Source organism: Bacteroides sp. PHL 2737 (assembly GCF_004115325.2).
Taxonomy (GTDB): Bacteria; Bacteroidota; Bacteroidia; order Bacteroidales; family Bacteroidaceae; genus Bacteroides; species Bacteroides hominis.
Genome location: NZ_CP040630.1, coordinates 2,191,517 through 2,249,187, shown reverse-complemented (window position 1 = coordinate 2,249,187; position 57,671 = coordinate 2,191,517). Strand labels below are relative to the sequence as shown.

Genomic DNA, 57,671 nt, shown 5'->3' with positions numbered 1-57,671 from the left:
GGGGAACCATCGGTTTCATCTGTGCCATGTGGGCAGTAGACCTTACAGGATTCAAGAACTCCAGTGCACAACTTTATGTAGGAGCAAGTTCAGCCTTACTTTTGGGGATATATTCTTTCACGCTGCCTCCCTGTCCACCGGCGAAGAATGAAAATAAAACTTTATTGTCTTCTTTCGGACTTGATGCCCTCAGCCTGTTCAAAAGAAAAAAGATGGCTATTTTCTTCTTTTTCTCCATGCTATTGGGTGCGGCATTGCAAATTACAAATACCTATGGTGATGCATTCCTGGGTAGTTTCGCCAAAATACCCGAATTTGCAGATTCCTTTGGTGTCAAACACTCGGTAATTCTACTATCTATCTCACAAATGTCCGAGACCCTGTTTATCCTGGCCATCCCCTTCTTCTTGAGACACTTCGGAATCAAGCGTGTCATGCTGATCAGTATGTTCGCCTGGGTATTCCGATTCGGGCTGTTTGGATTCGGTGATCCGGGTGCGGGCATCTGGATGCTGATTTTATCCATGATAGTATATGGTATGGCATTTGACTTCTTCAACATTTCCGGTTCTTTATTTGTTGAATTGGAAACAAAACCTGAGACAAGGGCCAGCGCACAAGGCTTGTTCTTCATTATGACAAATGGACTTGGAGCCGTCATCGGAGGATATGCCAGCGGTGCTGTAGTGGACGCATTCTCCGTATACGAAAACGGAATGTTGGTAAGCCGAGATTGGCCGACCATCTGGTTTATATTTGCAGCATACGCACTGGCCATCGGCATTTTATTTGCCGTTGTCTTCAGATACAAACATCAACCGGGAGAACTTAAGAAAGTGAATAATTAACAATGGATAAGAAAGTAGAACTACAGGTATTGAACATTTCTAACAGTCAGGCGCAGGTGGGTGCCTATGCAATGGTACTGGGAGAAGTAGATGGCGAACGGCAGTTACCTATCATAATAGGACCAGCCGAAGCGCAAGCCACAGCCATTTGCCTGAAAGGAATAAAAGCCCCTCGCCCGCTGACACACGATTTATTTTACTCGTGTCTGAATGTTCTGGGAGCATCTTTGCTCCGGGTACTGATTTATAAAGCAAAAGAAGGTGTCTTTTATTCGTATATCTACTTTAAAAGAGACGAAGAGATTATCCGGATAGACGCACGTACTTCGGATGCGGTAGCATTGGCCGTGAGGGCAGATTGTCCCATATTTATATACGAATCTATCCTTGAACGCGAATGCATTCGGATGACAGACGGTGCTGAACGTCCTGATTCACCGGAAGAAGATGATAACTCACGTACGGAGGCAGTCAGCATCATTTCCCTTGAAGAAGCCTTAAGCAAGGCCATTCAAGAAGAGAATTATGAACTTGCCGCCCGACTGCGTGATGAGATAAACCGACATAAATAAAAGATATGCACGTATTTTATACCCCTGATATACAAACCAATGCTGAGCTTCCGGAAGAGGAGGCACAGCATTGCGTGCGTGTGCTCCGTCTGACAGCCGGAGACGAAATCACCCTGACCGACGGTAAAGGAAACTTCTATCGGGCAGAGATCAGTGCAGCAACCAATAAACGTTGCCTGGTGAATATTAAAGAAACTATTCATCAAGAGCCTTTATGGGAGGGCCATCTGCATATTGCCATGGCACCGACCAAGAATATGGACCGTAATGAATGGCTCGCTGAAAAAGCGACAGAAATAGGTTTCGATGAATTGACGTTTCTGAACTGCCGCTTTTCCGAACGAAAAGTGATCAAGACGGAACGTATCGAAAAGATATTGGTATCGGCCATCAAACAATCATTAAAGGCACGCTTGCCCCGGTTGAACGAAATGACTGACTTCAATTCGTTCATTGAAAAAGACTTCTCAGGACAAAAATTCATAGCCCACTGTTATGAAGGAGAGAAACCTCTCCTGAAGGATGTACTGAAAAAAGGAGAAGATACATTAGTATTGATCGGGCCGGAGGGCGACTTCAGCGAAGAGGAAGTGAAAAAAGCCATCGAAAAGGGATTCATCCCGATCAGTTTAGGCAAATCACGACTACGAACAGAAACGGCGGCATTAGTGGCTTGCCATACAATGAATATGTAATTTACAGAACTAAATATATAGTAATTATGGTAAAACGAATGATTTCCCGACTTTCGGTACTGGGAGTACTGATTGTTTTCATGGCAGCCTGCTCAAAGAAAGCGGAATATATCCATGTGATTCCTGCTGACGCTTCGGCTGTTGCCTCCGTCAATCTGAACACGCTTGCCGACAAAGCCGGCCTGAATGATAAAGAAAACGAAGGAATGAAACAAAAAATGATGGAAGCCCTGAAAAGCGGAATGAATGCGGCCGCCTTCCAGCAATTGGAAAAGATAATGAAGGATCCTTCCCAATCGGGTATCGATATCAAGGCCCCCGTCTTTGTGTTTACTTCCAAAACGTTCATTACCCCCGCTATGGTTGCCAAGGTTAGCAATATCGACGACTTGCGTGCTTCTCTTGACTTAATGGCCAAAGAGGGAATCTGCCAGCCGATAGCAGAAGAAGACGGATATAGTTTCACTACTCTGCAAAAAAACAGCCTGTTGGTTTTTAATGAAAACGCAGCAGTCTTGACAGAAGCCTACGGAACTTCACAAATGGATGTTGCCAAACAAACCATCTCTACTTTATTAAAACAGACGGAAGAGAACAGTATCATGAAGAACAGCGGTTTCAAAAAGATGCAAAATCAAAAAGGGGACATTAACTTCTTTGCTTCAATGGATGCTGTTCCTAAGATATACTCGCAACAAATCAGTATGGGGCTTTCTTCACAACTCGATCTAAGCGAAGTAATGGCCGTAGGCAATCTCAACTTTGAGAAAGGAAAGATAGCTCTGCAGATTGAAACTTATTCGGATAACGCCGAAACAGACGCACTGCTAAAGAAGCAGGCTCAAGCTGTGAAAAAGCTAAATACAACTTTCCTCCAGAATTTCCCGGAATCGACTCTTGCCTTTCTAAACATAGGAGTCAACGGGGCAGCATTCTATGACCTATTGCTCAACAACGAAGAATTCCGCAGAAACGTTTCACTTGCAAAAGCCGAGGAGGTGAAAAGTTTATTCGCATCTTTCGATGGTGATATCTCTATCGGTCTGATTAACGTAACCATGAACAGTGCACCCACTTTCGCTGCTTATGCCGACGCAAAGAACGGAAATGCCTTGAAAGCATTGTACGATAAAAAGAAAGAATTGAAATTAGGTAGAAATGAAGACATCATCCAACTGGGCGAAAATGAATACGTTTATAAGTCGAACACCAATAATGTGTTCTTTGGCATCCGTAACAAACAAATGTATGCCACCAATGACGAGCTCCTCTACAAGAATATCAGTAAGCCGGTAGACAAATCAATCAAAGATGCCGGATATGTATCGGATATGAAGGGCAAAAATGTGTTCTTTGTCATCAACATGGATGCCATTTTAGATCTTCCTGTCGTGAAAATGATAACCGGTTTCGGTGGCGAAGAATACCAGACTTACTATAAACTTGCTTCACAGATTTCTTATATTGAAGCATTCAGTGACAGCGAAGGTAAGACTGAAACAGCCATTCTCCTGAAAAACAAAGATGTCAACGCTTTAAAACAGATAGTAGACTTTGCCAAGCAATTTGCCGGCATGTAACCTTCAGCGTATGAACAGCATTCACTTACAGCAAACACTTCCCCAAGTGTTTGCTGACCGTAACTCGGTCATTTCGGATGTATGGCATCAAGACCTCTTTTTCCATAAAGGAAAATCTTACTTGATCGAAGCAGCATCCGGTACCGGAAAATCATCGCTATGCAGCTATATCTATGGCTACCGAAACGACTATCAAGGAATTATCAATTTCGATGAAACCAATATAAAAGCATACTCGGTGAAGCAATGGGTTGAACTCAGGAAGCATTCACTGAGTATGCTATTTCAGGATTTGCGCATTTTCACAGAGCTGACTGCCATCGAAAATATCCGGTTAAAGAATAACCTAACCGGATATAAAACCCGGAAAGAGGTATTGGCATTGTTCGAAGCACTGGGACTTTCGGACAAGTTGAATGTAAAAGCAGGAAAACTATCTTTCGGACAACAACAAAGAGTGGCGTTCATCCGGTCACTTTGTCAACCCTTCGACTTTATTTTCCTGGATGAACCCATCAGCCATCTTGACGATGACAACGCACATATCATGGAAGAGTTAGTGACGGGAGAAGCCAAGAAACAAGGGGCGGGTATCATCGTGACGTCCATCGGAAAGCATATCGAGTTAAAGTATGACAGAATATTAAAATTATGAACAACTTAGTCTGGAAGCTGCTCCGTCAGCATATCAGCATCGGTCAGTTGACCGGTTTCTTTTTTGCCAACCTTTTCGGGATGGTCATTGTGTTGCTCAGCGCACAATTCTACAAAGATGTACTTCCCATCTTTACCGAAGGGGATAGTTTCATGAAGAAAGATTATATTATTGCTACCAAGAAAATCAGTACATTAGGGACTTTCGCAGGTAAGAATAACACCTTCTCCCCCAAAGAAATCGAGGAACTGAAACAACAGTCATTCACCCTAACAGTAGGCGCTTTCACCCCTTCGCAATTTAAAGTATCCGCCGGTCTGGGAATGCAGGAAGCAGGAGTACACCTTTCTACGGAAATGTTTTTCGAAGCCGTCCCTGACGAATTCGTAGACGTCAACCTCGACAAATGGTACTTCGATGAAAATACCCATACCCTCCCCATCATCATTCCACGCAATTATCTGAACCTGTATAACTTTGGTTTTGCCCAAAGCCGAAACCTGCCTAAACTCTCGGAAGGCCTGATGAGTCTGATCCAGATGGACATCCTGATGAAGGGGAATGGACGGGTAGAGCAATACAAGGGGAATATCGTCGGCTTTTCCAACCGGTTGAACACCATCCTGGTTCCACAGTCTTTCATGGATTGGGCTAACAAGAACTTCGCACCGGATCGTCAGGCAGATCCTTCACGACTGATTGTTGAAGTAAACAACCCGGCTGACGCCTCTATCGCAAAATATTTTCAGCAGAAAGGTTATGAAACGGAAGACGGGAAACTGGATGCCGGTAAAACGACTTATTTCCTGAGACTGATTGTGGGTATCGTTCTGGCTGTGGGACTATTCATCAGCTTGCTCTCTTTCTATATATTGATGCTCAGCATTTTCTTGTTACTGCAAAAAAACACCACCAAGCTGGAAAGCCTGCTTCTGATAGGATACAGCCCTTCGAAAGTGGCACTCCCCTATCAGACCCTGACAGTAGGACTTAATATTGTAGTGATGTTATTATCCATAGGAATTGTTTCGTGGACACGTGCATCTTATCTCGAAACACTAAACTCACTTTTCCCACAGATACCCTCCGGATCACTTTGGCCCACATTCACTATCGGCATATTGCTGTTCTTACTGGTATCATTCATCAATATCATTGTTTTGAAAAAGAAGATGTTATCTATATGGATGCACAACGCATAAGAGAGATTAGGACATAAAAAAAGGAGCAACGCCTTGCTCCAACCTTTGTTAACCTTAAATCTAATACTATGAAAAACACATTGCAAAGATACGCACTCTTTGGTTATCTGCAAATAATACAAGAAAAAAAGCATGTTTTATAACACCATTTAAGAGTTTAACATCTGCTTTTCACTTCCTTTTTCATATCTTTGTCCAATCATTAATAAAGTTATGACCATGCCGGACTATGATCTGATTGCCATACTTGGCCCCACCGCTTCAGGTAAAACCCCTTTTGCTGCCGCATTAGCTGCAGACTTAGATACTGAAATCATCAGTGCCGATTCACGCCAGATTTACCGGGGAATGGACCTCGGAACAGGCAAAGATCTGGAAGATTACACCATCAACGGGCAGCAAATTCCCTATCACTTGATCGATATTGCCGACCCGGGTTATAAATACAATGTTTTTGAGTATCAACGTGATTTCCTGACAGCTTACGAGACTATTAAACAAAAAGGGCGCCTTCCCGTTCTATGTGGAGGTACGGGACTGTATCTGGAATCGGTACTGAAAGGATATCGCCTGATTCCCGTCCCCGAAAATCAAGAATTGCGCACACGTCTGGCGGAAAAATCATTGGAAGAACTGACCGGCATATTAAGCCAGTATAAGACACTTCATAACTCGACAGATGTAGATACCGTTAAACGGGCAATCCGCGCCATCGAAATTGAAGAATATTACGCAAAGACGCCGATAGAAGAAAGAGAGTTTCCACAACTGAACAGCCTGATTATCGGAGTGGACATCGACCGGGAGTTACGACGGGAAAAAATCACCCGCCGGCTGAAGCAAAGGCTGGATGACGGCATGATAGAAGAGGTACGCCGCTTATTGGCACAAGGAATCCATCCGGATGACCTGATTTATTATGGGTTGGAATACAAATACCTGACTCTGCATGTTATTGGGAAAATGACGTATAAGGAAATGTTCACGGGCTTGGAAACTGCCATTCATCAGTTTGCCAAACGGCAAATGACCTGGTTTAGGGGAATGGAACGAAGGGGCTTTACCATTCATTGGGTAAATGCTTCACTTCCGATGGAGGAAAAGATTAACTTTGTAAAGCAGAAACTCAAAGAGTTTTAGTAACTTTGGCGAAGTTCTTAACAGCCTTTGCTTTGTTCATCAACTCGTCCCGCGTATGCGGGACGAGCTAAAGGACGAGGGAAAAGCTAATAAATAACCAATGTCAGACGGTTAAAGTACGGTAAGTCCGTTGTTAATAAACGAATGATCTACCGCTTAAGCAAGAAACCGGTTCGCTGACAGAGAGATTGAATTAGAAGTACGAAATAATAAATGTAAAATCCATGAGCGTAGAACCTGGGAAATGGGGTGTAATCTACAATCCCAAAGCAGGCACACGAAAAGTGCAGAAACGATGGAAAGAAATTAAAGAGTACATGGACTCTAAAGGAGTGTCATACGACTATGTGCAGTCCGAAGGTTTCGGTTCAGTAGAACGACTTGCCGGAATTTTGGCCAACAATGGTTACCGAACCATCGTAGTTGTGGGGGGAGACGGTGCACTGAATGACGCTATCAACGGCATTATGAGCTCGAATGCAGAAAAAAAAGACGAAATAGCCATTGGTATCATCCCTAACGGAATTGGAAACGACTTTGCCAGATATTGGGAACTGAACCTGGAATATAAGCAGGCAGTGGACTGGATCATTAACAACCGCCGAAAGAAAATAGATGTAGGTTACTGCAATTTTTACGATGGCGAGAAGCACCGGCGACGTTATTTCCTGAATGCCGTTAACATAGGGTTAGGGGCACGTATCGTAAAAATCACCGATCAAACCAAACGTTTCTGGGGCGTAAAGTTCCTCTCCTACCTGGCAGCTCTTTTCCTGTTGATATTCGAACGTAAGCTATATCGCTCACATCTCAAGATTAACGACGAACATATACGCGGCCGGATCATGACAGTCTGTGTAGGAAGCGCTACCGGATACGGACAAACTCCAAGCGCTGTTCCTTATAATGGCTGGTTAGATGTATCAGTCATCTACCGTCCTGAGTTCCTGCAAATAATATCCGGACTTTGGATGCTTATCCAGGGACGTATCCTGAATCATAAAGTCGTGAAGTCTTATCGCACCCGGAAAGTAAAGGTATTGCGTGCACAAAATGCCGCAGTCGACCTTGACGGACGTCTCCTGCCACGTCATTTTCCCATCGAAATAGGAATTATTCCGGAAGCAACCACATTGATTATACCCAATTGATAAAATATAAATGTTATGATAGAACAACTGAAAAACAATAAGACGGGAAACTTCTTCCTATTGGCCGGACCATGCGTTATCGAAGGTGAAGAGATGGCCATGCGAATTGCCGAAAGAATAGTAAATATCACCGATAAACTGGGAATTCCTTATGTATTCAAAGGTTCATATCGCAAAGCTAACCGCTCACGCATGGATTCATTCATGGGAATTGGTGATGAAAAGGCATTAAAGGTTCTCGAAAAAGTGCACAAAACCTTCGGAATACCTACCGTAACAGATATTCACGCTGCCGACGAAGCGGCCATGGCGGCCAGTTATGTAGATATTCTGCAAATCCCGGCCTTCTTGTGCCGACAGACGGACTTGCTGGTGGCGGCAGCTAAAACCGGAAAAACGATTAATATCAAAAAAGGACAGTTTCTCTCCCCACTCGCCATGCAATTTGCAGCCGACAAAGTGATAGAAGCCGGAAACAAGAACGTGATGCTGACTGAACGTGGAACAACATTTGGTTATCAGGACTTGGTGATTGATTACAGGGGTATACCGGAAATGCAATCTTTTGGTTATCCGGTCATTCTGGATGTAACCCACTCATTGCAACAACCTAATCAGACAAATGGAGTAACGGGAGGAATGCCGCAATTGATTGAGACGGTGGCCAAAGCCGGTATCGCTGTCGGCGTCGACGGACTTTTCATTGAAACGCACGAAAATCCCACAGTAGCCAAGAGTGACGGTGCCAATATGCTGAAGCTTGACCTATTGGAAGGATTATTGACTAAACTGGTGAAAATTAGAGAAGCGATTATGTGATTTACTTCCCGGCAATGCGACTGATAGAAAAAACAGAAACAAGATTATTCACCACAGAACGCACTGAAAGCACAGAATCTTGTATATAAAAACATCAAAAACGAGAGTGTGATCAGTGTATGCTGCGGTAGATAGAATTCAAAAACAGTATAGCAATGAAACATTTATTCCGTGGTTTACTTTTCGTTGCAGTCATCCTGTGCTGCAACTTCCAGCAGGCCTTTGCACAGCAAATGCCGCCCATCCCTATTGACAAGAATGTACGTATCGGAAAGTTAGACAATGGTCTGACTTACTACATCCGTAAGAACAATCTGCCCGCCAACCGTGCCGACTTCTACATTGCCCAGAAAGTGGGCTCTATCCAAGAAGAAGAAAACCAACGTGGATTGGCACACTTTCTGGAACATATGTGTTTCAATGGGACCACTCACTTCCCGGGTGATGCGCTGAAACAGTATCTGGAACGTATCGGAGTAAAGTTCGGTGAGAATCTGAATGCATATACTTCCATCGACGAAACGGTTTACAACATCTCCAATGTACCGGTCAACACCCCCGGAGCAGTAGATTCTTGTTTACTGATCCTCCACGACTGGAGCAATGACCTGACCCTCGATCCGAAGGAAATTGATAAAGAACGAGGTGTCATCAATGAGGAATGGCGTACCCGTATGAGTGCCATGATGCGTATGCAAGAGAAACTTCTACCGATGATGTATCCGGGCGATAAATATGCCAACAGTTTCCCCATTGGAACCATGGACGTAGTGATGAACTTCAAACCACAAACACTGAGAGACTACTATGAAAAGTGGTACCGTCCGGACCTACAGGGAATCGTCATTGTCGGTGATATCGACGTAGATGCCGTAGAAGCCAAGATCAAAACAATGTTCGCCGATATTCCGGCACAGCCGAATGCCGCCGAACGCATCTATTATCCGGTTGCCGATAATAAAGAACCGATCATCTGTATCCTGAAAGATAAGGAACAACCTCATGTACAGGTTCTTCTTTTCAATAAGCACGAAGCAATTCCTGACAATCAGAAAGGCAATGTGGACTACCTGATACAGCAGTATGCCAAGGATCTGATCAGCAGTATGCTGAACGCACGTTTAAATGAATTGGCACAAACGGCTAACCCGCCTTATATCTATGCCGGAACGCAAGACGGCAACTTTTTCGTATCCAAAACCAAGGATGCCTTTCTCGGAGTTGTGGTCTGCAAAGAAGACAGCATAGATAATGGTATCGCCACCCTGCTGCGCGAAATAGAACGTGCCCGCCAGTTCGGCTTCACCGAAACGGAATACAACCGTGCCCGTGCAGAATACTTACGCCAATTGGAATCGGCTTACAACGAACGGGATAAACAGAAAAATAATAAATATGTGGACGAATATGTCCGTCACTTCCTTGATAACGAACCAATACCGGGTATTGAAAACGAATATACTTTTATCAATCAGATAGCTCCAAATATTCCGGTGGCAGCAATCAACCAATTGATGAAAGGTCTTATTACGGACAATAATCAGGTAGTAGCTCTTTTCGCTCCTGAAAAAGAAGGTCTGAAACTGCCTTCCGAAGCGACCATAAACAAACTGCTGAAAGATGCAAAAGCGGAGAAACTGACTGCTTATGTAGACAAGGTATCAGACGAACCTTTGATGGCCGAAGCTCCGAAAGGGGGGAAAATTGTTTCCGAAACGAAAGATGATATCTTTGGAACAACTACTCTGACTCTATCTAACGGGGTAAAGGTAATTATAAAAAAGACCGATTTCAAAGCAGACGAAATCCGTATGAAAGGTGTCAGTCTGGGAGGCAGTTCTTTATTCCCCGATTCGGAAATCATTAATATAAGTGGTCTGGATGCTGTCGGCGCCGGTGGCTTAGGTAACTTCAGTGCGGTAGATCTTGAGAAAGTGCTTGCCGGAAAGAAAGCATCGGTCAATTACAATATCTCACTCACGACCGAAAACGTTTCAGGAAGTTGCTCTCCCAAAGATTTTGAAACGATGATGCAACTCACTTACCTCACATTCACCGCCCCGCGCAGAGACAACGATGCATTTGCATCTTATAAAAGTCGTAGTAAAGCCACGTTAAAAAATCAGGAACTGAACCCGAATGTGGCATTCAGTGACTCTATACAAGCCGGTGTTTATATGAATCATCCGAGAGCCAGACGCATAAAAGCCGATATGGTGGATCAGATGGATTACAATAAGATTCTGTCTATGTATCAGGATCGTTTTAAAGATGCAAGCGACTTCACATTCATCTTTGTCGGTAACGTAGACGTAGAAAAGATGAAACCGGTCATTGCAGAATATCTGGGTGCACTCCCTGCCATCAATCGTCAGGAGACTTTTAAAGATAACAAAATAGAAGTGCGTCAGGGTGTTTACAAGAACGAATTCACCAAGAAACAGGAAACGCCCAAAGCTTCGGTATTCGTGTTTTATAGCGGAGACTGCAAATATGATCTGAGAAACAACCTTCTGCTCGGCATGACAAGCCAGATACTTGATCTGGTTTACACAGAAAAAGTACGTGAAGACGAGGGAGGTACCTATGGAGTATACGTAGGTGGAAGGTTACAAAAATATCCCAAAGAAAAAATATTTTTGCAGATTATCTTCGATACAGCCCCCGACAAGAAAGAGAAATTGATGAAAATCATCTTTGACGAGATAACCGACATAGCGAAAACCGGTCCGTCAGAAACCAACTTGAATAAGGTGAAAGAGTACATGCTGAAAAAGCATACCGAGGACCTGAAAGAGAATAGCTACTGGTTGGGAAGTATCGACGAATACCTGTATACCGGCGTTAACCGTGTGAATGACTACGAAAAGATAGTCAACAGCATTACGGTAAATGATATTCGGAAATTCGCAGACGACCTGTTCAAACAAAAGAACGAGGTGGAAGTGACAATGGTCAGTGCGGAAAATAAATAATCAATCCTAAAAGCAAAGAGCATCAAAAAATCTTTTCCACCACAGATTTCACAGATTAGAATCACAGTCATTCAAAATCCGAGAATGAAACTCAGACAATGAAAACCGGTGTAATCTGTGGTGGTTTTGCTCTCCCCCCCTCCCTTAAACTATAACAAACTATGCTATTCAACGAATTGCGTCGACACGGCAAACTTGCTGCCAAACGGCATCCGATGTACGAAAAGAATAAAATCGGCAAATACATCATGTATGCCTCCTTTATTTTCTGGGGTGCTTACTTTATATTTATTGGCATCGGTCTGGCAAAAGCCATCAGCACAGAAGTTCCCAATATGGAAGCCTATCATATTTTGAACAGTGGACTGATATTTGCGCTTGCCCTGGACTTTGTAATACGTTTCCCCTTCCAAAAAACTCCTACACAAGAAGTAAAACCTTACCTGCTACTTCCGGTAAAACGAAGCCGTATACTCGACTTTCTGCTTCTCCGCCACGGGCTCAGCTCTTTCAATCTTATCTGGCTGTTCCTGTTCGTGCCGTTCGCAGCACTCACAGTCTTTCCTTTTTATGGAATATCAGGAGTTCTCACTTACAGCATCGGCATTTGGTTACTGATGGTTTTCAACGGATATTGGTATCTGCTTTGCCGTACGCTGATTAACGAACATATTTGGTGGGTGTTACTTCCCATCGTTGTCTACAGTGGAATTGCCATCGCTATTTTTATTCCCAAAACGGAATTTATAAGTGACTTTTTCATGAACTTGGGAGAAGGTTATATCGAAGGAAATCTACTTGCTTACCTGGGTACATTGGCAGCCACTGTTCTGATATGGTGTATCAACCGTAAAGTGATGACCGGTTTAATATACAACGAAATCAATAAAGTAGAAGACACAAAAGTAAAAACCGTATCCGAATACCGTTTCCTGGAACGTTACGGAGAGGTGGGCGAATACATGCGCCTGGAGTTGAAAATGCTCCTACGAAACAAACGCTGTAAGGCCTCACTCCGATCGGTAGCAATGCTCGTAATCATCTTCTCCATCATACTGAGTTTCAGCAGTACGTATGACCACATGAAGAGTTTTGTCCTGGTATACTCTTTCCTTGGATTCGGTATGGTGATTCTGATACAACTTATGGGATTTGAAGGAAACTATATCGACGGACTGATGACTCGCAAAGAATCTATCAAAAGCCTGTTGACAGCCAAATATTATATCTATAGCTTGGCGGAAATCATTCCGCTGATCCTGCTGATACCGGCTTTTGTGATGGGAAAAGCCAGCCTGCTGGGTGCTGTCGCACTAATCTTTCTGACAACAGGTCCCGTCTATTGCATCTTGTTCCAACTGGCGGTATACAACCATAAAACCGTACCACTCAATGAAAGCATCACAGGCAAACAAAGCACGAATAGCGGAATGCAGATGCTAATCAGTCTTGGAGTTTTCATCGTACCAACCACACTCTATGGTACGCTCCCCATGCTGCTGGGACAAACATGGGCCTACATTGTTATATTAATCATCGGATTAGGCTTCACCCTGACCTCCCCTATGTGGATAAACAATGTATATGTCCGTTTCATGCAACGCCGCTACGAAAATATGGAAGGATTCAGAGATAGTAAATAACGATTCAATATTTATCAAACAAAAAAGAATATGATTACCATACATAACCTCCAAAAAAATTTCGGTACCCAAACAGCTATCGATATCGATAGCTACACAATCAATCAAGGAGAAATGATTGGCCTGGTAGGTAACAATGGAGCCGGAAAAACAACTTTATTCCGTTTAATGTTAGATTTGCTGAAAGCTGACTCCGGAGAGGTCATTATTAATGACATCCATGTGAATCAAAGTGAAGACTGGAAAAGTTTCACCGGTGCATTTATCGATGATGGTTTTCTGATCGGCTACCTGACTCCGGAGGAGTATTTCTATTTCATCGGCAAAATGTATGGACTGAAAAAAGAGGAGGTGGATGAACGTTTGACCGCTTTCGAACGTTTTATGAACGGAGAAGTACTGGGGCAAAAGAAGTTTATCCGTAATTTTTCCGCGGGAAATAAGCAAAAAATAGGAATCATATCGGCCATGTTGCATTATCCCAAATTGATAATTTTGGATGAACCATTCAACTTTCTCGATCCGAGTTCGCAATCCGTAATCAAGCACCTGCTGAAAAAGTATAATGAAGAACATAATGCCACAGTTATCATTTCGAGCCATAATCTGAACCACACGGTGGATGTTTGTCCCCGCATCGCAGTACTTGAACACGGAATTATCATCCGTGACATTGTGAACGAGAATAATTCGGCTGAAAAAGAACTGGAAGATTACTTTAATGTAGAAGAATAAAAACGTATGAAGAGACATCTTTTTAATCTGTTGCTCCTTACTGCTTTGGTTGTCAGCCTGAGTGCTTGCCGTACTTCTGTCCCCAGACTTGATTATAAGGCACTCGCCCGCGCTTCTGTACGCCTGGGTGTGGACATCGGAATGGAAGATAATCACAAACTTTATCTGGAGGCGGCCCAGTGGATAGGTACCCCTTACCGGGGAGGTGGGGAGACGAAACGTGGTACTGACTGCTCGGGAATGACTTGCCAGATTTATAAAAAGGTGTATCACATCAAACTGCAACGAAGTACAGACGGCCAGAAGAAAGAGAGCAGCAAAGTTGCCCGGCGGAATCTTCGGGAAGGCGATCTGGTATTTTTCAGCAGCCGGAAATCGCGCAGAAAAGTGGCCCACGTGGGCATCTATCTCAAGGATGGAAAGTTTGTTCATGCCAGCACCAGCCAAGGGGTAATTGTCAGCAGCCTCAACGAGCCCTATTACCGTACCCATTGGATATCGGGAGGCAGAGTGCGCAAATAAGCTTTATTGAAATAAAAAAATCACTATCTTTGCCGAAAATTCCGCAAATGAAATACACGGTTTATTTATTCGACTTTGACTATACGTTAGCAGACTCTTCACGCGGTATCGTAACCTGCTTCAGAAGCGTGCTCGAGAGACACGGCTACACCGGTGTCACCGATGATACCATTAAACGTACCATTGGGAAAACGCTTGAAGAATCATTCAGCATCCTTACAGGAATTACTGACGCCAGTCAACTGGAAGCATTCAGACAAGAGTATTCAAAAGAGGCAGATGTATATATGAATGCAAACACCATCCTTTTCCCGGATACTCTCCCCACGCTTACGTACCTGAAAAAACAAGGGGCCCGTATCGGAATCATTTCAACCAAATACCGGTTCCGGATACTGAGTTTCCTGAAAAATCACATGCCGGATGATTGGTTTGACATTATTATCGGAGGTGAAGATGTGACACATCATAAACCCGATCCTGAAGGTTTGTTACTTGCCATTGACCGATTGAAGGCATGCCCCGAAGAAGTATTATACATCGGTGACAGTACAGTGGATGCAGGAACGGCCGCCGCTGCCGGAGTTTCTTTTGTCGGTGTTACCAGCGGTATGACCACTGCCGAAGAGTTTCAGGCTTATCCCTACGACAGAATCATCAGTTCCCTTGGTCAGCTAATTTCCGTTCCGGACGACAAAGCCGACTGTTCGCTCTGAGCAATCAACCGGATGTTATCCATTCGCCGAATAACGGTGCAAAAAGAAAGCAAACATCTGTTTTTTATAACAGAGTCCTTGTCCGTTTCCAATGCTCTGAGAGAAGAAAAAAGCCCAACGGAGGCTTAAGGGGCCGGAGAGCCGGGCTTCCGAGGTTGAAAAGCCGGGCTTTTTGCGAAAAGAAGCAGGCATTTTAGCAGAAAGAAGTAAGCATTTACCCGGAAAGAAGTAAGCATTTACCAAAAATGTCCTTGTGTTTTGAAAATATCTCCTATTGTTTTCTCCAATATCTCCTATTGTTATTCAAAATCCGGCTTGAAAGGAACACTCCATCTTCCGGTTGGCACCCGCAGGCAGAGCTTTCTGGAATGACAGAATAACCGGGATACGATCCCATCCGCAACACTTTCACCGCCGTCAAGACATCTTTTCTTTCCTCATGCATACAATCAATCAAAAATCCAAAGAAATATGTCATCAGGGAAAAACTGTAGAATGCGTTTTTTCATTCGGGCAAGCGTCCCCGTCCGAAATAAACGATTCTGAGGAGTTCCGATTATCAAAGTGACAGAATGAATAAAGTCATATTCCATTTAGTAATCAACCTTCTAACTGCCCCTGCCTGAAAGAAGAAAAAGAGTAAAATAACATACTGAACAACAAAAAAGAAAAAGAAAAACTTGTCCGAAACAAATAAAAGCAGTAATTTTGTGCCCTGATTATTCCGCACCGGGTTTGAGCAAGTGTTTTTTAAGTGATTAAAGACCACCCGACGGAGCTAACTTACATTTATTTATATAAGATGTACGCAATTGTAGAAATCAACGGTCAGCAATTTAAAGCTGAAGCTGGCCAGAAATTGTTCGTTCACCACATTCAGAATGCAGAGAATGGTGCAACTGTAGAATTTGACAAAGTTCTTTTGGTAGACAAAGACGGAAACGTTACTGTAGGTGCTCCTACTGTAGACGGTGCAAAAGTAGTCTGCCAGATTGTTTCAAGCCTGGTTAAAGGTGACAAAGTACTTGTTTTCCACAAGAAAAGAAGAAAAGGTCACAGAAAGTTGAACGGTCACCGTCAGCAGTTCACAGAGTTAACAATTACAGAAGTAGTAGCTTAATCAATTTTTAAAAGTAAGAAGAAATGGCACATAAGAAAGGTGTCGGTAGTTCTAAGAACGGCCGCGAATCACAGAGCAAAAGATTAGGCGTTAAGATATTTGGTGGCGAAGCTTGCAAAGCAGGTAACATCATCGTTCGTCAAAGAGGTACTGAATTCCACCCGGGTGAAAACATCGGTATGGGTAAGGACCACACTCTTTTCGCTTTAGTAGACGGAACTGTAAGTTTCAAAGTAGGTAGAGAAGACAGAAGATATGTTTCTATCATCCCTGCTGAAGCAACAGAAGCATAAATTTCCGGAGTTTAAAGGAAATTGTAAGAAATTGAAGAAAGAGATGCAATCGGTTGATTGCGTCTCTTTTCTTTTTTATACAAGACGTATCCTCTTATCTTATTTTTATATATCTTTGTAAACTCAAAGAAGAAAGTTCATAAATAAAGTATAGATATGCTTACCATTAAACAAATTACAGAAAACACAGATGCGGTAATCCGCGGTCTGGAAAAGAAACACTTCAAAGGGGCCAAAGAAACAATTGCCCAAGTGATTGAAGTGAATGACAAAAGACGTAATACACAAAACCAATTAGATAAAAACCTGGCAGAGGTAAATTCGCTCTCGAAAACCATCGGCCAGCTAATGAAAGAAGGAAAAAAGGAAGAAGCCGAAGCTGCGAAAACCCGTGTAGCCGAAATAAAGGAGACCAACAAAACACTACAGGCTGACATGGATCAGGCGGCCAACGACATGCTGAATCTGCTGTATACTATTCCCAATATTCCTTATGACAGCGTACCCGAGGGTGTTGGCGCCGAGGATAATGTTGTAGAAAAAATGGGAGGCATGGAAACTCAACTCCCAACAGATGCACTTCCTCACTGGGAGCTGGCTAAGAAATACGACCTGATCGATTTCGACCTGGGTGTAAAAATCACCGGTGCAGGTTTTCCGGTATACAAAGGTAAAGGTGCTCAATTGCAGCGTGCACTGATTAACTTTTTCCTGGATGAAGCACGTAAATCGGGATATACTGAAATCATGCCCCCAACGGTTGTCAATGCAGCTTCCGGTTACGGAACGGGACAACTTCCGGACAAAGAAGGACAAATGTACCACTGCGAAGTAGACGATCTTTATTTGATCCCGACAGCCGAAGTTCCGGTAACCAACATCTACCGTGACGTGATTCTGGATGAAAAACAACTTCCTATTAAAAACTGTGCTTACACACAGTGCTTCCGCCGTGAAGCCGGTTCCTACGGTAAAGATGTACGCGGCCTGAACCGTCTCCACGAATTTTCTAAAGTAGAATTGGTACGTATAGATAAGCCTGAGCACTCCCGCCAGTCACATCAGGAAATGCTGGATCACGTTGAAGGTTTGCTCCAGAAGTTAGAACTTCCTTACCGCATTCTCCGTCTTTGTGGCGGTGATATGAGTTTTACCGCCGCTCTCTGCTTTGATTTCGAAGTATACTCCGAAGCACAGAAACGCTGGCTGGAAGTCAGCTCCGTATCCAACTTCGATACTTACCAGGCTAACCGGTTGAAATGCCGTTATCGCAGCGGAGAAAAAAAGACCGAGCTTTGCCATACACTGAACGGATCAGCGCTGGCGTTACCCCGTATCGTAGCAGCCCTGCTGGAAAATCATCAGACCCCGGAGGGCATTCGGATCCCGAAAGCATTGGTTCCTTACTGCGGATTTGACATTATCGACTAAAAACAAAACAAGATAAAAGAGCAACTCCGATACAGGGGTTGCTCTTTTTTTACCTTAAAACACATTTTTACTAACCTCAAAACTCCTATTTTATGAGCTCTACTCAAAAAAACTTTGCTCTGCCGTTAGCATTTATCGGCATCATGTTCTTTGCCATCGGATTCGCATTAGGAATTAACTCCGTTCTGATTCCGGTTTTACAAGGTTCTTTAGGCATCACTTCCGCTGAATCTTATCTTATTATCGCAGCTACTTTCGTACCTTTTCTTATTTTTGGTTATCCGGCTTCGATGACTATCAAAGCTATCGGGTACAAACGTACCATGGCACTCTCATTCGCCATGTTTGCCATTGCTTTCGGTTTGTACATTCCGTCTGCCAGTCAGGAAAGTTTCGCACTTTTCCTGGTAGCATCTTTCGTTAGCGGTACGGCAAATGCATTCTTACAAGCATCTGTCAATCCGTATATCACTATCCTCGGTCCATTGGACAGTGCCGCCAAACGTATCAGCATCATGGGTATCTGTAACAAGTTAGCATGGCCGATTCCTCCATTGTTCCTGGCCTTCCTGATCGGTAAGGAAGTCAGCGATATTACCGTATCAGACTTATTTACTCCGTTTTATGTAATCATCGCCGCCTTCATCTTATTAGGAATCATCTCGCTGATGGCTCCACTGCCGGAAGTAAAAGCAGCCGGCGAAGATGACAGCGAAGGTGGTGCAGAGGCTTGTCCGTATGCAGCCGGCAAAACGTCTGTATGGCAATTCCCGCATCTGCTGTTGGGATGTCTTGCACTCTTCCTCTACGTAGGTGTAGAAACGGTTTCATTGGGTACTCTTGTTGACTACGCCAACAGCCTGCATCTGGAAAACGCAGCAGCTTATGCCTGGATTGCTCCAATCGGAATTGTAATCGGATATATCTGCGGCATCATTTTCATACCTAAATACCTCAATCAGGCTACAGCATTGAAAATCTGTTCCATTCTTGCCATTGCAGGTTCTATCCTGGTAGTATTGACTCCGGCTGATATCTCGATCTACTTCATAGCATTCATAGCATTGGGATGTTCACTGATGTGGCCTGCACTTTGGCCACTCGCCATGGCAGACTTAGGCAAATTCACCAAGGCCGGTTCTTCTTTGTTGATAATGGCTATGGCCGGCGGTGCTGTCATTCCTACCCTGTTCGGATATATCAAAGACATAGCAGGAGCACAAAATGCTTACTGGATCTGCCTCCCCTGCTTCCTCTTTATCCTCTATTATGGAATGGCGGGGTATAAAATCAGAACAAAATAAACAAATATACTCACCTTGAGGACAAAGCCATCCCTTCAAAAGGATGGCTTTTCTTTTGTTATTTACAAATTAGCAGTATCTTTGCACACTAAGAACATTCTGATAGCAATTACGTAATAAATCCAACAAATTAATTAGATAATGAACAAAATCATTAGCAAAGAACATTTCTCGGAGAAAGTATTCAAACTTGTAATTGAAGCTCCGTTGATAGCAAAATCACGCAAGGCTGGTCATTTCGTGATTGTGCGTGTCGGTGAAAAGGGAGAACGTATGCCACTGACCATTGCAGCCGCCGACCCGAAGGCAGGAACCATCACACTGGTTGTTCAGGAGGTAGGACTCTCTTCTACCCGCCTTTGCGAACTAAACGAAGGAGACTATATCACTGACGTAGTGGGCCCGCTGGGACAGGCTACACACATTGAAAACTTCGGAACCGTTGTATGTGCCGGAGGAGGTGTGGGAGTTGCTCCGATGCTACCGATCGTACAAGCGCTTAAAGCAGCCGGCAACCGTGTGATCACTGTATTGGCCGGACGCAGCAAAGAACTGATTATTCTTGAAAAAGAAATGCGCGAAAGTTCGGATGAAGTGATCATAATGACCGATGACGGATCATATGGCCGCAAAGGTCTGGTTACAGAAGGAGTAGAGGAAGTGATCAAGCGGGAGAAAGTGGACAAATGTTTTGCTATCGGCCCGGCTATCATGATGAAATTTGTTTGTTTGCTGACGAAAAAATACGAAATTCCGACCGAAGTATCGTTGAACACAATTATGGTGGACGGTACCGGAATGTGTGGTGCTTGCCGAATCACCATCGGAGGAAAAACCAAATTCGTATGTGTAGACGGTCCGGAGTTTGACGGTCATCAGGTGGATTTCGACGAAATGTTGAAACGCATGGGCGCTTTTAAAGCCATTGAACGCGAAGAACTGCACAAACTCGACGAATGTGAAGCAACTAAAACCATAGACGAAAACGGACGTACCGCTCCTTGGCGCGAAGAACTCCGTAAAGCAATAAAAGCAAAAGACCGTGCAAACATCGAACGCTGCAAAATGAATGAACTCGATCCGGAGTATCGTTCACACAGCCGCAAAGAGGAAGTTAACCAGGGATTAACTAAAGAACAGGCAGTCACAGAAGCACAACGTTGTCTGGATTGTGCCAATCCAGGTTGTATGACCGGTTGTCCGGTAGGTATCGATATTCCCCGTTTCATCAAGAACATCGAACGTGGAGAAATTCTTGAAGCGGCTAAGACACTGAAAGAAACCAGTGCCCTGCCTGCCGTATGTGGCCGTGTATGTCCACAAGAAAAACAATGTGAGTCAAAGTGCATCCATTTGAAAATGGGTAAAGAAGCTGTAGCCATCGGTCATCTCGAACGGTTTGCCGCCGACTACGAACGCGAAAGCGGACAAATCTCTGTTCCGGAAATTGGTGAGAAGAACGGTATCAAAGTAGCTGTCATCGGCTCAGGTCCTGCCGGACTGTCATTTGCCGGGGATATGGCCAAATACGGATATGATGTAACTGTATTCGAAGCGCTGCACGAAATCGGCGGTGTACTTAAATACGGTATTCCTGAATTCCGTCTGCCCAACAAGATTGTAGACGTTGAAATAGAGAATCTTGCCAAAATGGGGGTTACTTTCATCAAGGATTGCATCGTAGGAAAAACAATCGGCGTGGAACAATTGGAGGAAGAAGGCTTCAAAGGCATTTTTGTGGCTTCCGGTGCCGGACTCCCTAACTTCATGAATATACCGGGAGAAAATTCTATCAATATTATGTCTTCCAACGAATATCTGACTCGCGTAAACCTGATGGATGCGGCCAGTCCCGATTCCGATACTCCGGTAGCTTTCGGTAAAAACGTTGCTGTAATTGGAGGTGGCAACACCGCTATGGACTCTGTCCGTACAGCCAAACGCCTGGGAGCAGAACGTGCCATGATTATCTACCGTCGTTCGGAAGAAGAAATGCCGGCACGTCTGGAAGAGGTGAAGCATGCTAAAGAAGAAGGGATAGAATTCCTGACCCTGCACAACCCGATCGAATATCTGGCTGATGAGCAAGGACGTGTGAAACAAGTGGTTTTACAGAAAATGGAACTGGGTGAACCGGATGCTTCAGGGCGACGCAGTCCGGTGCCCATTCAAGGAGCGACAGAAACCATCGACATCGATCTTGCCATTGTCAGCGTAGGCGTGTCACCCAATCCCATTGTTCCCAGCTCTATCAAAGGTCTGGAATTGGGACGTAAAGGTACGATTACCGTTAATGACCAGATGCAATCGTCTATCCCTACCATTTATGCAGGAGGAGACATTGTACGCGGAGGGGCTACCGTAATCCTTGCCATGGGAGACGGACGCCGTGCTGCAGCAGCGATGAACGAACAGTTAAGCTCTAAATAAAGAATCGGAAATCTGCGTTGGTAAGTAATCTACGGTTCGTGATCTCACAACCAATTGCTTACCGACCGCAAATAGACTCTTTGGGCAGAAAGTAACATCAACACGGATCTACCCAATAAAACAATCCCTGCTAATATTCTGATATTAGCAGGGATTGTTTATATTCTTCGGTTGAACGGTTTCTTACTTCACCACACTGTTTGTAATTGGATCCGGAAAAATCACCGTTGGTTTAAATGTCTTTGCTTCCTCAAAATCCATCAACGCATACGACATAATAATCACAATGTCGTCCGGTTGTACTTTTCGGGCAGCAGCACCATTCAAGCAGATTTTACCTGATCCGCGTTCACCTTTGATAATGTAGGTCTCAAAACGCTCACCGTTATTATTATCAGCGATGTATACTTTCTCACCGGCAATCATATTGGCTGCATCCAGCAAATCCTCATCAATCGTGATACTACCCATATAATTCAGATTGGCTTCCGTAACACGGGCACAATGAATTTTCGACTTCAACATTTCAATCATCATAAGGACTTCGTCTTTTTTAGTTTAAGATTCTTTGTATTTAATATTATCAATCAGTCTGACATCTCCACAGAATACTGTAATACAGCCTACTGCATAGGATGTTTGGTCCCAATTCCCAACCTTCTGCAAAGTGTTTCCATCTACTATCTCAAAATATTCCAGGCGTAATCCCGGTGCAGCAGCAATAGCATCTTCCACAAACTTTTGCGTTTCGCTCACTGTGTGAGTAGCTGCAAAGGTACGACTTTTAAATAAGGTCTGAGATATTTTTAATGCATTTTCACGTTCTTCTGCCGACAGTCGCGCATTCCGGCTGCTCAAAGCCAGCCCGTCCTCTTCACGGACAATGGGACAGCCTATAATTTCAAGATCGAACTGCATCTGGCGAACCATCTCATGGATGATGGCCAACTGCTGAAAATCTTTTTCACCAAAATATGCGCGATGTGGTTTTACTGCTTCAAACAGTTTACTTACGATCTGGCATACCCCATTAAAGTGGCCTGGACGGAAAGCCCCCTCCATCACAGTATCCAGAGGAGCATAACTGAATTGGCGAGTATCCGGTTCCGGATACATTTCTTCCACCGAAGGAGCAAAAGTATAAGTCGCTCCGCAAGCCTCGAGTAATTTGCAATCGGCATCCAACGTACGGGGATACTTTACAAGGTCATTTTTATCATTAAACTGGGTAGGGTTCACAAAAACACTCACCACCGTTACTTCATTCTCGTTTACACTACGTTTTACAAGAGATGCGTGCCCTGCATGCAAAGCACCCATAGTAGGTACCAAACCTACCTTTTTACCCTGGGCTTTCAAAACCGACAGTTCAGCCTGCAAGTCCTTGATCGTATGTATTACTTTCATTTTAATTGGTTTATGATTCTTAGTCGTTTGAAAAACGGTGCAAAATAAACCATAATTTACCATATAAAGAAGAAATATCGTAAATTAATGCAAAAGATACCGAAGTAGGAACCTTAACAACCAGACGGTTTACAACTGAAAGACAAGCACTTAACAATTCATAAGGAATTATACCGCCCGAGAACTTGCTTTAATGCCCGTTTTTTTTTATATCTTTGCAGAATATTTACGAGAACGATTGTTATTATGACAAAGGCTAACAAGGTTTTATTTATTACACAAGAGATTACTCCTTACGTTTCAGAATCCGAGATGGCCAATATAGGCAGACATCTACCACAAGCTATCCAGGAAAAAGGCAGAGAAATCAGAACATTCATGCCCAAATGGGGAAATATCAACGAACGCAGAAATCAATTGCACGAAGTGATACGACTCTCCGGTATGAACCTGATTATCGATGACACCGACCATCCTCTTATCATCAAAGTAGCTTCCATCCAGTCAGCACGTATGCAGGTTTATTTTATCGACAACGATGATTACTTCCAGAACCGGCTACAAACAGCAGACGAAAACGGAGTAGAATACGATGATAACGACAGCCGGGCTATTTTTTATGCAAGAGGAGTGTTGGAAACGGTAAAGAAACTGCGTTGGTGTCCGGATGTGATTCACTGTCACGGCTGGATGACTGCTCTGGCTCCTTTATATATCAAAAAAGCGTATAAAGACGAACCTTCGTTCCGTGATGCGAAAGTGGTATTCTCCGTATACGAGGATGATTTCAAAGGTACGTTCAACCCTGATTTCGCAACTAAACTGATGCTGAAAGGCATTAATAAAAAGGATGTGGCTACTTTGAAAGATCCGGTAGATTACGCTACACTTTGCAAATTGGCTGTTGATTACTCAGACGGAGTAGTACAGAATAGCGAACATGTAAATGAAGAAGTCATGAACTATGCCCGTCAATCGGGTAAATTGGTTCTTGACTATCAGGCTCCCGACGCTCTTGCAGACGCTTGCAACAGCTTCTACGATCAGGTGTGGGAAACTGAACAAAAATAATAAGAACCAAGATACGACGATCATGAAAGCAAAATATGTATGGGTGGCACTGCTTGCCTTGACTTTCTTCGGGTGTGATGATAATACAGGTACTCTCGGACTGGGAATGCTTCCGGAAAGCGACCAAAATATCAACGGAAGATACACCACTTACGAGTTGACTACAAATTCCGATTTATCAGGTCCTGTTTTTGCCAAAACCAGCGTAGGTTATGTCGGTAAATTCACCGATAAGGAGTTCGGAGATTACGAAGCCAGTTTCCTCGCACAATTGAATAGTCCGGATGGAATTTCCTTTCCCTCGGTTTACGATCCGGAAACCAATCCCAAAGGTGTTATGGCAGGAGACTCTATCCACACTGCTGAATTGATATTGTACTATCAAAGCTATTTTGGCGATTCTATAAGCCCGTGCCGTATGACTGTGTACGAACTGGACAAAAACCTAACCCAGAATTATTATACAGACATAAACCCATTGGAATATTATAATCCGAACAACTTACTTGCACGGAAAGCCTACACTGCGGTCGATCAATCACTCAGTGATTCCATCAGAAAAACTGAGAATTTTTATCCCAATGTCCGTCTGACTTCTGAGGAGATTACTAATTTAGGTAAAAAGATTTATCGATTAAACAGAGATCATCCTGAATATTTCAAAAGTTCGGAAGCTTTTATCAACAATGTGTTCAAAGGTATTTATGCCAAAAATGATTATGGTAATGGAACAGTTCTTTATGTTGATCAAATCAACCTGAACGTTGTAATCAGATGCCATGAAAAAGACAGTTTAGGAAATAACCTGAAGAAAAAAGACGGTACTGATTCTCTGTACTACACAACCCGTACTTTCGCTACAACAAAAGAGGTTATTCAAGCCAACAAGTTTACGAACTCCGCTAAGTTAGAGGAAATAGCCAAAAAGACCGATTGTACTTATCTGAAATCTCCGGCGGGTATCTTCACTCAAGCTACATTGCCCATCAACAAGATTTATGAGGAATTAAGCAACGACACCATTAATGCAGTGAAGTTGACTTTCAACAACTATAACCAAGTAGATAATGGGCAATTCAGCATGCAAGCACCTACATATGTGCTGTTATTGCGTGAAAAAGAACGGCAAAGTTTCTTTGAGGAGAATAAACTTACAGATAATATCACTTCTTATCTGGCGGTACACAATGCAACAATTAACAGTAAACCTACAACCAATCAGTATGTGTTTACCAATTTGACTCGTCTGATCAACACTTGTGTCAACGAAAAACTGGAAGCCAAGAAAAAAGCTGGGGCCAGTTGGAATGAAGCTGCTTGGGAAGCTGAAAACCCGGATTGGAACAAAGTAGTACTCATTCCGGTACTTGTACAGTATGACAGTTCTTCCAACAAGAACATGATCAGTATTCAGCACGATTTACAACCGGGATATGTAAAACTGGAAGGTGGCCAGAATGGTCCAAAACTGAAGTTAGAAGTGACATACACCAACTTCAACGGTAAATAATAACAAGAGATTTTCATTATATAATCAGGGCGGTGTGAATAGTTTCCCTTTACACCGCCCTGATTGTTTTCTATACGCCCCCTTCCTTTTCATTAATTCTGAGATGAGACAAAAATCTAATCATCAAATGCCCCTTCTATACTAAAAGAGGGTGGAGAATGTAAATCCTCCGCCCTCTCTATTTGAAAAGCTTTCGCTAAAGCAAACTTGCACTATATTCAGTCTTCTTTCTTTGCAGCTGTCTTCTTTGTTGCAGGTTTCTTTGCTGCTGCCTTTTTAGGAGCAGTAGCTTTGGGTTCCGCTTTTGCTTTGGTAGCTTTTGCTGCCTTTGCTTCCAGTTTATCAACCTCCTTATGCAACTCGGCAATTTCTTCTCCCTGATTCTTGATCGTTGTCAACAATGAATTCAACTCTTCATTGTCAATATCTTCAGGATAGAGAGAATTTACACGCTTAATGAAATCACCCAAAATATTCATATAGTTGGTAAACGCATCATAAGGAGAATCATAAATACCACGATTCAACCCTACACCGGTATTCTTGGTAGTCATAAAGCGGAAGTTATTGCTGGCCTGCAGATAATCCCAATCTTGCTTGATACGGCGATCATCACAGAGATGTACACGCTCGGCCACACTATATAACTTATTGAAAGCTTCACGCTGCAGGACATTACCCAACCAGCTGCTGGTATCTCTTTCTTCATCCACCCATGACATCGGATATGGTACGTCCAATTGAGAAACTGATTTCAATTTTGAAACAATCTCCGATGGGGTAGAGAAAGTAATTCCTTTTTCTTTTGCACAATACGGAAGAGCTTTCAGGAATTCCAAGATATTGGATGATAACGGCTGAGCCAGCCCCAGTGCCTTCAGTTCCATAAAGATATTGATAACTTGTTCTTCTTGCGGCAAAGCATCGATCCAACCAATATATTTATCAGCGAATAACGGATACTCGCTCCAATCGGAATTAGAGAAGCGTAGGCTGATATCATCGGACAACTTAAAATCTCTCAACAGCAGTTTCAGGCTGGGAGCCTGATTGCAATGGTATACATAATGCGGGCTCTTCCAACCCAATATGTGTTTAGCGCCTTCAGTCAGCATACCTTTGAAACCCATGCTTGCTACCGTAGCTCCTATTTCATCCGAATAGATCAGACTGGAATTGCGGAACACTTTCGGTGCTTTACCAAACATCTGTTTCATCTTGTCGCTCTGACGCATCACTTCTTCACGGAAACAGTCTTCATTGGCCAATGATGATAACCCATGGGAATATGGCTCGGCCAAAAATTCGCAGCAGCCTGTATCGTTTAATACATGTAACAAGTCAATTACAGCAGGTGCATGAATTTCGAGTTGTTCCAATGCTACTCCCGAAATAGAAAGAGCTACTTTAAAGCCCCCCCCGGAATTCTTCACCATTTCAATCAATGCATTGAGAGCCGGAATATAAGAACGTTCGGCAACCTCATTTATACCTGTCTCATTGGCATAATCATCATAATAGTAATGATCGGCACCAATGTCGAAGAAGCGGTAACGTTTCAGATGAATAATTTGATGTATCTCAAAATAAAGACAGATTGTTCTCATATCTATATTGTTTTATTGTTTTCCATAATTTTTTATAACCTCGTCGTAGATGCCGCGAACTTTGTAGCCTACATTCTCCCACTTAATTTCATCCACCTCTTTCTTACCTTCATCACGGAGATACTCGTACATAGCCGGATAGGTACAGATAGAATAGATAGCATCCGCCATAGCATGTATGTCCCAGTAATCGGTCTTAATACACTTTTCCAGAATCTCGGCACAACCGGATTGTTTGGAAATGATGCTTGGCACACTACACTGCATGGCCTCTAACGGAGAGATACCAAAAGGTTCGGATACCGAAGGCATAATGTATACATCACTGGCTTTTAGTACCTCGTATACTTGTTTTCCTTTCATAAATCCCGGGAAGTGGAAACGGTCCGCAATCCCCCTTTCAGCAGCCAGACGAATCATCTGATCCATCATATCACCGCTACCGGCCATCACAAAACGTACATTCCGCGTACGCTTCAACACCATTGCAGCTGCCTCCACAAAATATTCCGGTCCTTTCTGCATCGTGATACGTCCCAGAAAAGTGACAACCTTTTCTTTCGGATTCTTATTGGGTACAATATCCTGTATCTCTTGTGATAAAGGAGAGACTGCATTGTGCACTGTCGACACTTTCTTCGGGTCTTGGAAATATTTATGAATCACTGTCTGACGAGTCAGTTCACTCACACACATGATGTGATCGGCGTGATCCATACCATTTTTTTCGATGGCATATACAGTTGGATTCACATTGCCACGACTACGGTCGAAATCGGTAGCATGTACATGAATCACCAATGGTTTACCCGATACCTGTTTTGCATGTATTCCTGCCGGATAAGTTAACCAGTCATGTGAGTGGATGATTTCAAACTCCTGCTGGCGTGCTATTACTCCTGCCACAATCGAGTAGTTATTGATTTCTTCGTGCAGGTTATCCGGATAACGCCCAGAAAACTCAATACATCCCAGATCGTTTGCATTCAGATAATTGAAATCAGCATAAATATGATCGCGCAGGTCAAAATATAACTGGGGATCCATGTACGAACCGACACGTCCTTTCACATAATCCCAATCTACATTCCTCCACACAATCGGTGTACTATTCATACCGATTATTCTCAGGAAACTTTGGTCTTCATCCCCCCAAGGTTTGGGAATACAGAACGTAATCTCCATATCCTCTTGTTGAGACATCCCTTTCGTCAAACCATAGCTGGCAGTTCCTAAACCTCCTAAGATATGCGGGGGGAACTCCCATCCAAACATTAAAACTTTCATCTTCGTCCCTCCTCCTATAAATTATATTTAGACAACAGCTTCAAGATACGCAAAATCTCTGCCACATTCATTGCAAACGATACCGCTCCTCTACCTTTGAAAGGCGGGTTTCCATCAAACAATTCAGGCAGTGAACCAACGCAATGGCTGGTCATCTCGTCTTCAAAGCCGATTAACTGGCGTTCTACAAACGAGATACCGCTCATCTTATAGATTCGCAAATAAGCCTCCATGTAGAACCCCATCAACCACGGCCAAGCCGTACCTTGATGATAAGCATAGTCTCTCTGGATCTGAGGACCCACATAATTCGGATTATATCCGCCGCTCTTCGGACTCAATGTTCGGAGTCCCTTCGGAGTAAGTAATTCCTTCGTCACAATATCGAGTACCTGTTTTTTCTGTACCCGGTCAAGAGGAGAATAATCGAAGGCAACCGTAAATATCATGTTGGGACGTACGCTCCAGTCCATCATGTTTCCGTCTACATAATCCAACAGATAACCATATTCATTGCGGAATACTTCCACAAACGATTTTCCAGTTACTTCAGCCTGTGCATCCAGCGAGTCGGCCAACAGTCCGTTACCACCCTCGCGAACTAAATCGGCAATAAACCGCAAAGCATTATACCACAAAGCATTTATCTCTACAATATAACCCGTGCGTGGAATAACCGGACGTCCGTTAACCGTGGAGTTCATCCATGTGATCGCCCTATCTGCACCATTGGCATAAAGCAACCCGTTTTCGTGCAGGAACAAATTATCATGTTTACGCTGACGAATAAAATCAATGATTTCTTCTAACAAAGAACCATATTTGACACGACATTGTTCACGACTTGTCTCCTTTGCATATTGCTGCAAGGCCCATACAGCCCACAACAATACATCCGGATCATCCATCTCGTATATCTTACAGTCAATCGGTTCACCTTTAATATAGTTACCAATCGCTTTACGGGCTGTCTCCATCACATCTTCAAATTCATCTGTCTCGTCCACAGCAAGCGTCAATCCCGGCAAAGCCACGAACATATCGCGGGCACGGCATTTAAACCAGGGGTATCCGGCCAGAATATAATGGTCATCTTCCTGCTTATTATGGAATTGATGGGCAGAATTCTTCAAACAGTGATAGAAGCTATCACGCGGCGTGCGGTCGGCCACTTCCGCATCAAAAGTTTGCTTTAGCCGACGTGGAGAAATTTCTGAAATACCGGCAGAGAAAATAATACTCTCTCCTTTCTTTATATCAACTTCGAAATATCCGGGAACATAAAGGTCTTCATTGAAGTCATATCCTCTCTCTTGTTCTTTCGGATATTCAATTCCTCTATACCAATTCGGATCAAAGTGGAATTCATTCTTCTTATTCAATTGCATGAATAGTTCCGGATATCCGGGATACATACAAGTTTTAATGCCGTTCTCTACCAATTGATAGTCACGGCTCGCCTGCGAATTCTCGTGTGTATATTCGCGTACACTGCGGAAAGCGAGGAACGGGCGGAAGCGAAGAGTGGTAGCAGAGTGTGCATCGACCAAGGTGTAACGGATCAGGATCCGATTCTCATGATGTACAAAGATTTTTTCTTTACGAAGTATGACTCCTCCCACACGGTAAGTTGTTGCCGGAATATGTTCGCAGTCAAACTCACGGATATACTTATGTCCATTCGGACTAAAGTGATTTCCTTGATACTTATGCAATCCCAGGTTAAACTCCGCACCGTGTTGAATTACCGTTTCATCCAAAGAAGACAGCAGCACATGATTTTCATCGTCCAGATTGGGTACGGGAATCACCAGCAATCCATGATATTTGCGTGTGTTACAATCTACAATCGTTGTACAATGATAAGCTCCTGATTTATTCGTCCGGAGAATCTCCCTTGGTAAAGATTCCTCAAGATTTATCATCAGAGTCTTGTCAAAATGTAAATAACTCATAGTTGTGCATTATTTAAAGGTTAATTATTTCGGTTATCATAGTATATAATATAAGTATGATGCCCAAAAATACGAATTAAAGGTAAAAAACAAAATAAAAAGGAACTTTATTTTTTATTTTCAAGGCAAATATTCGTAGCATTGTATAAAATTTAAAGAAATATGCCAATATGAAGTCAGATGTTCGACGAATCCTGATAGCGATGGTGCTTCCTATGTTCCTAATTTTTATCCTTTATACAATAAAAGTTTTAGAGGTGGGCATGGATTGGGACTTTACCAGATTAGGAGTATACCCATTGTCAAAAAAAGGGATGTTTGGTATTTTCGCGTACCCTCTTATACACAGTGGCTTCAAACATTTACTGGCCAACACTTTACCTCTATTCTTCCTGTCATGGTGTCTTTTTTACTTTTACAGGAACATTGCACCTCTGATTTTTTTTATCATCTGGATAGGATGCGGAACCATCACGTTCCTTATCGGTAAGCCCGGTTGGCATATCGGGGCCAGCGGCATTATTTACGGTTTGGCTTTTTTTCTTTTCTTCAGCGGACTCTTACGAAAATATGTCCCCCTGATTGCGATCTCTCTTTTAGTAACCTTCCTCTATGGTGGACTGGTGTGGAATATGCTTCCTTATTTCGCACCATCGGGTACTTCGTGGGAGGGACATCTGAGTGGAGCTGTCACCGGTACCATCTGTGCCCTTGCTTTTATGAATCATGGTCCACAAAAGCCTGAACCATTCGCAAATGAAGAGGAAGAGGAGGAGGTTGCCAATGAAGCAAATGAAACCGATAACGACGAAATCAATAGCGACGAAACGGACCAAAAAGACACAGAGTGTGAAAAAGAATAGTTTTTCACCCCGGTTTCTACAACAGATTAATGGGGATACCTATTACTTCTGTAATGCAGCAATCAATAATGTGATATTGGCGGTAAACAATCTGACAGAGATAGCTAACAGAATGATACCAAAGAATTTACGAATAATATAGATGCCTCCCTTGCCCAAAAAGCGTTCCACACGTCCTGTCATACTGACAACGAAATACACCCACAACATATTCAGGATCAAAGCGATCACAATATTGATACTGGCATATTCGGCCCGCAAAGAAAGCAATGTAGTAAATGCACCGGCACCTGCCAGCAGAGGGAATACCAAAGGTACAAGCGTAGCCTCTTTTATCGGTCCCTGGTTCTTAAAGATTTCCACATCCAGAATCATCTCCAAAGACATCAGGAAGATAACAAATGCTCCCGCCACGGCAAAGGACTCAATATCAACATGGAACAGTTTCAGCATAAAGTCACCGGCATAAAAAAAGCCAATCATTAATGCAAACGAAATAACGGTCGCTTTCGTAGCATTCACATCTTTTCCCTTCTCCTTCAGATTGATGATAATAGGAATAGAACCAATAATATCAATCACAGCAAAAAGCACGATAAACGCACTGACCATCTGTTGAAAATTAAAGTTTGCAAACATGACTTCCTCCTTTTTCCCGCAAATATACTTCATTTTTATGCATCTCGCAAGAGATTGTTTTAGGTAATCACTACCATCTTTAAGAAATAATAAAAAAAACAAAAAGAAGGGGAAGATGGTTTCAGTCAACCCCTATTATCGTTACATTTGCCTTCAAATTAGAAGATTACGATATATGGAAACCATGTTCGACACCTTGTTACAACTCCCCCTGTTTCAGGGACTTTGTCATGAGGATTTCACAAATATATTAGAAAAAGTAAAACTTCATTTCACCCGTCATAAAGCAGGAGAACCGTTGATAAAAAGTGGTGAAGTATGTGACCAGTTACTTTTTTTGCTAAAAGGTAAGCTCTCTTCCGTCACCGTATCGGAAGACGAGACACTGACTGTCATAGAGTATTTCGAAGCTCCTGCCGTATTGGAACCTTACTCCATGTTTGGAATGAACACCCGGTATATATCTACCTACATTCCTCATAATGAAGAAGCACAAATGGTAAGCATCAGCAAATCATTCGTTATGGGTGAATTGTTCAAATACGATATTTTCCGCCTCAACTATATGAATATCGTCAGCAATCGTGCACAGAACCTTTACACTCGTTTGTGGGATAGAGCTCCCAAGGACATTGAAGATAAAATAATACGTTTCATATTGGCCCATATCGAAAGAATGACAGGTGAAAAACTGTTTAAAGTGAAAATGGATGATCTGGCACGCATACTGGATGATACTCGCCTGAACGTATCAAAAGCCCTCAACGGATTGCAGGAATTAAATCTGCTGGAACTCCACCGGAAAGAAATCCGCATACCCGATTTAGCACTCCTGACAGAGTGGAACGAAAAACGATAAAGAGCCGGTGCCAATCCCTCTATCAGTCGTTTGGTCCCACCTTTGTCATTATCCTCACACTATCCTTGCGAACAGTTGCTCTACAGGCATTGTGCTCCGACAAACGATAAACCACGATTTGCCTGTCGAGTCTCTGAAAAACGAGTCCCGATCCTTCTAAAACCTTCTCCATCACTCTTTGGATAGGTTCTTCCGAAACACAAATACTTATTTCCTTATGAATCTCGGTGTCTATATCGCAAGCCCACGCAAAGACAAAATCACTCTTTTGCTCGATTTCATCAAAAACCCGGATGATCGGCACACGTTTCAGATTAAAAGAAAATTTCCAGTCCGGCATCTTAACATCCTCTGACGATAAAGCTGCCCCATTACAGCACATAATGAAAATAAAGCCAAACAATACTCTATATTTTATTCTCTGTTTATCAATGTTTTCAGTTCTTACTATACGTTCTCTTTTCATGCTTTGTTCCAGTTGTTATAATACTAATTTCAGGCCATTGCATCCCTTCCCGGAGGGCATAACCATGCTTCCCGGCTCTGATATGTAGTCGTGTGTGTAAGTTAGAGGAAGGATATCACTCTATCCTTTTCGTGGGGGTTGTGTGTGCGTGTGTCATAGTGTTCAGTGTCATTCCATAGGCTCTACCATTTTATGGGTTCTCAGATATAAAAATAGTCCGCTCTTCTTTCCTGTAATCAGTAGAATACAGCAATGATATAGTCGTCAATACATTATCAATATTATCGGATAAATAGATCTTTCCCGAACATCTCTTACCGGTCAGTTGCTTCTTGTCACCGAAGTTAAACGACAGATTATAATATCGTCCTATCCGATTCAGTACATCCACCATATTGGCATCATCCAATTCCAAATAACCTTCCTTCCAACAGGTATATCTGGAGGCACTAACTTTTCTTTTTTCACATTGCTTCCCATCGTAGAGCACTTTTTCATTTGCTTTCATGCGTATCTCAGGACCGGACTCCGGCCGAAATCCGACTATGCCGTCCACAAGTACACACGAAGGAACCGCCTCGTCTTCATAAGCCGATACATTAAATCGGGTGCCATATACCTGCACATCGAAATGTGCCGTATGCACTATGAAAGGCTTCTTGCTATCTGCGGCTACTTCGGCATACATTTCGCCTTTCAGGCTCACTTCCCTCTTCTCCCCCGAGAAATGGGTAGGAAACTTAAGAACAGAACCGGAATTCAACCAGATTTCTGTTCCGTCCTCCAGCTTCACCTTCGACCGTTTACCGTAAGGAACCACCAACTCATTGACCTCATTCTGTTCCATCCTGATCTTTTCTTGCCCGCTGTTGGGGTGGTAGACCATGGCTGATCCATCTTTACTTAAGAGCAGGTGTACATTTTGCCGGAACGAAGTTATACTGTCGCCACTTACCAGACGTATATCTTCTGATTTCAAAGGTTGCCAGACAATCTCCGCTTTTTGTTCAGTAACAGGCGTTACCGGTTCCACCCTCTCATAACGATTCAAATAAGAAATGATTCCTAATGCAATAACGATGCACACGGATATACCATAATAAGCGCCTCTCCTGATGGTTCGTTTCCGTCGCAACATGCGCAGAGAAGCATGGATCCGCTGACGAAGACGCTCATGATCATCTTTCGAGAGGCGCTCCCTGTTCATCCGAACGCTCTTGAATTTTAACCACTGGAAGAATTTCTCTTCATCTTTCAAAGGATCAATATGTCTGCTATCCCGCTTCGTTTTTTCCATTCAGAATAGGTGCTTAAAGAGTTTAATAACACTATTGTCTGCATAGAACACGAACGGGCACAGGTTTCATACCCACTTTTCCCGAATAAAATTTAAATTGGTGCCTTATTTAACCAACATTAATAGAAAGCAAGAGATAGAAGAGCACTAACGTATTATTGTGCTTCAGTTTAAGTAAGGTCCGATAGAGCAGTTTACGACAAGCAGGAACACTGATTTGCATGATCTCCGCAATTTCCTCATAGGAACATTCCTGCATATAGCGTAAATAAATAATCTCGCGTTGGCGTTCGGTCAGCACACTCAGAATTTCATCGACTTTCTGTGACACTTCCGCCTGTTCTTCCGCCGCGATCATTTCATCCTCCACGGTGATTTTGATTCTGTATGGAAGTTCATCGGTAATCTCACCGGTAAGAACCTCCGAATAGTTCCGTTTAAGTTTATAGGTGTCAATCAATTGGTTTCGCAGGGCACGCAACAAGTAAAATTTAGGATTCTGTATCTCCTGAACATCCTTCTCACGAATACATACCCTGCAAAACACGTCATGAATGGCATCCATCGCTGCCTGTTTATCAAACCCGAATCCTAAAGCATACGAAAACAAGTCGTCGACATAGTCTTTATACAGACTATCAACCGTATGTTTCGTTCTCTCTTTTTCTTCCAGGTTTTCTTTTTTTGGCAGCATTGTATAAAGTTTGTAAATGATAAATTTAGCTTTTCAGAGCCTGTATGATATCTTCCAGCAGGTCATCAGTCCGTTCCAGCCCCACCGAAAGGCGAATGGTTTTCTGACTGATGTCCATATCCCGGCGCTGCTCCTCGGTAAACGAACCGTAGATTGTGCTTGCCGGATGGATAGCTAACGTTTTATTATCAAATAAGTTCGTGGCCCTACGTATGATTCTCAACCGATTTATGAAACGAAAACATATTTCACGCGATGGAAGGTCGAACGTCAACATCGCGCCCGGAAGAGAACCAAACTGCCGGGTACTTAATTCATAAAACGGATTGGTCTCCAAGCCGGTATAATTCACCGACTCAACCTCCGGCAGTTCTTGCAAACACCGTGCCAGTTTCAAACATGTTTCCGCCTGCCGGGCAAACCGGACTTCCATTGTTTCAAGCCCGAGTGTCTGCATATAAGCTACCTGGGGAGTCATGTATGCTCCGAGATTACGATGAATCTCCCTACGGAGTTTCGCGGTAAAAGCCTCCTTCCCGGTATCTGTACTCAAAGCTGCCAACTTACCGGAATGCCCCCAATCAAAGGTGCCATAGTCAATTATCAGTCCTCCAATGCAGGTAGCACCTCCCGAAATATATTTCGTACTGGACACAATCTCAATATCGACTCCGAAATCCGCCGCACGAAACACATGGAAAGGAACCGCCGTTGTATCTGCCAGCAATGGTACTCCGGCACTATGGACAATACCGGCAAGGGCTTTCAAATCGGCCACTTCCAGCTGCGGATTGGTAATAACCTCCAGAAAAAGCGCACAAGTATTTTCATCGATCTGCCTCTCCACTTCTTCAAGGCATGTCAGGTCACAGAAACGTACTTCTACCCCAAAAGCTCCTAACGTACTTTTCAGGAATGAATAGGTATTGCCGAATAAATGCGCCGAAGTCACGATATTAGCTCCTGCACTTGCCAAAGTGATCAGAGCATTGCTGATGGCAGCCATTCCGGAATTCAACGCCGTCACGCTCAGCGCACCAGTCACAGCCTGTACACGTTGCTCGAAGTACTGCACCGTAGGGTTTGTAATTCGTGAATAAGCATGTCCGGCTGTCCGTCCACAGAAAGCAGCTTCCATCTCTTCAGCAGTTTCAAATTCATAAGCAGCAGTATGATATACCGGCATGGAAAGAGAATGATATGCATCCTCTTTCTCAAAAGGAGTATGCAGTATTTGTGTCTCGAAACTATTTTTTTTCATCCTGAAAGTCTTTTTATATAAATTCCACAAATTATGCTATTGTGTCATGCTTCTTCCCGTATGCCTGCTTTATCTGATCCAGTGCCTGCTCCAGCACACTCCTCGGACAAGCCACGTTAAGACGCATAAATCCTTCTCCCTCTTTGCCAAACATTGCACCATCGTTCAGTGCCAGATGTGCATCATCAACAAAGAAACTTACTAATTCTTTCTGCGACAGTCCCAGTTCGCGACAGTCCAGGAAAATCAAGTAAGAAGCCTGGGGACGAATCATCCGTATTGCAGGGATATTCGCTTTCAGATATTCGTCCGTAAAATCAATATTTCCCTGAATGTATTCCAGCACCTGATCCAACCACTCCGTTCCATTACTATAAGCAGCGGCCACTCCAAGATAAGCAAACAAATGTCCTTCACTGAACTCACTGGCCTCCATATACGTCTGGAAACGACGACGAATGTCTTCATCCTCTATGATACAGTACGAACTGGCAAGTCCCGGCATATTGAAAGCTTTACTGGGCGACATAAACACGAGTGAATTCCGACGGGCTTTCCCCGATACCAACGCAAAAGTGGGATGCGTATATCCGGGCAATGTCAGGTCGGCATGGATTTCGTCCGAAATGACCAAAACCTGATTATCATAACAGATTTCCGCAATCTCAGCCAACTCTTCCTGGGTCCATACACGTCCTCCCGGATTATGCGGATTACTAAGGATCAGTATTTTGCATCCTTTCACATCGGTACGGAAACGTTCGAAATCGATCTGATACTGTCCATCTTCCAAGACCAATGGGCTATAGACCACTTCCCGATGATTATGTTCCGTTACCAGAAAAAACGGATGGTAGACAGGAGGCATCACCATCACTCGATCGCCCGGAGCAGTGAAACATTGCAAAGCAAAAGCCAGTCCACGCACAATTCCCGGAGTAAATGTCAGCATCTCCCGGGTAATATTCCACCCATGGCGTTCTTTCTGCCAATTGATAATGGATGTATACCAGGCTTCGCAGGCAAAAGTGTATCCCAACACTTCATGATCCAACCGGCGACGGATAGCTTCTATCACAAAAGGTGGAGTACGGAAATCCATGTCGGCCACCCACATCGGAAGCAGGTCATTTCTTCCCCAACGTTCCGGCACTGCGTCATACTTCACCGAGTCTGTCCCCCGGCGTTCTATCACTTCATCAAAGTTATACTTCATAAGGGTTCTCTTTTTAAGTTCAGCCTGCAAATGTACAATTCATCTGTTTCATAATGAAACCAAATGAGCTATTTTAGCAGACAGCAGTTAAAATTTACCATCATTGTGCTATTCAGTTACTCTATATCAGGCTTTTTCAGTACATTTGTGCTCCATTAAAGAAAAGACGTATGATAAAAGCCCTGTTTTTTGATATAGACGGGACGTTGGTTAGTTTCAACACGCACGAAATTCCTTCGTCTGCCCTCTCGGCCATAACCGAAGCCAAAGCTAAAGGAATTAAGATTTTCATTGCTACCGGACGTCCGAAAGCGATTATTAACAACCTGTCGGCCCTCCAGAAACAAAGTTTGATAGACGGTTACATCACCATGAACGGAGGATACTGCTTTGTAGGAGATGAAGTGATTTACAAACATTCCATCCCGGCAGAAGATGTCAAGACACTTGCTGCCCTTTCGGACGAGAAAGGTTTTCCCTGCATCTTTGTCGCCGAACATACCGTAGCCGTCTGCAACCCCAACGAACTGGTAAACCAAATTTTCCACGAGTTCCTGCATGTAGACATCCTGCCCGTTCAGACTACTGCCGAAGCTACCCAAACCGAGATTTTCCAGATGACCCCGTTCATCACCACCGAAGACGAAAAAAACATATTGCCTTTACTCCCGCACTGCGAGTCCGGACGCTGGTTTCCGGCATTCACAGATGTTGTGGCAAAAGGTATCCGTAAGCAAAAAGGGATAGACGAAATCATCCGCCATTTCGGCATCCGCCTGGAAGAGACAATGGCATTCGGTGACGGAGGCAACGACATCAGCATGCTGCGCCATGCAGCCATTGGAGTGGCCATGGGCAACGCAAACGACGAAGTCAAAGAGGCAGCCGATTATGTGACTGCATCGGTGGACGAAGACGGCATACAAAAAGCATTAAAACATTTCGGTATCATCTGACGTGGAATTTACTATAGACACCGGCAATAAAGAATTTCAGGATGCACTGAACCTGATTCAGTACACCCGGCAATCGGTTTTCCTCACCGGAAAAGCGGGGACGGGTAAATCGACTTTCCTGAAGTATATCTGCAAGAACACCAAGAAAAAGCATATCGTACTGGCCCCCACCGGCATCGCCGCCATTAATGCCGGTGGCAGTACTTTACACAGTTTCTTCAAGCTCCCCTTCCATCCATTGCTGCCCGACGACCCCAACCTAAGCCTGCAACGGGGACGTATCCACGAATTCTTCAAGTATACCAAGCCCCATCGGAAACTGTTAGAACAGGTAGAGTTGGTCATTATCGACGAGATATCGATGGTGCGGGCAGATATGATTGATGCCGTAGACCGTATCCTGCGAGTATACAGCCGCAACCTGCGTGACCCATTCGGCGGGAAACAGGTTTTACTGGTGGGCGATGTATTCCAGCTGGAACCGGTGATCAAAGGAGATGAACGAGAAATCATCAACCGTTTCTATCCCACTCCTTACTTTTTTTCGGCACGGGTTTTCAACGAAATAGAGTTGGTATCCATCGAATTGCAAAAGGTATACCGGCAGTCGGACGCGGTTTTTGTCAGCGTACTCGATCACATTCGCAGCGGAGCTGCCGGAGCCGCAGACCTTCAGTTGCTCAATACCCGCTATGGCGCTCCCATCGATGCCTCGGAAGAGGATATGTACATCACCCTTGCCACCCGTCGCGATACGGTGGAAACCATCAATGACCGACGACTTGCCGAACTCCCCGGAGATCCGGTAGTATTCGAAGGCGAAATCAACGGAGATTTTCCCGAAAGCAGCCTGCCGACATCCAAGGACCTGACTTTGAAACCCGGAGCACAAATCATCTTTATCAAGAACGATTTTGAACGCCGCTGGGTGAACGGGACCATCGGTGTAGTAAGCGGAATCGATAACGACGGTATCATCTATGTCATCACCGATGACGGTAAAGAGTGCGATGTCCACCGTGAATCGTGGCGAAACATTCGCTATAAGTACAATGAAGAAAAGAAAGAGATCGAAGAAGAAGAGTTAGGCACCTTCACTCAATATCCCATTCGGCTGGCATGGGCCATCACCGTACACAAAAGCCAGGGATTGACCTTCAGTCGCGTAGTTATCGACTTCACCGGCGGAGTGTTCGCCGGAGGACAAGCATACGTAGCTCTCAGCCGTTGCACCTCGCTCGATGGCATTCAATTAAAAAAGCCTGTCAGCCGTGCCGACATCTTTGTCCGTCCCGAAATCGTAAGTTTTTCCGGAAGATTCAACAACCGGCAAGCTATCGACAAAGCTCTGAAACAGGCACAAGCAGATGTGCAATATGCCGCAGCTGCCCGTGCTTTCGACAAAGGAGATTTCGAATCGTGTCTTGAACAGTTTTTCTTGGCCATCCACTCCCGTTACGACATAGAGAAGCCTACCGCCCGGAGACTGATCCGCCGGAAACTGGGTGTCATCAACCTGTTGCGTGAACAGAAAAGGAAGTTACAGGAACAAATGGCCGCACAGCAAAAAAGTCTGCAAAAGTACGCACGGGAATATCTGCTGATGGGCAACGAATGCATCACCCAGGCACATGATACCCGGGCTGCACTGGCCAATTACGACAAAGCAATCGAACTATATCCCGAATACACCGATGCATGGATACGGAAAGGAATCACACTTTTCAACGAGAAAGAGTTCTTTGATGCCGAGAGTTGCCTGAACCGGGCAGTCAGTCTTCGTCCGACAGATTTCAAGGCACTCTACAACCGGGGCAAACTCCGTCTGAAAACAGAGAATACGGAAGGCGCCTTGGCCGATCTTGACAAAGCAACCACCTTGAAACCGGAACATCCGGGTGCACACGAACTTTTTGGAGATGCACTGCTGAAGGTGGGGAAAGAGTCAGAAGCGGCCATACAATGGCGAATCGCAGAGGAATTACGAAAAAAGAAGAAATAAGATAAGTTCATTTCTGCAATGGTCTTGAAGTCGACTCACCACAGAGTAACACGGAACTTCACAGAGTTTTAATCTTTTATTATAGGTACTTAAAATTTCTGTGAGACTCCGTGTTACTCTGTGGTGAGCTTAACTTGCTCCTATCCAAACATAATCCATCATCACCTTGGACTTCTCGTCTTTTATTATTAACTTTGTTACCACTATCAACCTAACAACCAGTGCAATTATGAAAAAAGGACTCAAAATTACAACAATCGTCATCGGTGTCATCCTGATACTGATGTTTCTCCTTCCTTTTGCCTTCCGTGGCAAAATTGAAGGTATCGTAAAAGCCGAAGGAAACAAAATGCTGAACGCCCGGTTCGATTTCAGCAGCCTCGACATCAGCTTGTTCCGTAATTTCCCGAAAGCTTCCGTTACCCTAAACGATTTTTGGCTGAAAGGAACAGGAGCGTTTGAAAACGACACGCTGGTGAAAGCCGGTGAAGTTACTGCCGCCATTAACCTGTTTTCGCTCTTCGGAGACAGCGGATACGATGTTTCCAAAGTATCTGTCACAGATACCTGGCTACATGCCATCGTACTTCCTGACGGCAAAGCCAACTGGGATATCATGAAACCCGATTCAGCCACCTTCAGCGAGACATCGGAGAGCAGCGAATCTTCTCCCTTCCGGATTAAACTTCAGCGCTTTGTTATCAAGAACATGAATGTGGTGTATGACGACCGACAGTCCGCCATGTATGCCGACATACACAATTTCAATGCGCTTTGCTCGGGCGACCTGGGCAGCGACCAGACTTTGCTCAATTTAGAAGCAGAGACCGAAGCCCTGACTTATAAGATGAATGGTATTCCCTTCCTCTCACAAGCCAACATCTATGCCAAAATGGACGTGGACGCTGACCTCGTACATCACAAATTCACACTGAAAAAGAATGAATTTCGCCTCAACGCCATTAAGGCAGGCATCGACGGATGGGTAGAACTGAAAGATCCTGCCATCAACATGGACCTGAAGCTCAATACCAGCGAAGTGGGCTTTAAGGAAATTCTGTCCCTGATACCAGCCATCTACTCCAAAGAATTCAAGAATCTGAAAACAGACGGAACCGCTACCCTCGAAGCCACGGCAAAAGGAGTATTACAAGGTGATACCGTCCCCGGGTTCGATGTGCGGTTATCAGTAAAGAATGCCATGTTCCGTTATCCGTCCCTGCCGGCAGGAGTCGACCAGATCAACATTGACGCACAAGTACGTAACCCGGGAGGTAATATCGACCTGACAGAAATCAACATTCGTCCTTTCAGTTTCCGTCTGGCAAACAACCCGTTTAGCCTGACTGCCGATATAAAGACACCGGTCAGCGATCCGGACTTTACAGCCGAAGCAAAGGGAGTGCTTAATTTAGGAATGATCAAGCAAGTATACCCGTTGGACGACATGGAACTGAATGGCACCATTCGTGCAGATATGAAGATGGGCGGACGCCTTTCGTACATCGAAAAAGAGCAATATGACCGTTTCTCCGCATCGGGTACCATCGCCCTTAGCGACATGAAACTAAAAATGAAAGAGATACCTGATGTAGAAATCAGACAATCCCTGTTCACTTTCACTCCGAAATATCTGCAACTCAGCGAGACCACAGTAGCTATTGGCAAGAACGACCTTACTACCGACAGCCGATTTGAAAATTACATGGGTTATGCTCTGAAAGGCACTACATTGAAAGGTACCTTGAATGTCCGGTCGAACCATCTCAATCTGAACGACTTTATGACAGCCTCAACCGACAGTACCACCCAAACGGCACAGGCAGCTTCGCCCAATGAAGCAGCCAGCCTGATAGAGGTTCCACGCAATATCGATTTCCAGATGGATGCCAACCTGAAAGAGGTATTGTTCGACAAGATGGCCTTTACGAATATGAATGGAAAACTGGTTGTAAAAGACGGAAAAGTGGATATGAAAAACCTGTCGATGAACACCATGGGAGGCAAGGCTATTATGAACGGATATTATTCTACCGCCGACTTAAAAAAACCGGAGATGAATGCGGGGTTCCGCCTGGAGGGACTCAGCTTTGCACAAACCTACAAAGAATTGAATATGGTACAGCAAATGGCTCCTATTTTCGAGAATCTGAAAGGAAACTTCTCCGGCAACATGCATGTGCAGACTTTGCTCGACAACCGGATGGAGCCCGTCATGGATACGATGCAAGGCAATGGCAGCCTTTCGACCAAAGACCTTAGCCTCAACGGTGTAAAGGTTATCGACCAGATAGCCGATGCCGTGAAGAAGCCTGAACTCAAAGATATGAAAGTGAAGGACATGACGCTGGACTTCACCATCAAAGAGGGAAGGGTGTCTACCGAACCGTTCGACATTAAGTTAGGAGACTATGTGATGAACCTTTCAGGAAGTACGGGACTTGACCAGAGCATCGACTACTCGGGAAAAATCAAGCTGCCGGCATCAGCGGGTGATATTGCCAAACTGACTACACTCGACCTGAAAATAGGGGGCACTTTCTCTTCGCCCAAAGTTTCACTGGATACGAAAAGCATGACCAACCAGGCAGTGGAAGCAGTCACAGATAAGGCAATCAGCGAAATAGGGAAAAAACTGGGACTGGATTCGGCAACTACGGCCAATAAAGATTCCGTGAAGGAAAAAGTAAAGGAAAAAGCCGTAGAAAAAGCACTTGATTTCTTAAAAAAGAAGATTAAATAACGAACAATTATGATACTCAAACTTTACGAGAAAAACAATAATCCCCAGGACCTGCAACGGATTGTAGACCTGCTGAATGACGGGGGACTGATTATCTATCCCACGGATACCATGTATGCCATCGGTTGCCACGGCCTGAAGGAACGTGCCATCGAGCGCATCTGCCGGATTAAGGAAATAGACCCAAAGAAAAACAATCTCTCTATCATCTGCTACGACCTGAGCAGTATCAGCGAATATGCCAAGGTAGACAATAACATCTTCAAACTGATGAAACGCAACCTGCCCGGTCCCTTCACCTTTATTCTGAACGGAACGAACCGGTTACCTAAAATCTTCCGTAACCGGAAGGAAGTGGGCATCCGTATGCCGGACAACCACATCATCCGGGAGATCGCGCGTCTGCTGGATGCTCCGATCATGACCACTACCCTGCCTCATGACGAACACGAAGACATAGAGTATATCACTGACCCGGAACTGATAGACGAGAAGTTCGGTGACCAGGTAGATCTTGTGATCGACGGAGGAATCGGCGGAATCGAACCTTCGACCATCGTAAACTGTACTGACGGAGAGGTAACCATCGTCCGGCAAGGCAAAGGGGAACTGGAAGAAGCCTGACCCCAGCAAACAATTTTCAAATACACGGTGTTAATATATAAAACCTAAACAATAGTATTTGATTATGAAGAAAGTATTATTCCTTGCATTAGTACTGGCCATTGCCACCGCATGCAGCCAAACAAAGGAGTCGTATCTGGACGGCTTCAAGCTTTTTGTCGAAAGCGTACAGAAAAACGCCCAGGACTATACAAAAGCCGACTGGGAAAAAGCTGACGAGCAATTTACGAAGCTAAAAGACAGTTATAACAAATTCAGTGAGCAAATGACCTCGAACGAAAAGGACGAGATAGTAAAACTGGAATCCACTTATGCCGCCCTGAAGCTGAAGAAAATAGGCAATGACTTGAAAGAGGGTGCCAAAGACGCTTTTGAGAAAGCCAAAGACACAGCGAAGGATGCAGCAAAAGATGTGAAAGAAGGTACCCAAAAAGCTGTGAAGAAAGGCGAGAAAGCAATGGAAGGGATCAAAGACGGTCTGAAAGATTAGTCCCGCCCAACCGGACTTTATGTATCAGACCGATAAAAAGAAGAGGATAGGCCGAAAAAACGATTGACCTATCCTCTTCTTTATTTTTATGCTTATGTATTACTTCAGCAACGATTGCGGATCGAGATGATCTGCTTCGATGTCCTTGAAGTAACGGTAAGTACCTACTTTCAGTTCGGCAGTAGCAGCATCGTCACAAACGATGATACCCTTCTCGTGCATCTGTAACGCACTGATAGTCCACATCTGAGTAATAGCACCTTCTACGGCATGATACAATGCACGTGCTTTGTTGTGACCGTTTACGATAATCATCACCTCACGGGCAGAAAGCACAGTACCTACTCCGACTGTCAACGAAGTTTTGGGAACCTTGTTGATATCATTATCGAAGAAGCGGGAGTTAGCGATAATCGTATCCGTAGTCAGTGTCTTCTGACGAGTGCGAGAACTCAGTGAAGAACCCGGCTCGTTGAAAGCGATATGACCGTCGGGACCGATACCTCCCATAAACAGGTCGATACCACCATACGATTTGATCTTCTCTTCATAACGTGCACATTCAGCATCCAGATCGGCAGCATTCCCATTCAGAATGTTCGTGTTCTCCGGTTTGATGTCGATATGGCTGAAGAAGTTGTTCCACATAAAAGAATAGTAGCTTTCCGGATGTTCCTTCGGCAGTCCCACATATTCGTCCATGTTGAAAGTAACAACATTCTGGAACGATACGATTCCTTTTTTATTCAGGTCGATCAGTGCCTTATACATACCCAGAGGAGATGATCCGGTGGGGCAACCCAATACGAAAGGTTTTTCCGGAGTAGGATTGGCAGCTTTGATCTTAGCAGCAACATAATGTGCTGCCCATTGAGAAACGGACTGATAGTCCGGCTGAATGATTAGTCTCATGTTCGATTGTTTTTATCAGGTTAATAAATTAGGGGTAACTTATACTCTGTCTTTTTTTAAACGGTCGGCCATGGCACGCGCCAGATTCTCACACTGTTGATAGGTGATATCATTCATGGCCTGTTTCATCTCTACAGGGTCGCCGACCAGTTCGAATTTACTTTTTTCGGCAAACTCGGCCATGCGTTTCACGGCGGCACCGGCCCATGTGAACGAACCGAAATAGCCCAGATAACGTCCTTTCAACTCACGTACCAGTATTTTGGACAAAAGCGACTCTATTTCCGGGAAAATCTGGTTGCTGTAAGTCGGGCTACCAACAATCAATCCTTTGTAACGGAAGATATCGGCAAGGATATAAGAAGGATTGCTCTTGCTGACGTTGTGCATCACGATGTTTTTAATGCCCTGGGCCGACAGTTCGGCAGCTATGGCCTCCGCCATCTGTTCGGTATTGCCATACATGCTTCCGTAAGCAATCACCACACCTTCGTCTGCATCGTAGCGGCTCAGTTTATCGTAAATGCCTACCACCTTAGTGATATTTTCGGTCCATACCGGACCGTGTGTAGAGCAAATGGTCGAAATGGGAAGTCCTCCCAGTTTTTGCAAAGCTTTCTGTACGGGCGAACCGTATTTTCCGACGATATTGGAGTAATAACGTACCATTTCGCCCCAATAGTGATCGATATTCATGCGTGTATCCACAAATCCGCCATCCAGCGTACCGAAACAGCCGAACCCATCACCGGAGAAGAGTACACCATCCGTTTCGTCGAATGTCATCATCGTTTCCGGCCAATGCACCATCGGAGTAAGGTAAAAACGCAGTTTATGACGTCCGAGAGCAAGGAAATCACCATCTTTTATCAGATATTGCTCGCCTGTCACACCATAGAAACCTTCGATCATTCCAAAAGTCTGCTTATTGCCAACGATTACAATATCAGGATAGTGCTGTTTAATCAATCGGATAGAACCTGAATGGTCCGGTTCCATGTGATTTATAATCAAATAGTTGATAGGACGGTCGCCTATGATACTTCTGATTTTACGAAGATATACTTCGAAATAGCAAATATCCACTGTATCGATCAGTGCCACCATTTCATCATCAATCAGATAAGAGTTATACGAAACTCCATAGGGCAAAGGCCACATTCCCTCAAAGAGGTGCTTGTTACGGTCGTTAACTCCCACATAATGAACGTTTCCTTTAATTCTTGTTTTCTGTTCCATTCTTTATTTTAGTTTAATTAATTACGGGGCACGAGTAACAACGCCCAACGGCACTCTAAACTTGCAACTCGTAACTCGCAACTCATTCGCTTCGCAAAAATAGTTCTTTTTTTCTAAACCGAGTATGCCTTTCCCTGATAAGCACCTCTTTCTTTCATTCTTTTTTGCACGCGGGCTGTAAATTCATAATTCTTCAATCCCCAGTCGGGTGCAATCAAGAGTTCTTTAGGTGATTGTGAAACGAACCGTTCGAGTATCAGGTCGGGACGCAGATGTTCCACATAGTCGATTACCAGATCGATATACTCGTCGACACTAAAGAGATGAAAATCTTCGGGATGGAGTTCAAACTCACGTGCCATTTTCGTGCCACGTATCAGCTGCAACTGATGCATTTTGAGAGTGGTCAGGGGCAAACGTGACAACTCTGTCGCCTGGGCTATGATCTCTTCGCGACTCTCTCCCGGAAGACCGAGAATGACGTGCCCCCCGGTTAAAATACCACAAGCTGCGGTCCGTTGAACGGCTTCTACCGTATCGGCATAGGTATGCCCCCGGTTAATACGTTTGAGTGTAGCATCCCGGGTGGTTTCAATGCCATACTCCACCAAAAGGAAAGAGTGTTTATTCAGCTCTTCCAGATAATGCAGCAGAGGATCCGGCATGCAATCGGGACGTGTACCGATGACCAATCCCACTATGCCATCTACGCTCAGAGCTTCTTCGTATTTCCGTTTCAGTCCTTCAAGTTCGGCATAAGTATTGGTATAAGCCTGAAAATAAGCCAGATATTTCATATCCGGATATTTATGGGCAAAGAACTGCTTCCCCTCTTCAAGTTGCCGGATGACGGATTTCTCCGTTTTGCAGTATTCAGGATTGAATGTCTGGTTATTACAATATGTACAGCCTCCCAGCCCCTTCGTTCCGTCCCGGTTGGGACATGTAAAACCCGCATTGAGAGATATCTTCTGCACCTTGTAAGGAAAATATTTTTTCAGAAAGAAAGTAAACTCGTTGTATAAAGGCATCGGAGCCGATTCAGTCATAGAATATTATATTTTTGCAATTAGTGCAAATATAATAAATCTATTCCGGCTACCGGTCCTTTCTCCATAAGATTTTTATGAAAGGGTGTAGCCATCCGGAGGAAAGGGTGTAGCCCCGGGCACAAAAGGGTGTAGCCATCCGCTTCGTATGGCTACACCCTTCCGTTTATTCCCAGATAGGAGTTATTATAGCTCCAGCCGTTCTTTCAGCAGCTTATATCCGGAGTTACTCACTTTCAGCTTGACCCCATTTTTCAGTAAGAGTTGATAGTTCTCTTTCCCGAAGAGTTCCACCCGTGATATTTGTGTCACGTTTACTATCGTAGAGCGATGTACGCGCACAAATCCGGCCGACGGCAGATGGGCATCGAAGTACTTCATCGTCTGCTCTTTGACATATTGTCCCGAAGGGGTCACTAATGTGACGTAATCGCCACATGCCTGTATGTACAGCAATTCGTCGGTACAGATCAGGTGAATATGCGTACCGTCTTTCACCGTGATGCGGTCAATGCATTCCGCCTCTTCCGGCGACGCTTTCTCTTCGCGGCATCCGGCCTGCTTCAGTTCTTCACGAAGGGCTTCTTCTCTTGAAACAGCCTCTTCTAATATCTCCTCCTGAACAGTGCTCAACGACTGTAAACGATACCACAACATCATCACTCCCCAAGCCAATGCTCCGAACAGTATGCGGAAAGGGAGCGTCTCTCCGAAAGACGCATAGACTTGTCCCAGGTTCTGTTCCATCACATATTGCACGGCAAAGCCTCCCGCCAGCCAAAAAAGCAGCGCCAGGGCGGCTATCAGCAGATCTGTTTGCAATATGGAGACGAGGCCGATGACATACCATGCCAGATAGGCCAGGAGGCAAAGCAAACCGACGGATAAAAAGCCGTCTATTGCAGCCGGAAGCGTGTCGGCCCCGGCATAGCCCCAAAGTAATGCTGTTTGTATCCCTGCTGCGGCAACGGCCAATATCAATGCCGTCATCCACCGTCGGGAAGATTCTTGTATAGGATGTATATCCATGTTTTATTTTCAACTTTTTATTTCAATACCTCCGAATGTCAAGTCGCCCCGGATGACCAATATCCGGTTCTGGTCGATCACACCTCCACCAAAACGTTTGTCTTGACATCCGCCCAGGCAGGTGTTACACCGAAACACTACTTTCCAATCGGAAGGCACATAAATTTCTATTCCACCAAATGTACAATCAATATCGAGAAACGTTTCACCTTCGGGAAGGGTTGTACGCCGCAGGTCAATAATCGTCCCGCCAAACGAATTCTGTATCGTCCCGCCTTTAAAGAATTCATCGAGCACCACTTGCCTGATACCGCTAAAAGTATTCTCCGAGTGAAGCACTCCATCCGTAGAGTTATATTGGCTGCTGGCAAAGTTTCCCCTCCGCATCCGTTCGTGCCGGGCACGTTTCGGCCTGAATAAAAAAGCGAGTCCAATAACAATCAATATAATCGGGAAAAGAGTGATATGGACTCCCGCCGGAAACCATCCCAGATGCGGACTTATTAAATAAGCCCCGATGCCAACCAGAATCAATCCCCGCAGAATCTGACGGCGCAGCATCAGGTATACTCCCAAGAGAATCAGAAGCATTTGCCAGGACACCAATAGGTCAAACAGGGCATAAGTAATCCATCCCAGATTACGGGCCAGTAGAAGCACTCCTGCCGTTATAAAAATAAAGGCAATAAAAAACTTACCGTATCTCCGAGCGGGAGATGAAAACTCTTTCTTTTCCATATATCATTTCATTGTTAATTATTTCATCTAATCTTCGTCCACAAAGATAGGTCATTTGCCACCACCCGGAAAGGCTTTTTCGTCAATAACGGTAGCAAAACCGATGAAAGGGGGATAACTCCCGACAAATCCGGAATCATTTCTCACCGATTGCGCACGATCTGAACTGATATATTCATATATCTTTTTTTGTTAGTATTTATTATATGGCCCACCAATCGATTTCAGTCAGTTTTTCGAACACGCTCAAACACCCATGAATAAAGGGATACAGCACTGTTTGAGAGGTGGCTCGGAGGCTGGCCCACTTTCCGTGTCTCCAACGTCCGGGACAGAGCCTCCGTTTCTGCTCTCCGGAGGCTCTGTCTGTACCCGGAAGAGCCTCTGCCCGGAGCCAACAGAGGCTCTGTTTTTTTCGTTTCCGAACGCTATTTCACAGATATTTTAACCCTCTCGTTTTGAAGGCTCACCGTTTATCCTTACCTTTGCCGGCACTATAGAAACAACCTAAAAATCATCTAAAGCCAATGAAAAGAAAATTCATTTTTCTGTTTTTCTGTCTGTGCTGCCTTGCCGGCTTCGCACAAGGAGGCAAAGCGCTCGACCTGAAAGAGATCAACTCAGGCAAGTTCAGTCCCGAAAACATCTATGGTGTGGTTCCCATGCCAGACGGCGAACATTACACACAAAGAAATGCCGAAGGCACACAAATCGTGAAATATTCCTTCCGCACGGGTGAACCGGTGGAAGTGGTATTCGATGTGGCCAAAGCTCGCGAATGTCCTTTCAAGAAATTCGACAGCTATCAGTTTTCACCGGACGGATCAAAAATTCTGATTGCAACGGAAACAACCCCTATCTACCGTCACTCTTATACGGCAGTCCACTATCTGTATCCGGTGAAACGGAACGATAAAGGGGTTACTACCAACAATATCGTAGAAAAACTCTCGGACGGCGGCCCGCAGCAAGCTCCGGTATTCTCACCGGACGGCAATCTGGTGGCATTTGTCCGCGACAATAACATCTTCCTGGTGAAGCTCCTGTATGGCAACAGCGAATCGCAGGTGACGGAAGACGGCAAACTGAACAGCGTGCTGAACGGTATTCCCGATTGGGTATATGAAGAAGAGTTCGGTTTCAACCGTGCCCTGGAGTTCAATGCCGACAATACCATGCTGGCTTATGTCCGCTTCGACGAGTCGGAAGTGCCATCATACACCTTCCCGCTGTTTGCCGGCGAGGCTCCACGCAACAATGCGTTGCAGGACTACCCGGGCGAGTATACGTACAAATATCCCAAGGCAGGTTATCCCAACTCTAAGGTATCGGTACATACGTTCGACATCAAATCAAAAGTGACCCGTCAGGTAAAACTGCCGATAGACGCCGATGGTTATATCCCACGCATCCGTTTCACACAAGATCCGAACAAACTGGCCATTATGACGCTGAACCGTCATCAAAACCGCTTCGACATGTATTTTGCCGATCCCCGCAGTACAGTATGCAAGCTGGCTTTACGTGATGAATCTCCTTATTACATCAACGAGAACGTATTCGACAACATCCGGTTCTATCCGGACAATTTCAGTTTTGTAAGCGACAAGAGCGGATATCCGCACCTGTACTGGTATAGCATGAACGGCAACCTGATTAAGCAGGTGACCAGCGGCAATTATGAAGTAAAAAGCTTCATCGGATGGAATCCGGATACCAACGAGTTCTATTACACCAGCAACGAAGAGAGTCCGATGCGCCAGGCTGTATACAAGATAGACCGTAAAGGCAAGAAGGTGAAACTGAGCAATCAGCAAGGAACCAACAGCCCGATCTTCAGCAGTTCGATGAAATATTTTATGAACAAGTTTACCAGCCTCGATACTCCGATGCTGATTACACTGAATGACAATACGGGTAAAGTATTGAAAACTCTGGTGACCAATGATAAACTGAAAGAAAAGTTAGCCGGATATGCCATACCGCAAAAGGAATTCTTCACTTTCAAGACCACAGAGGGAGTAGACCTGAACGGATGGATGATGAAACCTGTGAACTTCGATCCCTCAAAACGCTATCCGGTACTGATGTTCCAGTATAGCGGTCCGGGTTCGCAACAGGTTCTGGACAAATGGGGAATCAGCTGGGAAACATACATGGCAAGTCTTGGCTACGTAGTGGCTTGTGTGGACGGTCGCGGCACAGGAGGCCGTGGAAGCGAATTCCAGAAGTGCACCTATCTGAATCTGGGCGTAAAAGAGGCAAAAGACCAAGTGGAAGCTGCCAAATATCTGGGTGGCCTGCCTTATGTGGACAAAGGACGCATCGGCATCTGGGGATGGAGCTTCGGCGGATACATGACCATCATGAGTATGAGCGAAGGTACACCGGTATTTAAAGCCGGAGTCGCTGTTGCCGCACCTACAGACTGGAAATATTACGATACTGTATATACCGAACGCTTCATGCGTACTCCGAAAGAAAATGCCGAAGGCTACAAAGCTGCCTCAGCATTCAGCCGTGCAGACAACTTGCATGGAAACCTGCTTTTGGTACACGGTATGGCAGATGACAACGTTCACTTCCAGAACTGTACCGAATATGCCGAACACCTGGTACAGCTTGGAAAACAGTTCGACATGCAGGTATATACCAACCGGAATCACGGCATTTATGGCGGAAATACCCGGAACCATCTGTATACGAGGTTAACGAACTTTTTCCTGAACAATTTATAAGAAACCGCTTCAGGAGGCTGTATCAAAAGTCTTTTCACCACGGAGTAACACAGAGTAGCACAGAGTCTTTTTTTACTAATCATCAACAATTTAAAGTATACTCTGTGTTACTCTGTGTCCTCTGTGGTGAGCTTTGAGACAGCCTCTCTATCATTAAACAAAACAGTACTATCATATGGGAAACGATCAACGGGTACGCAAACCCGAATGGCTTAAGATCAGTATCGGAGCCAACGAACGCTATACGGAAACCAAACGTATTGTCGAATCGCACTGCCTGCACACCATTTGCAGCAGCGGGCGCTGCCCCAACATGGGCGAGTGCTGGGGAAAAGGTACGGCCACGTTCATGATTGCCGGTGACATCTGTACCCGCAGTTGCAAATTCTGTAATACCCGGACCGGGCGTCCTTTGCCTCTGGACCCTAACGAACCGTTGCACGTTGCGGAATCGGTTGCCTTGATGAAGCTCTCACATGCAGTCATCACATCGGTGGACCGCGATGACCTACCCGACCTGGGCGCCGCCCATTGGGCGCAAACAATTCGTGAAATCAAACGCCTGAATCCGGAAACGACCACCGAAGTACTGATCCCCGACTTCCAGGGGCGCAAGGAACTGGTTTCCCAAGTGATAGAAGCCGGTCCGGAAATCATTTCCCACAATATGGAAACCGTAAAACGTATCAGCCCACAAGTGCGTAGTGCGGCCAATTATCACACCAGCCTGGAGGTGATCCGTCAGATAGCCGAGAGCGGTACAACAGCCAAATCGGGTATTATGGTCGGTTTGGGCGAAACTCCTGCCGAAGTGGAGGAGTTAATGGACGACTTGATTACCGTCGGTTGCAAAATCCTTACCATCGGACAATACCTGCAACCGACCCATAAACACTATCCGGTTGTGGCATACATTACCCCGGAACAATTCGCCATCTATAAAGAAACAGGGCTCAAAAAGGGATTCGAACAAGTAGAAAGCGCACCATTAGTACGTTCATCATATCATGCGGAAAAACATATCCGATTTAATAAGAAGTAGTAAGAACATAACAGGCTCCTTGTTTGTTTTACAAGTAAACGGCAAAATAATACAATAAAAACATATGGGTAACAAAGGAGTACTTTCTTCCGCATTTAATATGTCATTGGGCTTTATCCCTGTTATTGTTTCCATCCTTTTATGCGAATTTATAACACAGGACATATCAATCTATATCGGTACAGGTATCGGACTTATCTTTTCATACAGGTCCCTGTCCCGTAACGGGGCGCGTATACCCAATTTTATCCTTTATATCTCTACGGGAATTTTGACACTATTGACTCTGGCAAGTCTCATTCCCGGAGATTTTGTCCCGGTAGGAGCTTTGCCCCTGACACTTGAAGTCAGTATATTGATTCCAATGGTTATTCTTTTCTTACACAGGAGAAGGTTCATTAACCACTACCTGCGCCAGAGTGCCCAGTGCAACCGCCGACTGTTTGCCCAGGGAGCGGAATCGGCTGTCGTATCGGCACGGGTTGTTTTGATTCTGGGTATTCTGCACTTTGCCGTTATCAGTCTGACTATCCTGATAGCACATCCTCTCACTCCGACTTCCACGCTGGTGCTTTACCACATATTGCCGCCTGCCATATTTATCCTCAGCATTCTGTTCAACCAGATAGGCATCCGTTATTTTAATCATGTAATGGCCCATACAGAATATGTGCCCATCGTCAACACCCGTGGCGACGTCATTGGAAAAAGCCTGGCCGTAGAAGCCATCAACTACAAGAATGCTTATATCAACCCGGTAATACGCATTGCCGTCTCTACCCATGGCATGCTGTTCCTTTGCAATCGTCCGCAAAGCTGTATTCTCGACAAGTTCAAAGTGGATATACCGATGGAATGTTATCTCCGGTACGGAGAGACGTTGACCGAAGGTGCCAACCGCTTATTGAGTAATGCTTTCCCAAAAGCATCGGATCTGAAACCTACATTTACCATCTCCTATCATTTCGAAAATGCACAGACCAACCGTCTGATTTATCTGTTTATTGTCGAAATGGAAGATGATTCTATCCTCTGCGATCCACGGTTCAAAGGAGGAAAACTGTGGACTTTCCAACAGATAGAACACAACTTAGGCACTCACTTCTTCAGCGAATGCTTTGAGTTGGAATATGAACACCTGAAACAGGTTATTGGTATAAGAGAAAAATACAAGGTATCTTAGTCAGGTCGGGCACTTTTCCCTGCCACTCTTTGATGGTCTTGGTGCGGATGTACTCACCCTCACAGGTGATATTCGCTGCAATGCAAAGACGTGTTTGCGGACGGCAGTTATGCAAAATATCCTCCACCATCTTATTATTCCGATAGGGCGTTTCTATAAACAGCTGTGTCTGATGTTCGGCATATACCCGTTGTTCAAGAGCTTTAAGCTTTTTGGCACGCTCAGCCGGCTCTATAGGCAGATATCCGTGAAAGGCAAAGCTTTGTCCGTTAAATCCCGATCCCATCACAGAAAGAATGATAGACGAAGGGCCCACCAACGGCACTACCTTCAGGTTCTTACGTTGCGCAATAGCCACGACATCGGCTCCCGGATCGGCAACGGCCGGACAACCGGCTTCCGAAATCACTCCCATAGACAATCCACCGATCAACGGTTTCAGGTAACCGGAAATATCTTCAGGAGAAGTGTGCTTGTTTAAGGGATAAAAGGTGAGCGAATCGATGTCAATCTCACGATCCACCTTTTTCAGGAAACGGCGGGCCGAACGGACATCTTCGACAATAAAATGCTTGATTCCCAGAATAATTTCTTTATTGTAGGGTGGTAATACAGACTCGATGGGAGTGTCGCCCAATGTAACGGGCAAAAGATAGAGAGCGGTATCCATGAACAAGGGATTTTTATAATAAGAATTTTACGGATTAAAACGAGATTCGGTGAACATACGTTCGTAATCGTTCATTTCGAGCAATTGCCGTAAGGTTGTTTTTTTATGATGTTTCATATACGAAGTGATGATTTTTGTACCAATCCAGGTACCCACCATCGAAGGCGCATTCTCGCCCAGAGTATTAGTGAAAGGAGCCGGACGGGTATATTGGCGTACCACCATCGGATCTGTTGCATGCAGATGATCTTTTTCAAGAATATATCTCCACATCTGCTGCTGGTTCTCTTTGCACCATTCTCTCTCTACATCCGAATAGCCCAATGCTTCTTCCGAAGAGGAATAATCCAACAGGTGCTGCACCACATAATTAATTTTACCGAAGTGCATCATCACATCGAGCAGTGTACGGGAGTAATCCATCGGGAAAGGATACTGGCTCATCAGATAGTATACCAGACAATCGGGTACAATCCGGTCGGGACGCATGGTACGTCGCTGATAACCATAATAGAAACGCTTGTAAAGCGGATAATCTTCGCCCATATACTTGTCAAGGCTGATGCCCAGTACGCTATCGGACAGAACGATGGATTCATTGAATGCCGAAATTTGTGTGTATATCATGGGGATCATAATATCCGGCACTTCCTTTTGCAGTTTCCCGAAGCCTTTGGTCAACTCTTTCTCGACAGATCCCAATTCGGGATATCTGGTTTCCACATCCTCTATCAGACGGATCAGAGTGGTGTCCGAATAGAATGTTTTCAGTCGCTGGAATATATGATCGTCACTTACCTGCCCGATGGCCAATACATCTTCAATCAGCAGTTTAGTAGGCAGAGAATATTCCAGATTCATTTTTTGTAAAGCAGAAAAGCTGTTGAAACGAACGTATTCGTCCAACAGCTTATCATATCTGACTACGGAAATCCCCTCTTCCTCCATTGGGTCTGCGACAGGCTCTGCCTTCCCCACCCGGCAGGATGCGAAAAGCAGACTTAGCAAAACAAGGAGAATATAGTTCTTCCGTATTTTCATTGCCTTAACCGTAAATGATATTACCGTTTTCGTCTTTATATTCGTCCAGACCCTTTTCGTAAGTAGCCATCGCCCGAAGACTCATACCAACACTCGAGAAACCACCATCGTGGAACAGGTTCTGCATGGTCACCTTACGGGTAAGATCAGAGAACATTACGATGCAATAATCTGCACACTCGTCGGCAGAAGCATTGCCCAACGGAGACATGCGGTTGGCAAAATCATACAGTTTGTCCATGCCCTTCACACCGGAACCGGCTGTGGTAAAGGTAGGCGACTGAGAAATCGTATTTACACGTACATTGTGCTCACGACCATAAATGTAACCAAAGCTGCGGGCAATAGATTCAAGCAATGCCTTAGCGTCAGCCATATCGTTGTATCCATAGAAAGTACGCTGTGCAGCTACATAACTCAATGCCACGATAGAACCGTATTCGGCAATTGCGTTTTGTTTCTTGGCAGCCTGGATCATTTTATGGAATGAAACAGCTGAAACATCCAGGGTAGTATTCAACATATTATAGTCGAGATCATCGTAAGTACGTTTCTTACGAACGTTCGGTGACATACCGATAGAGTGCAATACAAAATCAATCTGACCACCGAGAACTTCCATCGAGCGTTTAAATACGTTCTCCAAATCTTCTACGTTAGTGGCATCTGCAGCAATCACTTCGCAATTCAACTTCTCAGACAAAGCAGAAACCTGTCCCATGCGGACAGCAACAGGAGTATTTGATAATGTAATAACAGCACCTTCTTCAACGGCTCTTTCGGCTACTTTCCAGGCAATAGACTGCTCGTTTAATGCACCGAAAATAATACCTCTTTTTCCTTTCAACAAATTGTAACTCATACCTTTTAATGTTAAATTAGGTTGCAAAGATATAGATTTTCTGCATAAAAGCATGAAAAGTGTGCAAAGAAAAGACCGAAACCACAAAAAATACACTAAAATAGGGTATTTATTACATATAACAGCCACTCCTGTCACTACAAAGGCCGGATTATTAAAGCAACCGTCTGTCGCCTTAAATGACGGCAGCATTCGTCGTTAATGCCGGTTGCATTTACAGAGTCTCCTGCCCTGTCCATATCAGTAGTCCATAAGAGCAGATATATTATTCACAATTGTTTATCGGGATTGAAGATCAAAGAGATCGGTCGTGGAAACAAAGAAAGAGAAGTAATTCAAGAAAAATAAAAAAATAGCAAAGTTCTGATGGTACTTTACTATAACTGCTTT

Annotated in this window: 50 protein-coding genes (1 of these 50 cut by a window edge); 31 read left to right on the top strand and 19 right to left on the bottom strand. The window is 44.4% G+C overall.

What is annotated here, in order from left to right:
* From DBK98_RS09125 to DBK98_RS09035, 19 genes are all read left to right on the top strand, one after another.
* On the top strand, nucleotides 1-848 hold the 3' portion of the coding sequence (locus tag DBK98_RS09125; protein ID WP_005775766.1) for a nucleoside permease. 412 nt of this gene lie to the left of the window's left edge; the window shows 848 of its 1,260 coding nt (coding positions 413-1,260); its start codon lies off the left edge, out of view; its stop codon occupies nucleotides 846-848.
* A 2-nt stretch (nucleotides 849-850) separates the two neighbouring features.
* A complete protein-coding gene (locus DBK98_RS09120) occupies nucleotides 851-1,420 on the top strand; it encodes a bifunctional nuclease family protein (RefSeq protein ID WP_005775764.1) in 570 nt (189 codons plus the stop codon).
* Nucleotides 1,421-1,425: 5 nt separating this feature from the next.
* Complete coding sequence (locus DBK98_RS09115) at nucleotides 1,426-2,115, top strand: 16S rRNA (uracil(1498)-N(3))-methyltransferase (RefSeq protein WP_005775763.1); 690 nt, start codon at nucleotides 1,426-1,428, stop codon at nucleotides 2,113-2,115.
* A 26-nt stretch (nucleotides 2,116-2,141) separates the two neighbouring features.
* Nucleotides 2,142-3,695 carry a DUF4836 family protein gene (locus DBK98_RS09110; RefSeq protein ID WP_005775762.1) on the top strand — a complete coding sequence of 518 codons (1,554 nt, stop codon included), beginning with the start codon at nucleotides 2,142-2,144 and terminating at the stop codon, nucleotides 3,693-3,695.
* 10 nt (nucleotides 3,696-3,705) lie between these two features.
* Nucleotides 3,706-4,350 carry an ATP-binding cassette domain-containing protein gene (locus DBK98_RS09105; RefSeq protein WP_032535681.1) on the top strand — a complete coding sequence of 215 codons (645 nt, stop codon included), beginning with the start codon at nucleotides 3,706-3,708 and terminating at the stop codon, nucleotides 4,348-4,350.
* The gene (locus DBK98_RS09100; protein ID WP_032535662.1) at nucleotides 4,347-5,552 is read left to right on the top strand and encodes a hypothetical protein; all 1,206 of its coding nucleotides are present in this window, start codon (nucleotides 4,347-4,349) and stop codon (nucleotides 5,550-5,552) included. The genes DBK98_RS09105 and DBK98_RS09100 overlap by 4 nt, the downstream gene beginning before the upstream one ends.
* A gap of 219 nt (nucleotides 5,553-5,771) precedes the next feature.
* Nucleotides 5,772-6,692 (top strand): tRNA (adenosine(37)-N6)-dimethylallyltransferase MiaA, encoded by a 921-nt coding sequence (gene miaA, locus DBK98_RS09095; protein ID WP_005775759.1) that lies wholly within the window; start codon nucleotides 5,772-5,774, stop codon nucleotides 6,690-6,692.
* 224 nt (nucleotides 6,693-6,916) lie between these two features.
* On the top strand, nucleotides 6,917-7,843 hold the full coding sequence (locus DBK98_RS09090; protein ID WP_005810037.1) for a diacylglycerol kinase family protein: 927 nt from the start codon (nucleotides 6,917-6,919) through the stop codon (nucleotides 7,841-7,843).
* Nucleotides 7,844-7,858: 15 nt separating this feature from the next.
* Nucleotides 7,859-8,662, top strand: a complete 804-nt coding sequence (gene kdsA, locus DBK98_RS09085) for a 3-deoxy-8-phosphooctulonate synthase (RefSeq protein WP_005775756.1) — start codon at nucleotides 7,859-7,861, stop codon at nucleotides 8,660-8,662.
* Between the two features lie 155 nt (nucleotides 8,663-8,817).
* Nucleotides 8,818-11,637, top strand: coding sequence for a pitrilysin family protein (locus DBK98_RS09080; RefSeq protein ID WP_032535661.1), 2,820 nt, complete (start codon nucleotides 8,818-8,820; stop codon nucleotides 11,635-11,637).
* Between the two features lie 161 nt (nucleotides 11,638-11,798).
* Nucleotides 11,799-13,280: a DUF5687 family protein gene (locus DBK98_RS09075; RefSeq protein WP_005818637.1), complete on the top strand. Its 1,482-nt coding sequence runs from the start codon at nucleotides 11,799-11,801 to the stop codon at nucleotides 13,278-13,280.
* Between the two features lie 30 nt (nucleotides 13,281-13,310).
* Nucleotides 13,311-14,015, top strand: coding sequence for an ABC transporter ATP-binding protein (locus DBK98_RS09070; protein ID WP_005810044.1), 705 nt, complete (start codon nucleotides 13,311-13,313; stop codon nucleotides 14,013-14,015).
* A gap of 6 nt (nucleotides 14,016-14,021) precedes the next feature.
* Nucleotides 14,022-14,537, top strand: coding sequence for a C40 family peptidase (locus DBK98_RS09065; protein ID WP_005810046.1), 516 nt, complete (start codon nucleotides 14,022-14,024; stop codon nucleotides 14,535-14,537).
* A 47-nt stretch (nucleotides 14,538-14,584) separates the two neighbouring features.
* Complete coding sequence (locus DBK98_RS09060; RefSeq protein ID WP_032535660.1) at nucleotides 14,585-15,253, top strand: HAD family hydrolase; 669 nt, start codon at nucleotides 14,585-14,587, stop codon at nucleotides 15,251-15,253.
* An 802-nt stretch (nucleotides 15,254-16,055) separates the two neighbouring features.
* Nucleotides 16,056-16,373 (top strand): 50S ribosomal protein L21, encoded by a 318-nt coding sequence (gene rplU / locus DBK98_RS09055; protein WP_005775748.1) that lies wholly within the window; start codon nucleotides 16,056-16,058, stop codon nucleotides 16,371-16,373.
* Nucleotides 16,374-16,396: 23 nt separating this feature from the next.
* Nucleotides 16,397-16,666 carry a 50S ribosomal protein L27 gene (gene rpmA / locus DBK98_RS09050; RefSeq protein ID WP_005775747.1) on the top strand — a complete coding sequence of 90 codons (270 nt, stop codon included), beginning with the start codon at nucleotides 16,397-16,399 and terminating at the stop codon, nucleotides 16,664-16,666.
* A 156-nt stretch (nucleotides 16,667-16,822) separates the two neighbouring features.
* Complete coding sequence (gene serS, locus DBK98_RS09045) at nucleotides 16,823-18,097, top strand: serine--tRNA ligase (RefSeq protein WP_005775744.1); 1,275 nt, start codon at nucleotides 16,823-16,825, stop codon at nucleotides 18,095-18,097.
* Nucleotides 18,098-18,189: 92 nt separating this feature from the next.
* Nucleotides 18,190-19,401, top strand: a complete 1,212-nt coding sequence (gene gluP / locus DBK98_RS09040; RefSeq protein ID WP_005775743.1) for a glucose/galactose MFS transporter — start codon at nucleotides 18,190-18,192, stop codon at nucleotides 19,399-19,401.
* Nucleotides 19,402-19,542: 141 nt separating this feature from the next.
* A complete protein-coding gene (locus DBK98_RS09035; RefSeq protein ID WP_022012386.1) occupies nucleotides 19,543-21,831 on the top strand; it encodes a bifunctional dihydroorotate dehydrogenase B NAD binding subunit/NADPH-dependent glutamate synthase in 2,289 nt (762 codons plus the stop codon).
* A 183-nt stretch (nucleotides 21,832-22,014) separates the two neighbouring features.
* Here the strand turns inward: DBK98_RS09035 and panD are convergent, their stop codons facing one another.
* Nucleotides 22,015-22,368 (bottom strand): aspartate 1-decarboxylase, encoded by a 354-nt coding sequence (gene panD, locus DBK98_RS09030; RefSeq protein ID WP_005810055.1) that lies wholly within the window; start codon nucleotides 22,366-22,368, stop codon nucleotides 22,015-22,017.
* A gap of 21 nt (nucleotides 22,369-22,389) precedes the next feature.
* The gene (panC, locus tag DBK98_RS09025) at nucleotides 22,390-23,238 is read right to left on the bottom strand and encodes a pantoate--beta-alanine ligase (protein WP_005810057.1); all 849 of its coding nucleotides are present in this window, start codon (nucleotides 23,236-23,238) and stop codon (nucleotides 22,390-22,392) included.
* A 246-nt stretch (nucleotides 23,239-23,484) separates the two neighbouring features.
* Here panC and DBK98_RS09020 point away from each other — a divergent pair, with 246 nt between their 5' ends.
* Nucleotides 23,485-24,309: a glycogen/starch synthase gene (locus tag DBK98_RS09020; protein WP_005810059.1), complete on the top strand. Its 825-nt coding sequence runs from the start codon at nucleotides 23,485-23,487 to the stop codon at nucleotides 24,307-24,309.
* A 22-nt stretch (nucleotides 24,310-24,331) separates the two neighbouring features.
* Complete coding sequence (locus DBK98_RS09015; protein ID WP_005810061.1) at nucleotides 24,332-25,819, top strand: DUF4270 domain-containing protein; 1,488 nt, start codon at nucleotides 24,332-24,334, stop codon at nucleotides 25,817-25,819.
* A gap of 218 nt (nucleotides 25,820-26,037) precedes the next feature.
* Here DBK98_RS09015 and DBK98_RS09010 read toward each other — a convergent pair whose 3' ends face one another.
* Genes DBK98_RS09010 through DBK98_RS09000 form a run of 3 tightly spaced genes read right to left on the bottom strand, consistent with a single transcriptional unit; the run spans nucleotide 26,038 to nucleotide 30,668 of the window.
* Nucleotides 26,038-27,426, bottom strand: a complete 1,389-nt coding sequence (locus DBK98_RS09010) for a glycoside hydrolase family 57 protein (RefSeq protein ID WP_005810063.1) — start codon at nucleotides 27,424-27,426, stop codon at nucleotides 26,038-26,040.
* Between the two features lie 12 nt (nucleotides 27,427-27,438).
* Entirely contained in the window at nucleotides 27,439-28,713 is a 1,275-nt protein-coding gene (locus DBK98_RS09005) for a glycosyltransferase family 4 protein (RefSeq protein ID WP_005775735.1), read from the bottom strand.
* 14 nt (nucleotides 28,714-28,727) lie between these two features.
* Nucleotides 28,728-30,668, bottom strand: a complete 1,941-nt coding sequence (locus DBK98_RS09000; protein WP_005810067.1) for a glycogen debranching enzyme N-terminal domain-containing protein — start codon at nucleotides 30,666-30,668, stop codon at nucleotides 28,728-28,730.
* Between the two features lie 170 nt (nucleotides 30,669-30,838).
* Between DBK98_RS09000 and DBK98_RS08995 the strand changes: the two genes are divergently transcribed.
* Nucleotides 30,839-31,531 (top strand): rhomboid family intramembrane serine protease, encoded by a 693-nt coding sequence (locus DBK98_RS08995; protein WP_005810069.1) that lies wholly within the window; start codon nucleotides 30,839-30,841, stop codon nucleotides 31,529-31,531.
* A gap of 42 nt (nucleotides 31,532-31,573) precedes the next feature.
* Here the strand turns inward: DBK98_RS08995 and DBK98_RS08990 are convergent, their stop codons facing one another.
* A complete protein-coding gene (locus DBK98_RS08990) occupies nucleotides 31,574-32,170 on the bottom strand; it encodes a MarC family protein (protein ID WP_005775732.1) in 597 nt (198 codons plus the stop codon).
* A 115-nt stretch (nucleotides 32,171-32,285) separates the two neighbouring features.
* Here DBK98_RS08990 and DBK98_RS08985 point away from each other — a divergent pair, with 115 nt between their 5' ends.
* Entirely contained in the window at nucleotides 32,286-33,029 is a 744-nt protein-coding gene (locus tag DBK98_RS08985; RefSeq protein WP_005810071.1) for a Crp/Fnr family transcriptional regulator, read from the top strand.
* A gap of 22 nt (nucleotides 33,030-33,051) precedes the next feature.
* Here the strand turns inward: DBK98_RS08985 and DBK98_RS08980 are convergent, their stop codons facing one another.
* The 5 genes from DBK98_RS08980 to DBK98_RS08960 all read right to left on the bottom strand — a co-directional run bounded on the left by DBK98_RS08980 (nucleotide 33,052) and on the right by DBK98_RS08960 (nucleotide 37,963).
* Nucleotides 33,052-33,495 (bottom strand): STN domain-containing protein, encoded by a 444-nt coding sequence (locus DBK98_RS08980; protein ID WP_005810074.1) that lies wholly within the window; start codon nucleotides 33,493-33,495, stop codon nucleotides 33,052-33,054.
* 190 nt (nucleotides 33,496-33,685) lie between these two features.
* Nucleotides 33,686-34,792, bottom strand: coding sequence for a FecR family protein (locus DBK98_RS08975; protein ID WP_005810076.1), 1,107 nt, complete (start codon nucleotides 34,790-34,792; stop codon nucleotides 33,686-33,688).
* 109 nt (nucleotides 34,793-34,901) lie between these two features.
* Nucleotides 34,902-35,486, bottom strand: coding sequence for an RNA polymerase sigma factor (locus tag DBK98_RS08970; protein ID WP_005810078.1), 585 nt, complete (start codon nucleotides 35,484-35,486; stop codon nucleotides 34,902-34,904).
* 25 nt (nucleotides 35,487-35,511) lie between these two features.
* Nucleotides 35,512-36,747 (bottom strand): PLP-dependent transferase, encoded by a 1,236-nt coding sequence (locus DBK98_RS08965; RefSeq protein WP_005810082.1) that lies wholly within the window; start codon nucleotides 36,745-36,747, stop codon nucleotides 35,512-35,514.
* A gap of 31 nt (nucleotides 36,748-36,778) precedes the next feature.
* Entirely contained in the window at nucleotides 36,779-37,963 is a 1,185-nt protein-coding gene (locus DBK98_RS08960; RefSeq protein WP_005810085.1) for a MalY/PatB family protein, read from the bottom strand.
* Between the two features lie 170 nt (nucleotides 37,964-38,133).
* Here DBK98_RS08960 and DBK98_RS08955 point away from each other — a divergent pair, with 170 nt between their 5' ends.
* From DBK98_RS08955 to DBK98_RS08935, 5 genes are all read left to right on the top strand, one after another.
* Entirely contained in the window at nucleotides 38,134-38,919 is a 786-nt protein-coding gene (locus tag DBK98_RS08955; RefSeq protein WP_005775725.1) for a Cof-type HAD-IIB family hydrolase, read from the top strand.
* Nucleotide 38,920: 1 nt separating this feature from the next.
* Entirely contained in the window at nucleotides 38,921-40,921 is a 2,001-nt protein-coding gene (locus tag DBK98_RS08950) for an AAA family ATPase (RefSeq protein WP_005818600.1), read from the top strand.
* Nucleotides 40,922-41,150: 229 nt separating this feature from the next.
* Nucleotides 41,151-43,664 carry an AsmA family protein gene (locus tag DBK98_RS08945; protein ID WP_032535653.1) on the top strand — a complete coding sequence of 838 codons (2,514 nt, stop codon included), beginning with the start codon at nucleotides 41,151-41,153 and terminating at the stop codon, nucleotides 43,662-43,664.
* Between the two features lie 9 nt (nucleotides 43,665-43,673).
* Nucleotides 43,674-44,288 carry an L-threonylcarbamoyladenylate synthase gene (locus DBK98_RS08940; protein ID WP_005775721.1) on the top strand — a complete coding sequence of 205 codons (615 nt, stop codon included), beginning with the start codon at nucleotides 43,674-43,676 and terminating at the stop codon, nucleotides 44,286-44,288.
* Nucleotides 44,289-44,352: 64 nt separating this feature from the next.
* A complete protein-coding gene (locus DBK98_RS08935) occupies nucleotides 44,353-44,778 on the top strand; it encodes a DUF6565 domain-containing protein (RefSeq protein ID WP_005775720.1) in 426 nt (141 codons plus the stop codon).
* A 99-nt stretch (nucleotides 44,779-44,877) separates the two neighbouring features.
* Here the strand turns inward: DBK98_RS08935 and nagB are convergent, their stop codons facing one another.
* The 5 genes from nagB to DBK98_RS08910 form a co-directional block, all read right to left on the bottom strand.
* Nucleotides 44,878-45,690: a glucosamine-6-phosphate deaminase gene (gene nagB, locus DBK98_RS08930; RefSeq protein WP_005775719.1), complete on the bottom strand. Its 813-nt coding sequence runs from the start codon at nucleotides 45,688-45,690 to the stop codon at nucleotides 44,878-44,880.
* Between the two features lie 39 nt (nucleotides 45,691-45,729).
* The gene (locus tag DBK98_RS08925) at nucleotides 45,730-46,929 is read right to left on the bottom strand and encodes an FprA family A-type flavoprotein (protein ID WP_032535652.1); all 1,200 of its coding nucleotides are present in this window, start codon (nucleotides 46,927-46,929) and stop codon (nucleotides 45,730-45,732) included.
* Between the two features lie 113 nt (nucleotides 46,930-47,042).
* Entirely contained in the window at nucleotides 47,043-47,978 is a 936-nt protein-coding gene (locus tag DBK98_RS08920; protein ID WP_005810094.1) for a TIGR01212 family radical SAM protein, read from the bottom strand.
* A gap of 186 nt (nucleotides 47,979-48,164) precedes the next feature.
* A complete protein-coding gene (locus DBK98_RS08915) occupies nucleotides 48,165-49,007 on the bottom strand; it encodes a LytTR family DNA-binding domain-containing protein (RefSeq protein ID WP_005810096.1) in 843 nt (280 codons plus the stop codon).
* Nucleotides 49,008-49,016: 9 nt separating this feature from the next.
* Complete coding sequence (locus DBK98_RS08910) at nucleotides 49,017-49,745, bottom strand: LiaI-LiaF-like domain-containing protein (RefSeq protein WP_005810098.1); 729 nt, start codon at nucleotides 49,743-49,745, stop codon at nucleotides 49,017-49,019.
* Between the two features lie 527 nt (nucleotides 49,746-50,272).
* Between DBK98_RS08910 and DBK98_RS08905 the strand changes: the two genes are divergently transcribed.
* The 3 genes from DBK98_RS08905 to DBK98_RS08895 all read left to right on the top strand — a co-directional run bounded on the left by DBK98_RS08905 (nucleotide 50,273) and on the right by DBK98_RS08895 (nucleotide 54,708).
* Complete coding sequence (locus tag DBK98_RS08905; protein ID WP_005810100.1) at nucleotides 50,273-52,483, top strand: S9 family peptidase; 2,211 nt, start codon at nucleotides 50,273-50,275, stop codon at nucleotides 52,481-52,483.
* A gap of 175 nt (nucleotides 52,484-52,658) precedes the next feature.
* The gene (lipA, locus tag DBK98_RS08900) at nucleotides 52,659-53,525 is read left to right on the top strand and encodes a lipoyl synthase (RefSeq protein ID WP_005810102.1); all 867 of its coding nucleotides are present in this window, start codon (nucleotides 52,659-52,661) and stop codon (nucleotides 53,523-53,525) included.
* A gap of 64 nt (nucleotides 53,526-53,589) precedes the next feature.
* Complete coding sequence (locus DBK98_RS08895) at nucleotides 53,590-54,708, top strand: hypothetical protein (protein ID WP_005810104.1); 1,119 nt, start codon at nucleotides 53,590-53,592, stop codon at nucleotides 54,706-54,708.
* Here DBK98_RS08895 and DBK98_RS08890 read toward each other — a convergent pair.
* The 3 genes from DBK98_RS08890 to DBK98_RS08880 are packed head-to-tail and all read right to left on the bottom strand — an operon-like array spanning nucleotide 54,674 to nucleotide 57,281.
* Nucleotides 54,674-55,378 (bottom strand): SAM-dependent methyltransferase, encoded by a 705-nt coding sequence (locus DBK98_RS08890; protein ID WP_005810106.1) that lies wholly within the window; start codon nucleotides 55,376-55,378, stop codon nucleotides 54,674-54,676. The genes DBK98_RS08895 and DBK98_RS08890 overlap by 35 nt on opposite strands.
* A gap of 27 nt (nucleotides 55,379-55,405) precedes the next feature.
* Nucleotides 55,406-56,419 (bottom strand): gliding motility lipoprotein GldB, encoded by a 1,014-nt coding sequence (gene gldB / locus DBK98_RS08885; protein ID WP_005810107.1) that lies wholly within the window; start codon nucleotides 56,417-56,419, stop codon nucleotides 55,406-55,408.
* A gap of 4 nt (nucleotides 56,420-56,423) precedes the next feature.
* On the bottom strand, nucleotides 56,424-57,281 hold the full coding sequence (locus DBK98_RS08880; RefSeq protein ID WP_005775707.1) for an enoyl-ACP reductase: 858 nt from the start codon (nucleotides 57,279-57,281) through the stop codon (nucleotides 56,424-56,426).
* Nucleotides 57,282-57,671 lie beyond the last annotated feature (390 nt).

What these genes read in the sequence shown, in the direction of transcription:
- DBK98_RS09120 (WP_005775764.1), top strand. Translation starts at nt 851, where the DNA reads ATGGATAAGAAAGTAGAACTACAGGTATTGAACATTTCTAACAGTCAG.
- DBK98_RS09115 (WP_005775763.1), top strand. Translation starts at nt 1,426, where the DNA reads ATGCACGTATTTTATACCCCTGATATACAAACCAATGCTGAGCTTCCG.
- DBK98_RS09110 (WP_005775762.1), top strand. Translation starts at nt 2,142, where the DNA reads ATGGTAAAACGAATGATTTCCCGACTTTCGGTACTGGGAGTACTGATT.
- DBK98_RS09105 (WP_032535681.1), top strand. Translation starts at nt 3,706, where the DNA reads ATGAACAGCATTCACTTACAGCAAACACTTCCCCAAGTGTTTGCTGAC.
- DBK98_RS09100 (WP_032535662.1), top strand. Translation starts at nt 4,347, where the DNA reads ATGAACAACTTAGTCTGGAAGCTGCTCCGTCAGCATATCAGCATCGGT.
- miaA (WP_005775759.1), top strand. Translation starts at nt 5,772, where the DNA reads ATGCCGGACTATGATCTGATTGCCATACTTGGCCCCACCGCTTCAGGT.
- DBK98_RS09090 (WP_005810037.1), top strand. Translation starts at nt 6,917, where the DNA reads ATGAGCGTAGAACCTGGGAAATGGGGTGTAATCTACAATCCCAAAGCA.
- kdsA (WP_005775756.1), top strand. Translation starts at nt 7,859, where the DNA reads ATGATAGAACAACTGAAAAACAATAAGACGGGAAACTTCTTCCTATTG.
- DBK98_RS09080 (WP_032535661.1), top strand. Translation starts at nt 8,818, where the DNA reads ATGAAACATTTATTCCGTGGTTTACTTTTCGTTGCAGTCATCCTGTGC.
- DBK98_RS09075 (WP_005818637.1), top strand. Translation starts at nt 11,799, where the DNA reads ATGCTATTCAACGAATTGCGTCGACACGGCAAACTTGCTGCCAAACGG.
- DBK98_RS09070 (WP_005810044.1), top strand. Translation starts at nt 13,311, where the DNA reads ATGATTACCATACATAACCTCCAAAAAAATTTCGGTACCCAAACAGCT.
- DBK98_RS09065 (WP_005810046.1), top strand. Translation starts at nt 14,022, where the DNA reads ATGAAGAGACATCTTTTTAATCTGTTGCTCCTTACTGCTTTGGTTGTC.
- DBK98_RS09060 (WP_032535660.1), top strand. Translation starts at nt 14,585, where the DNA reads ATGAAATACACGGTTTATTTATTCGACTTTGACTATACGTTAGCAGAC.
- rplU (WP_005775748.1), top strand. Translation starts at nt 16,056, where the DNA reads ATGTACGCAATTGTAGAAATCAACGGTCAGCAATTTAAAGCTGAAGCT.
- rpmA (WP_005775747.1), top strand. Translation starts at nt 16,397, where the DNA reads ATGGCACATAAGAAAGGTGTCGGTAGTTCTAAGAACGGCCGCGAATCA.
- serS (WP_005775744.1), top strand. Translation starts at nt 16,823, where the DNA reads ATGCTTACCATTAAACAAATTACAGAAAACACAGATGCGGTAATCCGC.
- gluP (WP_005775743.1), top strand. Translation starts at nt 18,190, where the DNA reads ATGAGCTCTACTCAAAAAAACTTTGCTCTGCCGTTAGCATTTATCGGC.
- DBK98_RS09035 (WP_022012386.1), top strand. Translation starts at nt 19,543, where the DNA reads ATGAACAAAATCATTAGCAAAGAACATTTCTCGGAGAAAGTATTCAAA.
- panD (WP_005810055.1), bottom strand. Translation starts at nt 22,368, where the DNA reads ATGATGATTGAAATGTTGAAGTCGAAAATTCATTGTGCCCGTGTTACG.
- panC (WP_005810057.1), bottom strand. Translation starts at nt 23,238, where the DNA reads ATGAAAGTAATACATACGATCAAGGACTTGCAGGCTGAACTGTCGGTT.
- DBK98_RS09020 (WP_005810059.1), top strand. Translation starts at nt 23,485, where the DNA reads ATGACAAAGGCTAACAAGGTTTTATTTATTACACAAGAGATTACTCCT.
- DBK98_RS09015 (WP_005810061.1), top strand. Translation starts at nt 24,332, where the DNA reads ATGAAAGCAAAATATGTATGGGTGGCACTGCTTGCCTTGACTTTCTTC.
- DBK98_RS09010 (WP_005810063.1), bottom strand. Translation starts at nt 27,426, where the DNA reads ATGAGAACAATCTGTCTTTATTTTGAGATACATCAAATTATTCATCTG.
- DBK98_RS09005 (WP_005775735.1), bottom strand. Translation starts at nt 28,713, where the DNA reads ATGAAAGTTTTAATGTTTGGATGGGAGTTCCCCCCGCATATCTTAGGA.
- DBK98_RS09000 (WP_005810067.1), bottom strand. Translation starts at nt 30,668, where the DNA reads ATGAGTTATTTACATTTTGACAAGACTCTGATGATAAATCTTGAGGAA.
- DBK98_RS08995 (WP_005810069.1), top strand. Translation starts at nt 30,839, where the DNA reads ATGAAGTCAGATGTTCGACGAATCCTGATAGCGATGGTGCTTCCTATG.
- DBK98_RS08990 (WP_005775732.1), bottom strand. Translation starts at nt 32,170, where the DNA reads ATGTTTGCAAACTTTAATTTTCAACAGATGGTCAGTGCGTTTATCGTG.
- DBK98_RS08985 (WP_005810071.1), top strand. Translation starts at nt 32,286, where the DNA reads ATGGTTTCAGTCAACCCCTATTATCGTTACATTTGCCTTCAAATTAGA.
- DBK98_RS08980 (WP_005810074.1), bottom strand. Translation starts at nt 33,495, where the DNA reads ATGAAAAGAGAACGTATAGTAAGAACTGAAAACATTGATAAACAGAGA.
- DBK98_RS08975 (WP_005810076.1), bottom strand. Translation starts at nt 34,792, where the DNA reads ATGGAAAAAACGAAGCGGGATAGCAGACATATTGATCCTTTGAAAGAT.
- DBK98_RS08970 (WP_005810078.1), bottom strand. Translation starts at nt 35,486, where the DNA reads ATGCTGCCAAAAAAAGAAAACCTGGAAGAAAAAGAGAGAACGAAACAT.
- DBK98_RS08965 (WP_005810082.1), bottom strand. Translation starts at nt 36,747, where the DNA reads ATGAAAAAAAATAGTTTCGAGACACAAATACTGCATACTCCTTTTGAG.
- DBK98_RS08960 (WP_005810085.1), bottom strand. Translation starts at nt 37,963, where the DNA reads ATGAAGTATAACTTTGATGAAGTGATAGAACGCCGGGGGACAGACTCG.
- DBK98_RS08955 (WP_005775725.1), top strand. Translation starts at nt 38,134, where the DNA reads ATGATAAAAGCCCTGTTTTTTGATATAGACGGGACGTTGGTTAGTTTC.
- DBK98_RS08945 (WP_032535653.1), top strand. Translation starts at nt 41,151, where the DNA reads ATGAAAAAAGGACTCAAAATTACAACAATCGTCATCGGTGTCATCCTG.
- DBK98_RS08940 (WP_005775721.1), top strand. Translation starts at nt 43,674, where the DNA reads ATGATACTCAAACTTTACGAGAAAAACAATAATCCCCAGGACCTGCAA.
- DBK98_RS08935 (WP_005775720.1), top strand. Translation starts at nt 44,353, where the DNA reads ATGAAGAAAGTATTATTCCTTGCATTAGTACTGGCCATTGCCACCGCA.
- nagB (WP_005775719.1), bottom strand. Translation starts at nt 45,690, where the DNA reads ATGAGACTAATCATTCAGCCGGACTATCAGTCCGTTTCTCAATGGGCA.
- DBK98_RS08925 (WP_032535652.1), bottom strand. Translation starts at nt 46,929, where the DNA reads ATGGAACAGAAAACAAGAATTAAAGGAAACGTTCATTATGTGGGAGTT.
- DBK98_RS08920 (WP_005810094.1), bottom strand. Translation starts at nt 47,978, where the DNA reads ATGACTGAATCGGCTCCGATGCCTTTATACAACGAGTTTACTTTCTTT.
- DBK98_RS08915 (WP_005810096.1), bottom strand. Translation starts at nt 49,007, where the DNA reads ATGGATATACATCCTATACAAGAATCTTCCCGACGGTGGATGACGGCA.
- DBK98_RS08910 (WP_005810098.1), bottom strand. Translation starts at nt 49,745, where the DNA reads ATGGAAAAGAAAGAGTTTTCATCTCCCGCTCGGAGATACGGTAAGTTT.
- DBK98_RS08905 (WP_005810100.1), top strand. Translation starts at nt 50,273, where the DNA reads ATGAAAAGAAAATTCATTTTTCTGTTTTTCTGTCTGTGCTGCCTTGCC.
- lipA (WP_005810102.1), top strand. Translation starts at nt 52,659, where the DNA reads ATGGGAAACGATCAACGGGTACGCAAACCCGAATGGCTTAAGATCAGT.
- DBK98_RS08895 (WP_005810104.1), top strand. Translation starts at nt 53,590, where the DNA reads ATGGGTAACAAAGGAGTACTTTCTTCCGCATTTAATATGTCATTGGGC.
- DBK98_RS08890 (WP_005810106.1), bottom strand. Translation starts at nt 55,378, where the DNA reads ATGGATACCGCTCTCTATCTTTTGCCCGTTACATTGGGCGACACTCCC.
- gldB (WP_005810107.1), bottom strand. Translation starts at nt 56,419, where the DNA reads ATGAAAATACGGAAGAACTATATTCTCCTTGTTTTGCTAAGTCTGCTT.
- DBK98_RS08880 (WP_005775707.1), bottom strand. Translation starts at nt 57,281, where the DNA reads ATGAGTTACAATTTGTTGAAAGGAAAAAGAGGTATTATTTTCGGTGCA.